Here is a 57,671-nt window from a genome sequence, read left to right as displayed (position 1 = left end):
ATGGTTTCGCAGCGAAGGGATAATCGTCATGACTTCGTCCAATGGAGATGGAATTGATTCCCAGGCACGAGTAACGCATCAATCGCATCAACAGGTACCGGGACCAGAATCAGTTATCGGACCGACAAACCCTCTCTCATCAGCAAATCCTCTGCAATCGTCACAGTTTATCTCGCCGTCCTAATCGGGGGACCTGAACAATCCGAACCGGGGTGGTTTGTTTGACCGCATGAATCACTTGTTCCGATGAAAGAGGAACCGCGTACTAGAACGGTCAAGTGCGTGATGCCGAATGGATTCGGCAGTGTTTGAATTTGACGAGCCATACCGGTTTGGCAGCCCACCGGCGGAGTTTCACTCTGTCAACGACGGCTTCCAGCCTTCAAAAAACGCCATCCAGGCGGGGCAAAATTCAAGCTGCGACAGCTCGTTAGTCATCGGAGGTCAATCAGTCGCATGAATCGTCATTTGCGAATTGCATTGATTGGGCTGTTGGTCATCGCCATGCCGGGCGCCGGAATTTGGCTGGCCGCGCCCCGCACCGCTGCGGCACTGGGCCGAACGCTAAAGCTAAACCAGGCGTTGACTTGGGTCGGAGCCACTTCCGCTACCGAAATCCAAACCGGCGAAACGTACGACGATAGCTGGACACCAGTTCCCGATTCGTTCCCTCCGTTCGCCCAACCGGGTTCGAGCGTCGTGGAACAATCGGTCAGTGAAACTGCCTACCCCGTGGCGGTCACGTATACAGCGTCACAGGTCATGCACTGGGCGTACGAGCGATCCCCCGAAGGACGGTTGATCGAATCGGAAATCCAGGCGGTGATGCGAAGCGTCGATCCGAAAGACAAAGACGCGTGCTGTTCCGCTCACTTGATTCGCAACGTCCTTACCGAAGTCGCTTTGGCACGCCGAGCGGACGATGCCGCTCACGCCATCGTGGCCTATCACAAGCTGATTGCGGCAACCCAAGCCGCAGCCAAGATTGACGAAGCGATCGCCATGCAGGATCGACTGGTCGCGATGTCCGTGGAAGCCGAGCGGTTGGAGTTGCCCGACGGCGACCCGCTCAAACTACGCGAAGCTCGGCTGGAACTGCTGGATCTGAAGTCCCAACAGCGTTTCAACGCCTTGAAACTTCGCCAGGAATTGTCGCGTTTAACGGGCCGAGACGAAGCCGAAGTCGCTATGGCAATCATGGTTGCTCCGCTTCCTGACCGAGCTCCCAGCGTTGTGGCGGGCGAAATGGTGGCGACCGCACTCGCTCAACGTCACGACCTGCAAGCCGTCGCGATCTTGTGCCGCGATCTAAACGCCTGCAACATTGATGCAGGCCGTCTGCTGATGGGAATCGTCAGCCCTGGTGCGGGTCTATCGCTCGCCACCGCTGCGAAGGGCCTCTTCTCATGCATGAAAGATGATCCATCGGACAATGACCTGAACGAGCGGCGGCGACAGTGCAAACAGCTTTACCAGTCACTTCAAATCATCATCCGCAACGAGACATTGCAAACGGTTTTAGATGTTCGTGCGGCCAACAAAAGGCTTGAGCTGATCGATCAGCGAATCGCTTTGATGACCGAGCGATTGGACCAAACCCGCGGTGCTATCCGGCTCGACGAGTCTCCCGCCGGCAGCGATCTACTCGTTGAGCTCGAACTGTTGGAACTGCACGGCAAGCGAATCGGGATGCAGAAGGACTTGGCACTTGCCATGGACGACCTTGATCACGCCCGCAGCATGCCGCTGCCCTAACGCAATGGGTCGCAATTCAGCACGAACTGCCACCCGATTGCGATCCACGCCGTGAAACTACACGGCGTCCTGGATGTAAGTCTTTTCGCGATAGAAGTAGCCAACCGGCACGAACAGAATCGCCGTGATCAGAATGCACTTCGTCCAGAACCAGAAGTAGCTGGCTCCTTCTAGTAGCAAACGCCCGCCGATCGCGTAGTCGCGAGAAAACGTGGTCGTCACGCCACCGTCACGAGTTTCCAACAACTCTTGGCGAACTTCGTCGGCTTTGGCCGGATCACCAGCCGAACTCAACAGAATCTTCTGGCGTTCGAGCCAATTGAAGTAGGGCTCGCCCGAAGCTTCAGCGGCGTCTTCCGTGGACTGAGCCCGGGCCAGTGAGCCGGTCAGCGTTTCATCCCAACGTGTTCCGTCAACCTTGTCAGCACCAGCGGAATACAACTGGTAACTATCACGAGAAACCAATTTGTAAATGATCGGGTTACCGTGGGCGTCCGTCGCGTCTTTCACGATATCGCTAATCGCGTCCACGCTTGGCAACGAAGCTTCATCGCTATCTGCTTGAGCAAAGAACGCGGCTTCGATCTGGTCGGCGAGTTCACCAAACGCTTCTTGTGATGCGTTATCAACGGACTGCAATTGGCCGTCCTTATCCAGCGAAAGCACCACATCATCGGTGGTGTCCGCCTTGCCATCGGGGCCTAGCACGATCAATTGATTGCCCTCTTGCCCTTCGGCTGCTTCCCGAACTTCGGCTGGAAATAGCTTGTCTTCAATCTTACCCTTCGCCAGCACATCGCTATCCACGCCTTCGCCAACCAATGCAGTGACGGTAGGCGTTTGAATGAAGCGGTTCACGATCGCGGTGAAGAAGTTGCCTACAAAGACGGACAACAAGAACACCGCCATCACCATCGATTTCATGCTTTTGGGCGATTGCGTGTAAGCGAATTCGAGGCAGGTGATCGAGACCATGACCTCCGCGGCGGTGAGCACGCCATAAGCTAGAAACTGCCATGAAATCGAGGGTTCTTGCCCGGCGTCGATCAATTCTTGCAAGCCAGCGACAATGGCAAAGCCGCCCGTCATCACGAACAAACCAATGCTGATTTTTCGAATCGGCGTTAACGTGAAAACGCGGTCCACCAGCGGATAAATTCCGAACTGGAAGACCGGGATCAGGGTCAGGATCAAAATTGGATTGATCGCTTGGATTTGAGATTCCAACCAATCGATACCCATCCAGTTTCGGTCGAGGTTCTTCGCTTGCAAAACCCATGAAGAACCGGTCTGGTCAAACAGAGCCCAGAAAACAGCGACGAACGAAAAGATAATGCTCAGCTTCAAAATCGCCGAGATTCCAGTCCAACTGAACGTCTCGCGAATGAACTGGATTCCACCAGCGGGAATGTGAACAAAGCGGTTACGCCCCAACCAAAACAGGAACGTCGCCAGTGCCATCAAAACACCTGGAATACCAAACGCCCAGTGCGGTCCGTAGTGTTCGAGCAACCACGGTGTTAACAACGTTGATAGAAACGCACCGAAGTTGATACTGAAATAGAACCACTGATACACCTTCGTTAGCAGGTGCTGGTTTCCTTTACCAAACTGATCGCCCACGTGAGCGGACACACAAGGTTTGATCCCACCGCTTCCGATCGCGATTAATAGCAATCCGGCGAACAACCACATCCCCGCGCTCGTTCCCGGCGATCCCATGAACGCCAACGCCGCGTGTCCGATGCAGTAGACAATCGACAGGAACAGAATTGTCCGGTACTTCCCCAAGAAGATGTCGGCGACCAACGCGCCGAGCACTGGGAAGAAGTACGCCGACGCGGTGAACGTGTGATAGTGTTCGATCGCTTCGGCTTTGTTCATTCCGCCGCCTGCCGGTGCGGTCGTCATCCAGTGCAGGTAATCCGTCATGAAGATCGTCAAGATTGACTTCATGCCGTAAAAGCTAAACCGCTCGGCTGCTTCATTCCCGATGATGAAGGGAATCCCACCGGGCAAACTAGAAGATGTCGACGGTGCGGTGGCGTAGGTCCCGTGACCCTCGGCCGCGCCAGATACAGACGAACTGGATTCAGGCGAATTGGATTCGGTTGCAGGCGTCTCTGCGTTGGACGATGACATCAATTGCGGCTTTCAATACATGTGAGGCGATCGCGGCAGACAAACAGCAGCCCAGCAGCACTAGCAACCTGCCAGTTCCAGGGCTCCAACGAATTGACTGCGTCCATATTGCGACCAAAGCGAATCAATCCGGGTGATCCGTAACCACCCGAAAAAAGCCTTGGGGGAAGCTCAATGAGAGCGTAAACCATAACCCCGCTCGGCCAGGGCAACCACTATGGGCCGCCTTAACGGCGTGCATCCCGCACCTCAGACAGGCCTAGCGTGCGGCCACCGGATGCTCACCGGAAGATCGTCGATCTTGCCCAGTCAGCAACGATCTTTTCAGCCAGACGAACTTGCCGCAGTGCGAACTTGACGCAGTGTATGGGTGAGCAGGCAACAGGCCCGGCACAGGCGTCTGGATCACAACCATCCGTCTGAATCGATGTCCGTCGCCCGTATACCGAGGCGGAATCTGGTACCAAGGCAGAGTTTTTCCCCAGCCCACGTTATCGATCCGGTCATTCGGCTCGACCAGCCATTCTCTCACACAAACGATTCCCGACGACTCGACTTACGACTCGATATCGTCGCTCGTTTGTTATCGCTGGTTCGACAAAGGCTGAGCGGTGGGGCGCTCGGCCATTTGAGGCGGTCCAGGCGGATGATACGGGTTACGAAACACCTTCCAGTCGGTAGGTGGCTTTTCGTCGATGAATGTCTTCATGAATCGATTCAACAAGCCTTGCGAGATCGAGTTGCGTTTGATGTCCACAAACTCGTAGTGATCCCACTTCGGTGCTGTCTTGATGTTGAAGTTAGGTGCGTACATCAACAACGCTTCGGGCAAGAAAGTGTCTTGGCTTAGCGCGATTTGAACCAGCTTGTATTGAGCACGATCTTCTTGACGCTTTGGGTACGCTTCAATCAACATCATGCCTGGCTTAGGAGCCTGGACTTGGCGAACCCAATAGCGTTCTTTGATTTGTTTGGCGTCGAGGTTGAAGACGAACGGAAGCGGACTTTCGAAGATCTTTTGTCCACGCATTTCAGGTGGCAACTGTTGCACCTTGCATTCCTTCTTGCTGTGATCGAACTCCAGCAACTCTTCTCCGTTACACACCCAGTGCTCGCCGAACTGGCCTGGTTTTTCGCTGTACTGCGGCTTGCCCTCTTTCATGCCATCAAAGGTCAATTTTTGATCGACTTTGAATAGACCTCGGTCAGGCGACGCGTACTTAATGACACCGCGTGCTTTTTCGGAATGCACACCCGCGGGTGCAGCGAATAGATCGTAGTGCCAACGTTGGAATTGACATTCCAGCGTCTTGGTGCCGTTGCTTTGAGTTTCCCAGGCCGTCAACATCGCATCGAGGCGTTGTTGTTCTGCCGCACTGAGTGGTGGGAACGGGGCCGCGTTGGGATTCTGTATCGCAGCGTTCGACGGCGTGCCGGGTGCTTGAGCAACAACAGGGCTCGCGGTTAGCAACGCAATTCCGACGGCAAAAACCGACAAGGTGGCGGCAATCAAGCTCTTTTGGCTGGACAACCATAAAGTTGACTGACTGAACTGACTCAAACGCATCATCCTTGACGCTCACTGAATTTGGGGGGAATTGGAAGCTCCGCGATATCCGTTGAGTCGCACGATACAAAATGAGGGCCTTCGATCGAAAGTCCGAATCTGTATTTGGCCAAAATCGGTAAAAACACTGGATTTAGACTGCGGTTGCCACCGAGGGCGGATTTTTTGTAAGCATCATCCGGTATTAGCTGTCGAGATCGCCTTCCGTAGGGATTTTTCGTTCCAAGACGACCCCCGACCTATTTCGCAAGGATGCGTTATGCCCCTCACCATTTCACTTCAGTGCTTGTTGCCCGCCACTTTTCGCCGCGGGTCAGCGACTGCCGCGACGATCATTTTGGCGCTGCTAAGTACGAACGTGGGCTGCCAGCGGAATCGGTTCTTTTCGCCCATGGCATCCCGCTCGCAAATGGACGGCTCGCCGCCATCGATGCACGGTCCAGCCATCGGCGGGATGGAAGGTCAAGTGAGAGTCACCAGCCAAGAGGCCACGCCGGAAACCGCGATCGCACCAGTTCAACAACGACTCGCGACTGCTAAACGAGCGGTCGACCCCAACGACCCAACTTCACAGGAAACGAAGGCGCGGCCTGCGTCGCACATCCGACCAACCGAATCCAATCCAACCCCCGAAATTCAGCAGACCACCGCGACCGAACCGATCGCAACCACACCGTCGGCTGAAAAGGTCATCAGCCAGCTCAACCTTCCCGAGCAATACAACGGCGTCGACGTGACTGAACTGATCAGCGCGTTGGGTGACGCACCGCCTGAAGTTCAAAAGGCTGCGATAGGGCGACTGATTGCAATGTCCCGAAAGCAAGCCAAACCAACCGAACACCCCGAGGGCATCGAGGCCGTATTGGCCGCATCGATGGACTCCCTTCCCGAGCTACCGGATGAGGTAATCGACCGTGGCGTAAGCCCCACACGAATCGGTGCGTCCTCACCCGCCGCACAGGATCCGACTGGCACATCCGATCCAACTAACGCCGCGGCCACAACGACCAAGCTAGTGCAGTCCACCACACCGAATACCACCACTCCAGAGCCTTCAACGGCAAGTGCGACTGCCGCCGCCGACAATCCCCCCGTCAGCAATGACGCTGTCGCCAAGAACGCGAACGAAACCATCGCTCGAGCTCTTTCAGAATTGTCCAAATCGGTTCAGTCCCAAGATTCCACGTCGGCATCTTCGATGATCGAACAATCAATCGCGAAGAGTGCCCCCACTCACGTCCAGTTCAACGACCAATCCGACAACATCCAAACTGTGTCGGCGGAATCCACTGCCGCGGCGAACACACAAGTTTCGCAAGCCGGTATGCAATTACCACCCGCAGCGAATGACTCCGGATCCGAAACCGTCGCGATCAGCGATAACGTCGCCAACGACATCGCGGCTGATTCAATTGTTCCCGCCAGCGATGTCGCACCGGTTGGCAATCCGGCCAGTGAACTCACCGATGCCCAGTTGTTCGATGCCCTGGTCGCTCGTTTGCAAACAGCAACCGAGGGTGAGAGCGAAGCGAACCGCCATCGCCGGTTGGTGATGGCTCGGCACCTGATGGTTCTATCTGGGGATCCCGAACGGGCCGTCGAAAAGCTAGAAGGTTTGTCACGTGAAGAAGAAGAGTTCCTGCGTCATCAATTGCGTGGTCTGTGGACGATCATCGACCCCAACGGCCATCCGGTCGCCAGCCGCCGTCTGAGTTCAGCACTTCCCGAAATGCGAAAGGCGACTGGCTACTTGGCCGCTGCCAGTGACTCGCTCGAAGTTCGCGGCCTTGAGTTCTGCACCGAGATCGAAGCCTACGGTGAAGTCAAACCATTCCCTAACCGTCGCTTCGTCGCCGGCCAGGAAGTCATCTTGTACTGCGAAGTCGAAAATTTTGTTTCCGCAAAAGCTGATGGCGGTTTCGAAACCCGATTGCAGGGCAGTTATGACCTGCTCGACAACAACGGCAGACGCGTGTCCAGCCAATCGCTTCCCGAAGATCGCCAGGTCTCTAATAACCAGCTACGCGATTACTTTGTCGCCTACCAAATGTACCTGCCCGACGGGATTGAACCGGGCCGATACCAACTGCGTTTGACCATGGAAGACCTGCACGGCAAGAAGTACGGGCAGTCCACGATCAAGTTCGAAATCAAACGTTAGATCGCCGGCTCAATAATCAGCCAGCCGAAATCGGCCTAGCCGTATACCCAAAGTTTGGCTTCGCTTCTCCGCCGGTTACGCCGTGCGCGAGCCGGTCATCGACGAAACGTCGTCAGCGCAGTGGTGACAATGCGCACCGCAATCGCACCGAACGGAAGACCGATCGCAGCTAACGCACAACTCGGTTAAAACGCTTAACCGTTTAAGCCACAAAACACCGTTCCCCGGCTTATCCTGCTGGGTTAGCTAGATTGTCGCACTGGGGCACCTGGACCGTGCCAGGGGGTACGAGGCTTGGTGCCAGTGAGTATCATTGCGTCAGCTTACGCTTTGTTGCTGGTCTTTGACCGCTTTCAGAACCCTGCTTGGTCCGAACGCCGATGTCTCCTGATTTCGATCACATGCCTGAAATTCCAAACGCGTCCACGGACACCGTTGAAAGTGAAGCATCCCGCCTGGTCACCGACCAAGCCGTTCATGCCGCGGGCAGTCCTGGGGTCGAGGACCTTGAGGTCAAAGACGCCCATGTGATTTTCAATACGGTGTGGAACGACCTGGAAGAAGAAATTGGCCACGAAAACCTGCGGTTCACCAAAGAACTGATTCTTTTGGGCGGTGCTCCCGGCAGCGGTAAGGGAACCAACAGTAACTTCATCTCGAAGGTCCGCGGATTGACCTGTCCGCCAATCATCGTCAGTGACCTACTGAACACACCTGAAGCGGAACGCATCAAAGAAGCCGGCGGAATGGTGGGCGACACCGAAGTCGTCGGCATCCTGTTTCGCAAACTGCTAGAAGAAGAATATCGCGACGGTTGCATTCTGGACGGGTTCCCTCGAACACGCGTCCAGGTCGAATGCCTCCACCTGCTGGTTCAGAAGATGAACCAATTGTACCGCGAATACCACACGACTCCGCTGGCGATCAACTTCCGCAAACCGACCGTGCACGCGGTCGTGCTGTTCATCGATGAAAAGACCAGCATCGAGCGACAATTGTTGCGTGGGCGAATGATCGCCGAACACAACGAACGCGTCCAACGCGAAGGCGACGGAAAAATCATCGAGCTGCGGGCAACCGACCTCGATCCGATCGCCGCTAAAAGTCGTTATCGCGTCTTCAAAGAAAAAACCTGGGATGCACTTCAATCGCTGAAGCAGATCTACCACTACCACTTCATTGATGCCGACGGATCAATCGACGAAGTCGAACGCAAGATCCGGATGGAACTGGATTACCAGTCCTCTTTGGAACTCGATCCAGAAACCTATGATGCCGTTCGGGGGCTTCCACTGGCAACCGAACTCGGCGTTCACGCTCGGCAAGAACTGGTCCGTCGACTCGACAGCTACCAACTCGAACACACTGAGTTGTTTCATAAGGTCATTCATGAGATCGAAAACAAATTCGTTCCCATCGTCCAGCGACATGCCATCGCCGGACTATCGATCATCAATAGCGAAGACCCGCTTTTCGATAACCCGCTCGTGCTAGCCATGGTGATTGACATCTTCGCCGAGCGTGGTTTCCGCGCGGTCGCCAACATCAATCTCGCCCAGACACCCGACCACTTCGACTTGCAAACCGGCAAGATCACCTGCAAGACGAAGAAAATCTTCCGCTTCCAAGTTCGCTTCGAAGGCAGCGAGATTCGGCGAGGCGGTCGTTAGCGGTGTCCAAACGCTTGCTGCTGATTCCGACGTCTCTTGAACGGGAGCGGTTGCTCAAGCGAGTTGACGCCCACACGCTAGCCGAGTGGGAAGTACGGTTGTGCGGTTTTGGTGTCATCGCTGCCGCGGCCCAATCAAGTTACTGGCTTCAACAACTGCGACCCGACGAGGTCGTGCTGGCGGGGATAGCTGGCTCGCTGCACTCCAGCGCAACGGTGGGTTCGGCGATCTGGATCAGCGAAGCGATTTGCGAAGGCATCGGTGTCTCGTCTACCGAGGCCACGTGCCGTTCGGCTGGGGAGCTTGGTTGGAACCAAATTGAACCCAGCCTAGATTCGCCGCCACGCCCCGCAATCGGTGACCGAATCGAAATCTCGTCACCCACCGGCAAGGATCAAAAGCTGCTCACCGTCTGCGCTGCATCGGCCAGCCAAACGGTTGCGGACTCCCGACGTCAAACGCATGGGCCGGGCGTCATCGCCGAGGACATGGAAGGCTTCGCCGTCGCAATGGCGTGCCAGATCGCAGACATCCCGCTGCAAATCGTCCGTGGAATCAGCAACGTTGCCGGCGATCGGGATCCCAGCGGTTGGCAGATTGACGCCGCACTCGACGCCGTCGCCCAATCGCTCGCCTCGCTTTGACGCCAAATCGGCTGTCATGACGGTGGTTTTGCGACACCTGGGCCAAGTCTGGGCCGATCGGTTATTTTATCGGCTGCTGTCACCTTCGACTCCTCTGCCTCGCCACGAACTCGCCGATAACCTATGGCATCTTCGCAATTGCTCGCATCCGGCCAACACCCCGTCACGACCGTCATTGGGTTGGAAGTCCATGTGCAACTGAAAACGCAAACCAAGCTCTTTTGCGGATGCACGACTCAGTTCGGGATGCCCGCCAATTCCCAAGTTTGCCCGGTATGTCTCGGGATGCCCGGCTCGCTTCCGGTCATGAATCGGGAGGCGATCAAGTTGTCGGTACGTACCGGTCTGGCGATCAATTGCTCGATCCCGCCGATGACGAAATGGGACCGCAAGCAATATTTCTACCCTGACTTGCCCAAGGGATATCAGATCAGCCAGTTCGATTTGCCGATCTGCGCCGATGGCTATCTGGAGATCCAAGATCCGGCCGACGAGGACAAAACCCGCCGCATCGGTATCGTCCGCGCTCACCTGGAAGAGGACGCGGGCAAGAGCATGCACGATGAAGCCGCTGGCGTGTCGGACACCAAGATTGACCTCAACCGATGCGGAACGCCACTGCTGGAAATCGTCAGCCAACCAGAGATGCGATCGTCCGACGAGGCAAAAGCGTATCTGAGTGAACTCAAACTCTTGCTTACCCACCTGGAAGTTTCCGATTGCGAGATGGCTCAAGGCAGCCTGCGGGTCGACGCCAACGTGAACTTGCACATTGATGTCGATGGCAAGAAAGTAGCCACACCGATTGTCGAAATTAAAAACCTGAACAGTTTCCGTAACGTTCAGCGGGCGATCGATTACGAAGTCAACCGGCAAGTCGTTGCGTGGGAAGACACCGGCGGCACCATCGATGACGCCCCCAAAACCACTCGGGGCTGGGACGATCAAGCCGAGAAGACTTTCGAGCAACGTGAAAAGGAACTGTCGGCCGATTACCGCTACTTCCCCGATCCCGACTTGCTACCGGTACGCTTGCCCGTCGAATTCATTGACTCCATTCGCGAAACCTTGGGCGAACTGCCCGCCGTCACACGCCGGCGGCTGCAAGATCAACACGGCATCAAAATGTATGACGCCGATGTGATCGTTAACCAAGGCAAGGCGATGATCGATTACTTCGAAACCGCTGCCAACGCCAGCGGCGACGCCAAAAAGACCTCGTCGTGGGTGATGCAGGACGTGATGCGAACGATGAAAGATCGTGATCTTTCAATCGAATCGTTTCCGGTATCGGCTTCCACACTCGGCGAACTGGTCAAAGAGATCACCGATGGCAAACTGGATACATCCCGTGGTCGGGACATCTTCGAACACCTCACCAATCACCCACAAACGCTTGCCGAAGCGAAGACCGCGTTGGGAATCGAATCCGTTGACGATGACGCCTTAACAACTCTGTGCGAACAACTTCTCGCCGACAATCCTCAAGTGGTTGCCGATGTGAAGGACGGTAAGCAACAAGCTGTGGGCGCGTTGATCGGTCAAGCTCGCAAAAAGAATCCCAACGCCAACCCTCAAGCGGTTCGTCAAACGCTACTCGACTTGATTGCCAAGATGTAGGAAGCTGCGATCAAGTAAGATGTGCTCGGCTCCAAGGCGCGACCTTGAAATCGCCGCCACCATCGGTCCCCCACTTGTTTCGCTAGCAGGCCCTACTTTGCATCGTTTGTTGTATTCGAAGCTGATCCTCACAACTGTCTATTTCTTAACGTTCGTTGTCGTCAGCGTCGGCGGGCCCGCGTCACGGCTGATGGGCCAAGATACCCCGCTAGGTAAGTTTCAAATTCCAAAAGCGGAATTGCCTGCGCGAGGGATGTGGAGCGAACGCCCCGCCGAACGCTGGGAAGATGCTTTGATCACCGGCAACGGCACGCTAGGCGCGATGGTGTTCGGCACACCGGCACTCGAACGCGTGGTTCTGAACCATGAACGACTCTACGAACCCCTTCTGGACCAGCCTTGCCCGGTTCCGGATATTTCCAAGTCGTTACCTGAAGTGCGGCGTTTGTTGGCAGACGGCAAATACAAAGACGCCTACGCGCACGCTTATCAAGCCGCAATCGATGCCGGATTCCCCGGTATTCAGTGGACCGATCCTTACCATCCCGCGTGTTCGTTGGTACTGGAACAAGACGGTGTCGACGCATCATCGGTAACCCAATATCGACGGTCAACGAACTTCCAGACCGGCGAAATTATCGTCCGCTTTCAGTCCAGCGGACGCGAATTCATTCGAAAAACATTTGCCTCACGAGCTGACAACATCATCGTTGTGCAGTTGCGAGCCCTGGACGGAGAGCCCATCTCTGGACGCGTCAAACTCGTTAACCAGGACTCACGACCGGCCAACAAACGAGTCGACCGAAAAGGCGGCGGTTATCACGATCCTACCATTTCGGTCACGCCCGATTCGATCGCCTATCGCTGCAAGTACAACCGCTCGCCGCGAGGCTACCAAACGTTGCTGCAACTTCATGGCTCCACAAATTCCGAGCCCAAACTCGCGGATGATAAAGCATCCGAATCGCGTGCTTCGGAAGCGGTCTCGTTTGATGCACCGGAAATCAGCCTTCTGATTGCAATCGATTCGCTTGAGCAATTCGATGCCGACGGCGAATCACTCACGGCACTAAAACGTCGTCTAGACAATATCAGGGGCAGCTACGACCAATTGCTGTCAAGACACGTCGCGATTCATCAACCGATGTTTGATCGCGTTCAGTTTCAACTCAACAGTGACGACGGAGCAAACGATCCCGCTGATTCGCTCAGCAGTGAAAGGTTGATCGCACTTCAAAAGTTGCTTCCTAACGAACAAGTGCTGCCCACTTTGCTGCAAAAAATGTTCGACATGGGGCGGTACACCCTGATCAGTTCGTCTGGCGAATGGCCATCGAACTTGATGGGAATCTGGAACGGTGCCTGGCGACCGGAATGGTCAGGCGACTTCACGCTCGATGCAAACGTGAACCTACAAATCGCGTCCGCCAACTTAGGTCAACTCCCCGAAGCAATCGCAAGCTACGATCGTCTCGTCTTGGGCTTGATCGATGACTGGAAAATCAACGCAACGAATCTATACGGTTGCCGCGGAGTACTATCGGGCTGCCGCACCGATGGACGCCACAATTTGCACACCCACTTTTCCGACGGGTTCCCCGGACATGCGTGGACCGCCGGTGCTGAGTGGATGGTGCTCCCCATGTGGGAACACTACCAAACGACCGGCGACGAAGAGTATTTGCAAGAACACTTGTTGCCCGTGATGCAGCAAATTGCGTTGTTCTATGACGATTTCCTGAACGGCCAATATGTCGATGGCAAACGAGTTTTCTGGCCTTCGTATTCACCCGAAAACCAACCTGGAAACACGAAGTGCCCCGTGGCGATTAACGCCACCATGGACATTGCTTGTGCGAAAGAAGCGTTGCAAAACTTGATTGGGCTTGGCGAACGTTCGGGACTGACCCAGTCACAACTTGCCGCCTATCAACAACTGCTCGACGAGCTTCCTGCGTATCTGATCAACGAAGACGGGGCTCTGAAAGAGTGGGCATCACCATTGCTGGACGACCGCTACGACCACCGCCATGTGTCGCATCTCTATCCAGTTTGGCCCGGTCATGAGATTAACCCCGAAGACACGCCGGACCTTTTCCAGGCTGCGGTTATTGCCTCGAAGAAACGAGGGCGCGGCAATGGGTCCGCACACGGGCTGACTCACATGGCACTGATCGCAGCGAGATTGAAGGATGCCGATTTGGTGAAGGGGAATTTGCGTTTCATGCTAAGCAACAACTACCTATTGCCTAGCTTGTTCACGTTCCACAACCCCGGCCGGATCTACAACTCTGACATGCTCAATGCGTTGCCCGCCGTGGTGATGGAAATGCTGGTTTACTCCAAACCGGGCGAGATCGAATTGCTTCCGGCATTGTCCGGCGAATTTCCCAGCGGCCAAATCTCCGGCGTGAGCTGCCGCAACCAAACGATCGTCGAATCGTTGAGCTGGAACCTAGACAAAGGCGATGTCGATTTACGTTTACGGTCGTTGATCGACCAGCCCCTGACCTTTCGGTTGCGACGTGGCATTGAATCCATCGTTAACTCCGCTGGTGAACAAGCGAAGCTGTCCCACGACGGAACCGCGAAGGTCTCGCTAAAAGCCGGCCAGACCGAAACGTGGACGTTCCGGCTATCCGAATAGCCACTTAGTAAACCGTTCCAACGATGATCGCCGGCATGTCGAGGTCCTAAAACCGGGTCCATTCGCGATGAACATGGGGTCCGGTCTGGTTCTTAGATTTCGGTCGCGCCTTTGCTGGCAAGTGCAATACACTCTCTGCCATGTCGTTCCACATCGCGACCATCGTTGCTAGACGCTCCGGTTCCCGATCGGCCAAGTTGTTAAGTTCGCAGCGATCATTCGCAACGTTGTAAAGCTCCCACCGCTCGTTTTGGAAACTGACCAGCTTCCAGTCACCATCTCGCAGCCCACGATCCGAACCGAACAGCAAGTGAATCGGGGGACGATTATCGAGTTGATTCCCGTCAAAGATTGGTTTTAGCGAAACACCGGACACCGACCGCAAATCGCGATCGTTCCATGATGTCGGTATTTCGCTATCGGAAATATCCGCAAGGGTAGGCAGCACGTCGATCAAGTGAGCAGGTTGATCAACGATGGAACCAGCGGGCTGTTTCAAACCGGCAGGCCAATGCACAATCGCAGGAGTCGAAATGCCGCCTTCAAATTGGTTCTGTTTGTAATATCGGAAAGGACTGTTTCTAGCCCACGCCCACCCGGTTGAATCGCCTAAAAGAGTTTCCGCGTTGGTGGGCTCGACATCCAACAAGGGAGCCCGACGGTCGTATGGGCAAGCGCCGTTGTCAGAAACGAAAAGTATTAGCGTGTTGTCCAGTTCGTTGTTCTCGATCAAGTCTGCGACAAGACGTCCAACTTCCTGATCCACTCGATCAATCATCGCCGCTAACGTTGTCATTTTGTTGGCCTCGTAGGCACGCCGCCAAGGTTCCAAGTCTTCCCATGCCGGCACATGTTCAGGACGCGGGCTTGGCTTCAGCGAATTTGGCAGAACACCCAATTGCTTTTGTTTTGCGATCCGCCGCTGGCGCGTAACATCCCAGCCTTCATCATATTTACCTTTGTACTTCACGTAGTCCTCCGGCAAAGCATGCAGCGGCGCGTGTGGAGCATTAAAGGCAACATACATGTACCAAGGCTGATCAGCTTGACGTGCCTCATCTAAAAATTTCAGCCCGTAATCCACGTTGGCCACGGTCGTGTAGAAATCCTTCTCCGGTACTTCCCATGGTTCACCGTTCAACCGAAACGAATCATCACCGGCAAAGTAGTTGCACGCCCCGCTGAGATGACCGAAGTACTTTTGAAACCCGAAATCGGTTGGTTGCTGTTTCAGGTGCCACTTGCCCGTCATCATGGTTGTGTACCCGCCACCGGTAAGCACTTCAGCCGATGTCACCGCGTGGTTGAGTGCCGTGTCGCCCGCCGCAATGCAGTACTGACCGGTCAACAAACACACCCGCGAAGAATGGCATTTCGCGGTGTTATAGAACTGTGAGAACCGCATTCCCCCGCTGGCCAGTGCATCCAAATTTGGTGTTTCGATCTCACTGCCATAACATCCGATATCCGAGTACCCCAGATCATCGACCATGATCACAAGAAAATTTGGTCGCTCGGCGTAGCAGGATGCCGCGCAGAGAAAGATGCAACCCAACATCACCGCACTGGCTGCGGCTAATACTTTCTTCATCTCTAGTCTCATCGTTATTTAGGATTTGGCTCGATTGGATTGCCACCGGGTTCGACAGAGGAAACTGTCATCACCCACGTTGTCGAATGCAATGGAAAGGTATTTGCGGCAACAAGATGTCGATTCGAAGTGGTGAACAAGGCGGCGAGTCCGGTTGACGAGCGGGCGGAAGGACTCGTTACCTCGGCCACTACGATCCGACCGATCGTTGAGAAAGCTGAGCCGCTCGAAGCGAAGTCCAACCAGGTCAAGCCTCCCACGAGTCAGCCAGGAAGAAACATTACCGCAGCTACTTTCATAACTCTCAATACTTTGCGATTGCCGTCTCACCTAGCACACCGCCGTTATCGATCGGTGAAGCACTTGAAGCAGTACGACAATCGCATGCGGCTAACTTGCTTAAAAAGGCTTCTCCCGATTACAGACGCTGCCCAGCAAGCAAAGGCAGCATCTGGTTCGGAAAGCCTTTCAACTCCATGACATCAGTTGTCGTCATGAGGCTGACTGTTGGCGATAGTTTGATCATCTCTCGTTTGGATTTCTACATCGCTCATTCCATCAGTCACCAACTTCGGATCATCACTCCCGCATCCAGTTAAAGTGAGCGACATCCCTAAGAGGAAGCAAGCAAAAACGAACGGTAACGTTTGACGTGGTTTCATGTTCTATAGCCGAATAAAAAGGGAAGAGATTTTTTGATCTAAGTTGTGAAAGCGAAGCTTCGTTCGAGGTGCCGCAGCCGTGGTGAAACCGAGTCTCACCTACAGCGCGGCCGCGAACCCAACGAAAAAAGTCATCAAAGAAAGGTGCCATCTCAACTGCAATGCTGTTCTGGCACCTATTCCCTGCAATATTTGAAAGGACTGACGGAGAATATCCGTCGGGTTACATACCCCAAGATTCAAGCACGACGAAGTTTGCTAGGGATCCTCACGTCCGAAAAAATCGGACAGACAAGTACATAGCTGCTTTAAAAGTCGCTACCGATTACTTCACGTGCAGCACCGGTACCAAGTGCTCCCCATAAACCGTACGGACTCTCAGCCCCAGGAGTGTTGCTTAAATAAACATTCCCGGCTGTCGTGGTGCCGGCTTCGATGGAGTCCGTTATGAAACGAACAGCGCCATCGCCCATCAGGACATGACATCCACCTGGGTGCTGACTCGACATGGAGGCTTGCACACTGAATTCCTTGAACAGTGCGTGGCCACAAAGCTCAGAGTTGGGAGGTAAAATGGTGAAACAACCCGATTGCATCGCGTGACAGTCCGCCCACTGGAACCCTCGCGAAGCACTGGAGTATTTCCCCGTCGCAGAGTAATCGTAAATCGTAGCGGTAGGACTCCAGAAGCCAGGCCGCTCTGTATCCAACAACCCTTGCGACTGGCAGTATTTAGGATCGTCTCGCATCGACTTCATCCATTTCTCGCCTCCGCTTGTCGTGGTGTTCGCAATACTTGTTCGGCTGTCGGCGTCACCCAGATAAGTTGCGAACTCGCCCATCGCGATCGTGTTGGATAACCCATCAAGGCAGTCTCGAAACTTTGCCTTTCGATCGCCGAACTTGAAGAAGCCACGTTGGGAAGCACGATTCTGTTCGGACGCCTTTTCAGGTGTATTGAACTCGGCAGTACGCCGAAGCATCGTTGCCCAAATCGAATCCCCCAGGCACGATCCGTAATTGGTTCGTCCAAGTGAGGGCAAGCCTTCACCGGGATCGCTGGGGCAACGCAGGGTTGGGAACTCAGTCGCCCAAGGATCGTAAGCCGCTAAATCGGGAGTCGGCCCCATTGGCGGGTAATCAATCGTACCGTCACCATTGTCGTCGCGAGGATTGCTGATTTGCTCCCATGACGCTTGTTGTTCCACGAAGGGCAACAGCGGTACCAAGACGCTCAGTCGCGTGTTATTGTGCTTAGTCGTTGCACTGTTTTTCCAGTGAATAGCCGTGATTGGGTAAGTTGATTCACCGGCCGTGCCTCCCGCGTGAGTTGGAAGTTTCCCGTACGCCGAATGGTAGTTATGGATTGCTAAACCAAGTTGCTTAAAATTATTGCTGCAGCTCATTCGGCGAGCAGCTTCCCGTGCTGATTGCACGGCTGGTAATAGGAGGCCTACGAGCACTCCAATAATCGCGATTACCACGAGCAGTTCCACTAAGGTGAAACCACGAGTCTTTTCGTTCCCGAACATAAGTCACCACTCTTTCTTAGAAAAGAAATCGATTTGAAATGAGCGTAAACGCGGTGCCTGATGCGAACATCCGGCCTACCCCAAACGTCTTAAAAGCGATGGCTCTATGAACAAATTTTGGGAAACGCACCGGGCATCGATTTACGCACTAATTTCACCTTAGGAACTTCCCACACAATTCGATTGTATTTTTTCGCCCCACAAACAACCAAATGCGCACACCCGGTTAGATAGCGACATAAACGCCGTCAGTTTGCAGCGTGGAGAGTTACGTTTCCCTAGCAGCGATCGAAACTTCAAAAAAACAATCACAGTTAAAAATTCGCCACCTTGAGCCGTAGGTGAAGCTGGGTGTCTCCAGCAAACAACACTTAGTTTGCCCGTCGCAATTGCAGGCAGCCAGCTACACCACGACTCGCCTTAGGTCCGATTATTCATCACCCGCCCGGCTTCGGGCTGCCGGCTAAGACGCGTGAATTGGGTGCCGGATTGCACACGTCAGGGATCCCAGTGTGCCAGCGAAACCAGTGTGATAGCGATACCAGTGATAGGTACGCAACGGTGCAAACAGGCTCGAACCCGCGAGCGTCCAAGGTAGTCTCGAATGCGATAACGCCGGGGCGATGCAAGCACACCCGCGATCGGACGCTCGATTGTCAAAGGGGTCGCTATTCCGTTGCTGCAGAAACCGGGTTGCGGCGGTACTCCGCTTGGTCTGGCAGACACACCTGGTAGTCCGTCAACTTTGCATCGGGCACCGAGTAGTCCGTGCTGATGTACTGTGCACCGCTTTCGAATGCTTTGTCACGCCGAGTCGTATCGCCGCGACGGGCTTCCCGCGTTTCGGCGTCGGCTCGCGTGCGAACGATCAATCCCTGTTGCACGGCACGCTGAATTTCAGCGAAGCGGCTGACCGGGTCATTGATCTTTCGAAACGCGGCAGCCCGATGTTCTGCATCAACCGAAACAAACATCACCCGGTCTCGCAGCGACGGATGCCCGGCGAGGTACAGCTTGGGTAACGTGCCCTCGTTGTCCATCGCAAACCAAACTCGACCTCGTGCCGATTCAAGCGTCGGCCAACCGCAGTTCTGGATTGCGTCTCGCAAGCATTCTTCGGTTCCGCGAACGTCATCCGGCAAGATCATCTGATTGGACTGGAACACCGATCGAATCTCGGCATCGACCGCGTCGAGCAGCTTTGCATCAAACGGAATAGGCTGAACCATCGCAGGCCCCACAACGGAATCCTTCAGTTCCAATAAGATCAAGATTGGCACATGGGCCGGATTGCTTTGGGACCACTGGCGCACCTGTGTCAGAGCCGCCTTCAGTGTCGGCACGGTGCTGCGATAATCGAACCCAGGCGAATGAAGAATCTTCATGCCGGGAACGTCCATCGCCCCGTTGGCGTTTGGATGCGATTTCACGTTGGCGGCATTCTTCTTCAGCGACGCATGCCCAATCGGATTGGCGTACAAGCCTCCCTCCGGATCAGCATACAAATCCAACTCAAGCTGCCGTACCGAAAGTGCAGCTAACTGTTCCGGGATCGGCCGGTGTGAATAGTCCAACGCCTCGGCCGATGAAGACGAAACCAACCGAATCAAATTCAAGATTTCCGGCGGCGGCCCAATGCGATAAGAGTTGTGCGTTCCCACCGTTTGAATCTGGTTCATTCGCAGATCTTCGGCGACAACCCAAGATGGGAACGCCACGGCAATCACCCCGACCAGTACCCTCATCAAGAGACAACCGAACCGCCAACCTGCTACACCACACACCATTTTGACACTTCCTTTAGCTACGCCACGCTCCCGAGCGCAACGCCCGCTGCCCAGGATTGTAAGGCAATTGCCAAGACGTTACAGCGAGAAAGACGTTTGGATTAAAGAGGACGTGTCAGGGTCGAAGACGCGTCAAGGTTCTTGAATCACTTCTTTTCCATGACGGGTCCCCAACGCGTGCCAAGTTTTCAGGTCAATCGAATCCGTGATCGATCCAACCGATCCATCGACCCGTGCGGTCAAGACCAACCCTTGATGATGGCTACGTGAATTGATGGTGGCGTAGGTAGGATTGCCGGCGATACCATCTTTTCCTTCTTGCCAGGAACTGTAGTCCATCTCCTCATGCAACTGGCCGCCATCGGTGTAATGCACCTTCGAGTTCGGTGGCAACGTCACGGTAAAGCCGGTGTGATGAACACGCCCGTCGGGCCATTCCGTGTGACCAGTATTTTTGAACTGTGCCCCCGATGCGACAACGACTTCCGCCTCCGCTTGGTTGGCTGGCATATCAGTCGATGCCGGACCACCATTGCGGGTGTAGGGCGTCCACGCTTTGACCTCACCGATCAAAAGCGTGTTGCTAGTCCCATCCAAGCAATCCCGAAAGCTGAGCAGTCGATTGGGAAAGAACATGCCATCGCCGCCGGTGTTGTCGGCTGGATCGTAAACAAACCAACGCCCAAAATTGAAACCATAATTGGTTGCATACAAGGTCGGACGCCCGTCATCGAAGACACGTTCCAGATCGCTACCGGGATCGCTTGGGCAGGCGTAGGTAGGAATCTTTACGCCATCAATGGCACTTTGATTGTCCCAAGCAATCGACAAGTCCACGTTCTCGTAAATGCTGCCTTGTTCAAGGAACGGCAAAATGCGCCCGTGAACTCCCCAAGAACCATTGTTACCGGTCGATGTCACCTTACGGTCAATCAACGCCGAAGGCGGGAATTTCTTGAACGCACTTTGATAGTTGTGAACTGACAGAGCGATTTGCTTGAGATGATTACTGCACTGCATTCGCCTTGCTGCTTCGCGAGCAGCCTGAACCGCCGGCAGCAACAAGCCGACCATCACGCCGATGATGGCGATCACGACAAGCAGTTCCACAAGCGTGAAGCCAGCCCGCGGGCGTTCCGACACGCAGAAACGTTCCGGCAAACGGGGATTCGGCTTGTCATGAACGTGCATTTTGGCTCTCTCCGAGACTGAAAAGGATGACCTTTCAGTCTTCTTTCAGACCGTAAATCGGTCAAGGCGAACGGGCGATCGTTCTTCCGCCAATCTCGGTGCATTTTCCGCCACCGATGAGCAGCTCGACGGCGAATCCTTCACCAAGTTGATCCGGATCGCCAAGGTCGTGGAGGTCACAGATACGGGCCAAACCCCGCCGAATTGCTCATAATTGCCACCTGTGACTCATTTCACTATCTCCACACGGCGGATTTAACTAGCATGCTCCCAGACTAAGACTCAGCCCACCCAGAGCATCTTTGGATAGGTCGCTGGGACGCTTCCCACCCGCCAGCTTTCAGTTGGCTGATGGGAACCAGCCCAATGTCCCACCTTGATTTGCAAAATCCTCTAGCCCTAACTCCGCATACCGGGAGCGCAAGCTGTTGCAATCGTTCGTCAATCTGCACTTCGATGATCCGCTGCTGAACATGGCGACGGTTCTAGTGGCAGGAATCGTGGGGGGTGAAATCTTTGCTCGCTTTCGGCTCCCCAAGGTTACCGGCTGGATCGCCACTGGCATCTTGCTCCGCTGGATCGCACTGCCGGGCATGAATACCGATGCCGATCCGCTTTGCCTGGATCGCTTCCTGCCTTACATGCACTTCGTGCTTGGATTCATTGCCTTCACGGTAGGGGCCACGCTGTATTTCGCCAGTCTACGGAACACCGGAAAGCGAATCGGCTTGTTGCTGCTGGGTGAAATTCTGATCACGCCCGCGATTGTCGCGGCGATGCTCTATTACCTGGGCCCAGTTGTACCCGGCGGCGAGGTGATGACCTCCCATCCCGCATTCTTGCTGGCTGCAATCGCGATCGCCGGAGCACCTGGCACCACCGTATTGGTGATCCAAGAAGCCCGGGGGCGAGGAATTTTGACCCGGACCCTACTGGCCGCGATCGGTTTGATTGACATGATTGCCGTGGCGGCATTCGTTTTCATCACCACGATCCTCGGCGACAAAGTGGGATGGCCTCATGCTTTGCAAAGTGTGGTCGTCCAGTTTGCGGTCACCTTCATGATCGGTGGCGGTTGCGCCGTAGCAGCGATCGCGCTAACACGAACCATGGTTAGCCCGGCCTTTCTAGGCCCAACCATTGTCGCCGCCATTCTAGGAGCCTGGGGCCTGGCGGCTGGCTTTGGAACATCCGGCGGCATCCTGGCGTGCACCTTCGCCGGAATCGTGGTAACCAACTTGCGTCACGATCTGGTGCGTTCCGGTGAAGCCTATTTGCAAACGATCAGTGGTGCATTGTTTGCACTGTTCTACACGTTCGCTGGTATGCGATTGGATTTTGGCTTGGTCCCACAGGCGGCCGGTTTGGTCGCGTTGTATTTCTTTGCTCGGCTGGTCGGGAAATGCATCAGTGCCTTCACCGCGATGTCGATCGCCGGAGTCACCGACAATGTCCGCGGATACCTGGGCATCTCGCTATTACCCCACGGCGGCGTTGCGGTTGGTTTGATTCTATTGGTCACCGCCGACACGGCTGGCTTCAGCGAAGAGGTCCGCACGCTCGTCAACACGGTCGGTTTGTCAGCACTCGCCATCAATCAACTCTTAGGCCCCAGTGCCACGCGGTTCGCATTGGAAAAATCCGGCGAGGCACGCAAGGACCGCGCCCGACTATTGGACTTCCTGCAAGAACATCGCATCACGGTGGGACTGACCGGGAACGATCGCGAAAAAACAATTCGCGAATTGACCGCTCAGCTCTACGCGACGTCCAAGATGAAACTGCCGCAAGAAGAGTTCATCAAACGAGTGATGGCCCGAGACGCCGAACAATCGACCTGCCTGGGCCAAGGTCTCATGATCCCGCACGCGATTTTGGACGAAGACGAGGGCAAAGGAATTCGAGGAGTCTTAGGAATCAGCGCCGAAGGACTGCCTTTTGAAACGCCTGATGGCCGCGTCGTCCACGCCGTTTTGCTGCTGGCGACTCCGGAAGTGGAGCGGAATCGACACCTTCAAGTGCTCTCCGCCTTTGCCACCGCGATCACCCGCGATGCGAACCTGGTCGAACAACTCTACCACGCTCGCAGTGCGGCTCACGCGTACGAAGTACTACACGCCGATAAACACACCGACATCAACTACTTCCTCGAAGACGCGGCCGACCAAGCTGGCTTGCGTCCAACCTGATCCGGCTTGCTGTTAACGATTTCAAAACGCCGATCGAGTGATGCTCACTCGTCGGTAACGCAACCTTCGCTGGCGCTCTTAACGCACTTGATGTACTTGTACAGCGTGCCTCGAGTCGCTTTCAACGGTGGAGCGGTCCAAGCTTCTAAACGCTTTGCCATTTCCGCTTCGTCCACATCGACGTCGAGCGAATTGGTTTCCGCATCGATCGTGATCGTGTCGCCATCTTGGACCAACGCCAATGGGCCACCTTCTTGAGCTTCCGGCGTGATGTGCCCGACGATAAACCCGTGGCTACCACCACTGAAACGGCCATCGGTTAGCAAGGCCACGTCCGAACCCAAACCCGCACCCATAATGGCGCTTGTCGGAGTCAACATTTCAGGCATGCCAGGACCGCCCTTCGGACCTTCGTAACGAATCACGACCACATCGCCCTTCTGGATTTCGCTTCGCTCCAACGCCGCCAGCATGTCTTCTTCGCTGTCGTAAACACGTGCTGGGCCACTGAATTGCAAACCTTCCTTGCCTGTGATCTTGGCGACCGCACCGGTTGGCGAAAGCGAACCCTTCAGAATACGAATGTGGCCTGATTTCTTCAGCGGTGACTCGACCATCGAGACGATCGTCTGACCTTCCTTCAAACCGGGCAAATCAGACAGGTTCTCGGCCAGTGTTTTGCCGGTCACGGTCATGTGCTCGCCCTTGATGTAGCCCTTTTCCAGAAGGTATTTCATCACCGCTGGGGTACCACCGATGCTGTGCAGATCTTCCTGCACGAACTTGCCGCTTGGTTTCAGGTCGGCCAGGTACGGTGTGCGGTCACTGACGGACTGGAAGTCATCAATGGTCAACGGCACATCCACGGCACGTGCCATCGCGATCAAGTGCAAGACCGCGTTGGTACTTCCGCCCAACGCCATCAACGTCACCATCGCGTCTTCGAAGGCACCGCGAGTCATGATGTCGCGAGGCTTGATGTCCTTTTCAAGCAGGTTCAGGATGGCGGCACCGGCGCGATGGCATTCGTCCTTTTTCTCGTCATCAACCGCAGGGATACTGGCCGAGTATGGCAATGACATGCCGAGTGCTTCAATCGCGGTCGCCATCGTGTTGGCGGTGTACATCCCGCCACAGGCACCAGCCCCAGGGCAACTTCGTTTGACGATTTCCGCTCGCTCGTCTTCTTCGATCTGGCCGCTAATGAATTGGCCGTAGCACTGGAACGCGCTGACGATGTCCAGCTTTTCGCCCTTAAATTTGCCGGGCTTGATCGTGCCACCGTAAACCATCAACGAAGGACGGTTCAGTCGTCCCATCGCGATCAAACAACCGGGCATGTTCTTGTCACAACCCGGCAGCGTCACCAGGGCGTCGTACCACTGGGCTCCCATGATCGTCTCGATGCTGTCAGCGATCAAATCGCGACTTTGCAACGAAAAGCTCATCCCGTCGGTCCCCATCGAAATCCCGTCCGAGACACCGATGGTGTTGAAACGCATGCCGACCATGCCTGCGTCGACGACGCCCTTGCGTACGTCCGCTGCCAAGTCGAGCAAGTGCATGTTGCAGCTATTGCCCTCGTACCACATGCTGCCGATGCCGACTTGGGGCTTGTTCATGTCGTCGCTGGTCAACCCGGTCGCGTACAACATCGCCTGGGAAGCACCTTGGCTTTTCGGCTGAGTGATGTGACGGCTGTATTTGTTCAGAACATTTTGGTCGGAAGCGGGGGAAGTCATGGCGGCGAGGGCTAAATTGGGGGGAGGGGAAACTTCGTTGTTTTGGACAGAGTATGATCTGTCAAACTCGATCAACAAAGCCGAGGGGGTAAAATGACGCACCTGTTTCACCAAAATTATGCCGCGATCGCCTGCCTAACCCTTATCTGCAGCATCTCCGCCGCGTGGGCTGACGCTCCAGTCGCCCCTCAAACACAGGCCCCTGCGACCGACTCGGTACCCAAGGCGTCGGACACATCGGAACTCTCCACGGTGTCCGACCACGACTTCGAACGGCGATCCCGCTCGCTATTCGACGGCACCATTCTGACACGCTGGGAAGGCGGCATGTACTGGTTCCACACCCAGGGCGACGCCATCATCGCCGGTCGCTTGGAACAGCCGATCCCCAAAAATCAGTTCCTGTGCACGATGGAGCAGTTCGACAACTTCGACTTGCGAATGGACGTGCGGTTAAGAGGAACCGGTCGAAACGCTGGTGTGCAATTTCGATCCAGGCGTGCCCGATCCTCTGACGAAGGTATCCCGCCAAACGAGGTTATCGGCTACCAGGCCGATATGGGCCAAGCCGGAAACCAATCGATCTGGGGCGCGTTGTACGATGAGTCTCGCCGGCGAACGATGCTGGCCGTTCCCGAACCTCGCCTCGAAGTCAAATGGTCCACGCCAGCGAAACAGGAATCGGTCCACGCAACAGATGCCGCATCAACGGGACCCGAGCCAGGGAAAACAACCGCAGGCAACCTGAAAGCAGATGCCCAGGCCATCCCCGAGTCGGAATGGGTATCGCTGCGAATTGTCTGCGTCGATGACCGGACCGAGATTTTCATGAATGGACGCCGCACGGTCTCCTATCAGGAAACGGATCCTGAAATCCCACGCGCTGGCATCATCGGTCTGCAAATCCACAGCGGCCCACCGTCCGAAGCCTGGTACCGCAAGATCCGCATCCTCAGCCTGTAAGCTGATCACGCCCAACCGCAATACACCTAGATCAAAGCGAAAGCCGGCAGTTGCTCTGCCCACAGGTGCAGCGATTTGCTCACCATTTTAAGTAGTCGACGCAATCTGCTCGGCGTCTTGCTTCTTGGCTAACTTGTGTTCGTCATCGGTTTGCCCCACCTTCCAATAGCTCGACAAGTAGAGGTGCGTTTGGGAGATCTCATGGCTTTGGTAAAAACGCCTTAGGTTCCGCATGCTATTGAACTCGCACGCAGACCACACCGCTGGCTGGCCATCCAGCCACGGCAGTGTCTCCACTTTCGAAACAAGAAATGCACCGTTGGGGTCAGGCGTCGGGTTGATCTCCCAACGCAGTTCGAACTTTGGCGGATGATCCAACGTTTGGATCTCCGCTTCGCTAGTCACCTCGATCACTGCATACCCGATCGCATCCGCAGGCAGGTTGCGAAGATTGACACTGATCGCAGGAAGTGCGGACATGTCGCCGACCAGCAAAAACCAGTCGGCATCTTGGTTGATCATTTTTTTGGGCCCCGGGCCACCGACGAGGATCCGGTCTCCTGGTTCAGCGTTGACCGCCCACATCGAAGCGGGCCCCATCGGTTCATGCAACGCAAAATCGAGATCAATCTCCATCTCCCGTTGATGCCGGATCGTGTATGACCGCATCAGTGGCCGTGGGTTGTCTGGCTGGGGAAAGATCAACTTGACGTACGCACCCTCCTGGTCTTCGGGGAATGACGCAAGCGCGTCGCCACCCAAAGTGACACGCCGCATATGATCGGTAATTTGCGTGGAGCGGATCACCTCCAGCTCCCGTTGCGGGCGTTTAGCCATCTCGATTGTTTCCTTTGTCGAGGGATTGGTCGTCACGTGAGTTCTGTGTCATTGTTCCGGCGATGCGAATGAACGATTGGATTTGCTTGGGACTGAGGTCGCGTGTCATGTGAGCGGCGGCCTGTTCTTCGAGCACGTCAATTTTCGATAGGATTCGCCTGCCTGATTTCGTTGCCGCTAAAAACTGACTGCGGCGATCACCCGGGTTCTCAGTCGCTTCGATGAACTTCGACTCTTTCAATTCATTCAGGACGCGTGTGATCTGCGCCTTGTCTTGGTTCATTCGCTGGGCGATCGAACGTGCCGTGCTGTCCGGAAACCGGCCGATGCACTTGAGAACCCGAATGTGGGTGATCGGAAGCGGGATCTGATGCTCCTGAACACCGGCGCGGAGCTGCCTCTTGTAAGCATGCATCAGCCGGTGCAACACATCGCTGAGCGAGGACTCGGACTTTTTGAGGACGGGAACTTCACGGGCCGGCCTTTCAGGATCAGGCCTCTTCGAAACAGGCATCTCGCCCTCCACAGTTAGTTGACAGTATCAACATTACTACAGACTAGTTGATCATGTCAACCAAAAACAAGAGTGTTTCCTTAAAGCCCAACGGACCGCCTCGCAGCCTACGGTTGCACCAGATCCGGGGTAGCTTCCCACGAACTGATTCGTTGCTGATGGATTCCGCTCGTCTCATTGTGTCTGAGACTGAAATACACATCCGCCAAACAGGCAGGGGCAGACTTGGAGCCACTGAGTTCTTCAGTAGCGGGTTCTAAAAACCCGAGCCCAGGGTCAGTAAGACGGTAACGCTTGCTCGCGTTCCAGACTGCCCATCAAAGAATTTCAAAAGGGTGGAAGACGGGGCTCGAACCCGCGACCTTCGGTACCACAAACCGACGCTCTAACCAACTGAGCTACATCCACCGTCTTAACGAAAATCACACTTGCGAACCCGGCGTATTCTTCTCGCCCGATCGCTCAATTGTCTTCGTCAAAGCAAACAATATCGTCCCGTCGTTTTTCGGTCAATGGCTTGGATTTCACAACTTTTCGCCGAAAATAGAAGGCGTCCCAGCGAGATCCTCGGGAAATCTGTAGAAAAAACGAATCCGATACTATTTTTTCGCTAGGCGTGGAATCTGTTAGACGACACCATGGGGGCTACCTCCAAGGCCCCCATTCATTTCATGGGGGAAACGAAGGTTCACAGGGGCGACGAAGTGGGCGGGCAACCCGACGCGGATCCAACGATCGACTGCGTTCGTGGCATCAATTTGTCTCTTTAGACGAGGCTGCGTCTGAGAATTAATTGCCCATCGTCACATCGAGAGGTGTACAGTGTTGTCACCGCTTCTTTCAAGCAATGGGGAATGTGTAGAGAATGGCTCAATGGGAAGACTACAGTGGCGACGAGTGGCTGCGTCCCAGTAGTGCCCGCGAAACTCGGTTAAAAGTCGACGACGGGCAAGGCACGCGCGGAGTCGTCAAACGTCCCCGGCTGGAGAAGCCTCGCTGGGATAGCGGCGATACCGTCGCCGGCTTTGAATTGATCGAGCCCATTGGATGCGGGTCGCACGGTTGGGTGTACAGCGCCCGAGAGATCGCGACGGGCCGACAAATGGCGATCAAGATCTTTCCCACCGTCGACCAAAAGGAAGCCGTTCGCGCCAAAACGGGATTCCGCCGGATGAGCAAACTGCGGCACCGCGGATTGGTTCGGCTGCACCGGATTCATCACGAGGAAAACTGGCTCGCCTTTTCGATGGAAGAAATCGTCGGCAGCAACCTTGTGATGGTGCTGCGAAAATGGCGAGCACTTCCACTGGAAGAAGCCTGCAATCGGCTGCTGGACATGATCCGCCAGGTCGGAGCCGCGCTGGCGTGGATGCACGCGCACCAGCTAGTTCACCGTGATATCAAGCCGACGAACTTGATGATGACGCACGACGGTAAGCGTTTTGTCATTGTCGACTGCGACCTAACCGGCAAATTCGAAGACGAGAGTAATCCGGAAAACATTCGCACCTACCTTATTTGGACCCCGATGTATGTGGCTCCGGAGGTCTTGTTTCGCCAATCGTATTGTCCCGCTAGCGATATCTTCAGCCTGGGCATGGTGGCGTTAGAAGCCTTGCGGCTGTTCACGGCCAACGCGGAACCTTCCCAAAGTGAAGCCGCGGCGACCAAAGAAGTGGTGGGTGAAGTCAACAGTGAAGTCACTGGCGAAGAAATCCAGCGAGATGAACAAAGCTCGGTAACCGACCGCGAGCACATCGTTGACGCCATGACGGGGCTAAACGAGGCGATCCCGGACGTGCTACTCGATGCAGTGAACGAGATGTTGTCGCCGGACGTTTCCGATCGTCCGACCGCGATGTCACTATCCCGTCTCGGCCAATCTTTTGTTTCCCGACGGCCATTGGTGGGCGTTTCCAACGACACTTCCGCCCGCGCCATTCGAATCACGAAGGCATCCCGCAAAGACAACCTTTGCGAGATTCAGCGATGGTGCCATTTGGTGTTGGGTGGCCAGGTACAACGCTTGCACATCGAAGGTGCTTCCGGAATTGGCAAGTCGACATTGCTGGAACTGGCGATTACGGAACTTCGCAAACAGTCCTGGGCGAATGTCTACACGGCCCGCTGCCAGCGTTTTGAGCAAAGCCCTTTGCAAGCGTTTGGTCAGCTTGCCGACGAAATCATTATGGATTTCCGTCGCGGCAAAATGGGCCGCCTGCGAGTGGACTCGGTAAGCGAATCTATTTTGCAGCGGAGCCTTCCTGGCTTCAATGAGGTATTGGAAGTGGACTGGGCCGAACCGCCGGTGGTGACAGCACCTACCCGCCCCGGTGGACTGGATGCAGCGATGAAGGTTTGCAACCAACTGCGCCGTTTGGGGCCGTTATTTTTTATCATTGACGACGTCCAGTGGGCCGACCGTGACACCGTCCATGTGCTCGACCACCTGCAATCAACGGTCGATCATCGGATTGGTCCGCCCCAGTTCCAAGGGCTCGGTTTAATTACGGTATCGCGAAGCGATGGCGATCAGCAACAACATGCTCCGCACACGCGAATCACGTTGGGCCCGCTCTCGCCCGCCGTCACAACGGAAGCCATCCGCAGCGAAGCGAAATTCCAGCACGTTGATTTATCTGATAGCCAAGTCGCTGCCTTAAGCGAACAAATTGAGGGTTTGCCCTACCGGCTGGATGTCTATCTTAGCGAACTGGCGCCGACGGGGATGCTGCGAGACCAACCTGAAACGTTGTCACCGAAAACCCCTACGATCGAAGAGGTCTGGCAATATCGCAACGACTTATTGAGCGATGACGTACGGCGGTTACTGGAATATCTAGTCATTGCGGGGCGTCAACTCACGTTCGAAGAGTTGCAACTGATTGATCGACAAAACAACCCCGCGTTGCTGGAAGCTCAACTCGACGAACTAAGCGAAAAACGCTTGATCGTGCGTGATGGGCCTGATGGTCAGTACTTGAGAATTTGGCACGACCAACTGGGCCGGCAATTATTGCATCAAATCCCCGAAGCCGAACGCGTGGCGATGCACCGGCATTGGGCTGAGAGTTTGTCCAACGAGGCATCTGGGCAAGCCTCACCAACGCTATCCGCCGACCAGGACTCGACATCAAACCAGCCCGCAACACCAATGATGCCAGGCCGCGCGGCGGGTCGTATCGCAGAACACTTTCAGAAAGCAGGTCAGAAAGAAGCGTTCGTGCATTGGGCCAAGCTTGCCGCAGTCGAAGCTCAAAACCTGTACGCACTGATCGAAACGGCACGCTGGTTCCGCTTAGTTGCTGACAACACGACCGGCGAAGAAAAAAGCGAAGCGTTGCGTTTGACCGCCGAAGTCCTCGAGCGGGGTGGTCGACTGTCCGATGCCGCTGAGGTCTATCAGGAATTGGTCGGTCGGTTGTCAGGACAAGCCAAGCTGGAAACCGAACTTGCTCAGGTTCACTGCTTCATTCGATCGGGCCGGTTTGGTGAGGTGACTGAAAAACTACGACCACTGCTCGATCGACTGAAACTACCCTCTAAGAAACCTGTCTGGCTGACCCATCTATCAATCGTCCGGCGATTACTGATGCACCAGGTGATGCAGCAGGTCCGACGGTTCAAGCTCGCCAAACCGATGCAGCGCACGTCGCTGGAATCGAATCAGATATCCGCCTGTTTGCGGCTGATTCGTCCGCTGAGCTACATCGACAATTTCCTATCCGCTGAGCTTTGCGTGTTCAGTGGTGACTTGGTGCAACACATCGGAACCGAGAGCGAGCAAATCGAAATCGCGGTCGGCAAATGCGTTTTCAATGCCTATGAAGCCGGACGTTCTCAGCAGCGATCCTTCGCAACGCTGAAGAAGATGCGAGCCGAACTGAACGAAGATATTGAGCCAGCCCGACACGGTGACGTGTACACGGGGTCTGCGTGGGTCCACGGAATGGGTGGTCTGATTCAAGAGGTACCGGAATTCATCCGCAAGGCTCGCGAGTCTTACGCGGCCAGCGAAATCTATCACGGATTCGAAGTAGCTCACGCTAGTTTCATCGAAGCGACCGCCTACTTCCAACTTGGTGATTTCCCATCACTCGCGACGATGGTCGACGACATGCAAGCGGAGTCAGCGACGACCAACGACCGCTTTACTTTGGCAATGGGCAGCCTTGGATATTCATCGACAGTGTTCCTGGGACGAGACGACATATCGGGATTGCAGAACCTTCACAGCATCCTTAGCGAACACCTCGGCGTGCTTGGTATCGACGGGTTCGCAATGATCGTCCAGACAAAGAACTTGTTGCAAGCGATCTACCAAAACCGACCAAACGAGCTTGCCACCATTGTTCCTCAAACCGCGGTGGAATGCACTCAATCGGTTTGGTACCGGCGAGTTCAGATCATGCGTGTGCTGATTGATGAACTGCTGGCGATGTCCACGCTGCTACTTCTTTCCAACTCGCAACGTCAGTGGACACAGAAGTTCCAAAGGCGAGTTAAGAAGTTGCGAGGCAACAAACTCGATTACGCAGTCGCCAAAGCTGACCTGATCGAAGGTCTGGCATGGGCTCGCCATCCCGATGCCTTCGGATCGACACCGTCGACGGCTCGTCAACGAGCAACTCAGTTGCTAAATCGCGCCACCGAATCCGCGAAGGCCCAGGGGCTGATCCCCACGAGCATGGTTGCGGAAGATGAATTGGATCGGCTGAACGGAATCAAAGATCCATCCCGTCTAATTACCTTGTTAACGAAACAAGGTATTCATGATCCGGCCGCGTTCGCAAGGCTTTACGGCGGCTAAGAAATGCAAATGCCGCGAGCGTTGAACTCGCGGCATCGAGTTGGCAAACGTGCAAACGTTCTTAAGCAGCGCGGCGAAGTGGCTGCTGGTCCGAAGCGGGAATGCGATAGGTTTCCGCTTGTTGATCCACCCGCAACACTCCGGTTGAATCAATCAATTTCTCGACGGCCGCTGCGGCCAGGGGAGCGGTAGCTCGTGCGATCGCGGAACTCAAGCCAGTTTGAAAGACGGTGGTCGTCAATCGGCCGAACGCTTTGCCCCAACCGCCGTTGCCAGAAAATTGATCTGAGATTGCTTGCAAGCGACGGTGATTTTCCACAATTTGCAGATCGTAATCGGCATCACCCGATGCCGGTGCGTTGATCGTGCAATCGCGGCTGACAACCGTTCGCCAGCCGGCTTGTGCGGTTAACAGACCGGTCACTAGCGACGCTTCGATGATGTCGTTCCCGCGGTACGCGTTGGTCACGCTACGCAACAGATCGCGGCGCCAAAAACTGGCCGATAGGAAACCACCTTCCACGTTGCGACATTGGCGAGCGGTGACATCGTCTTTGCCAGCGGCGACTAAATCGCAAGCCGATGCCAATGAACGCCGCCAACCGGCGTAAGCGATCTCGGTTTCGCCAGCGTAGCGGACAATCGGGACCACACATCCACATTGGTTCGCTTCAAACTCGGCGGTCGCCGCTTCGGTCCAGTTCGGAGTCACCACGTGGCCAGCACCGACCACATGCACAAACCGACCATGAGCCTGTTGGGCGGCTGCGCCGATCAGGTTCATCCAACGCGGGCTGTCGGCGTTGATAAACTGAACCTCGTCGCCCAGGTCGAACGGGTCGTCATAGTCGCCTGCATGTGGGACAAAAACTTCGCAATCATCCGGGCGATGCTGCAAGACGCTGACTAGCGAATTTTCAAACGCGTCAGATTTACCGACATGGGGAACAACGATCGTCAACCGTGGAATGTTTGGGAACTTGGGCACTGGTGCACCTTCCTGGATCACGCCATAAATCGCTGGGCTTACGATACGCTTTTTGCATTGCCCGGCGGGGATATATCGCGGCCTGAACCGACCACGACGCTGATGTATGGTTTCGGTATCGCGGCTTGAGTCAGTTGAGGCGATTGATAATGGGAGCCGCAAAATCCGCTAAGTCACCCAACACGACTTCGCGCGGCTTCGCTAACCCGTAAAGTTTGCCAACCGGACCGACGCTGACGGAGGAACAGAAAATTCCAGCCGGTTGATTCTGTGACCGATTCCGCACCTAAACGTCTAGGTCGGTGGTTTGTAGGCTGCAATTTTCAGCGACTGTCGTTTGCGGGTTACCTTCGCGACATCGATGCCAAGAGAATTCGCGATGTCCCGGTCATCCTCTTGCCCAAGTCGCACGATTTGCTCGGGAGCCCAACGAAAAGGTGGCTTTCGCGAAACGATCCCGTGCCGTGAGCGATACCCCCGTATCGAACCGACCGGGATGCCGGTCCGCTTGCTGACCTGGGCGTCGGTCATTTTTCCCAGCATGGCAATCACCTCGGGCGTCCACCGCTGCTGATTCGCTTGGGTGACCGGTGATTCAATGCCACGGGATTGCCGCATGGCCACGACTTTGCGTCGAGGAATGCCGCACTTTTGGGCGATTTGTGTGTCAGGGATCCGGCCCAACAACGAGAGTTCTTTCTTGGTCCATTGACGACTTCGCCGGCCTTTGCGTTTTGCGGCAATCCCCATCGAATTGCGTTTTGCGGCGACCGTCGATGTATCCAGCCCCAATCGGCGAGCGATTTCCACGTCGGAAATCTGGCCCAACCAAGCGATTTGTTGTTCCGACCAAGGGTGACGAAGTTCGCGGGTGGGTTTCGCGAACGGTGGGATGCCAAGTCGACGCCGCCGCCGATTCACCGCATTGGCAGTGACCCCAAGACGTCGCCCTAATTCGGCATCCGACACGGTGCCCAGCATCGCATCGGCTTCCGCGGTCCAGTGTTGAGACAAACTCGGCTTGATGCCCCGCCGCTGACGCTCGGCGCGAATGACATCCACCGATAGATTAAACCGGGTGGCAACTTGCTCGTCCGGTTCCTTGCCTAACAAAGAGTAAACGTGTTGAGGCAATGACGGATCGCCACCGGTGATTTGCTGAAGGTCGGCTTGGTTTCCGGCGGACGCTGACTCGGCAACGTCAGCCGACTTCGAAAGGTCTTGCCGCTGCGGCGTCGGGCGGGATGACGATTCATCACCAGACGTGTGGTTGGACTGGGACGCGTAATTGGACTGGGATGCGTGGTTGGAGGAGGACGCGTGAATGGACCGAGACGAGTGTTTGAGCGGGGAATGATCCGACGCGGAATGATCAGGTGGTGGGCACTGGCCGGCCGGATGGACTGCACCGGTACCGCGAATCGCTTCGTTTAGACCGGCATCTGGTGGTCTGCCAGAACCTGAATCCTGCTTTCTTAACTTGTTTTTTCTCTTGGACACGAAACCATCCTTCGCATAGGTTGCCTCTATCCTAACGGGTTTGTTCGGCGACCTCCAATTTTTGCTGTCTCGATCGCCAACCTCGTTTTTTCAATGCACGGCTTGCTCCGACGAGACTGACAGACCTTCCCAACCGACGATATCAACCTTCGTTTTCCGAACGACTCAACTCTTCAAATTTCTAAACGCCTCCAGGATACTGCCGTGACTGTTTCTCAAACCGATTCACAGACCGCCTATGAGGTTCTGCGTCGGGTTTGGGGATACGATGAATTCCGTCCTTTGCAAGAAGAAGCGGTCAACGACGTCATCGGTGCTCGAGATAGTTTGGTCGTTCTACCGACCGGCGGCGGGAAGTCGCTCTGCTATCAGGTTCCTGCGCTAGTGCGTGAGGGGATGGCGGTCGTGGTGTCGCCGTTGATTTCCTTGATGAAAGACCAAGTCGATGCGTTAACCGCCAACGGTGTTGCAGCGGCACTGGTCAACAGCACCCAATCGGACGAGCAAAAGCGAACGACGGCAGACCGGATTCGCAGCGGTGAAATTCGTTTGCTGTACCTTGCCCCCGAAAGATTGGTGACCGAGCGTACGCTGAATTTTTTAGCTTCGGTGCCGATCAGTTTTTTCGCTATCGACGAAGCTCACTGCGTTAGCAATTGGGGGCACGATTTCCGTCCGGAATATCGAGGCTTGCGAATCCTGAAACAACGTTTCCCGAATGCGTCCGTGCATGCCTTCACGGCAACGGCGTCGGAGCGGGTGCGTGACGACATCACCGATCAATTGCAACTTCAATCGCCCAACGTGTTGGTCGGTAGCTTTGATCGTCCCAACCTGACCTACCGCATGATTCCCAGCGATGGCAAGTTGCGACAAATCCGCAACGTGGTCGATCAACATCGGGGCGAGTCCGGCGTTGTTTACTGCATCACCCGTAAAGAAGTGGAACAGACCGCCGCCGCGTTGGAGCTTGCGGGAGTCTCGGCCCTTCCCTATCACGCCGGCTTGGACGATGTGACTCGCCAGAGTAACCAGGAAGCGTTTATCCAAGAAAAGGTGGACGTCATCGTCGCAACGGTCGCCTTCGGAATGGGCATCGACAAGTCCAACGTCCGGTTCGTGATCCACGCGGGCATGCCAAAATCAATCGAACACTACCAACAAGAAAGCGGCCGTGCCGGACGAGATGGGTTGGCAGCCGAGTGCGTGTTGATCTACAGCGGTGGTGACACCATGACGTGGAAGCGGATCTTGGAAAACGGGGACCGCTCCAACTTCGAAGACTCGATGAAGAGCGTGTACGCGATGGCGGATCTTTGCGCAGGAGTGCGATGTCGGCACGCCGCCATCGTGTCCTATTTCGGCCAGGAGTTCGATGTCGATAACTGCAACGCATGTGATGTATGTCTAGGTGAACTCGACACCGTTGACGATCCGGTAACCCTATCCCAGAAAATCTTATCCGGCGTGGTTCGCTTGAAAGAACGCTTTGGCGTTGCCTACACGGTCAAGATGCTAACCGGATCTCGTGATCAAAAACTGATCGATGCTGGACACGACCAACTCAGCACGTACGGTTTGTTGAGCAGCGAGTCGGCGTCAACAGTCAAGATGTGGGTCGAACAATTGATCTCGCAAGACTATCTCCAGCGAGTGGGGGAATACGGAACACTCGCGTTGACTCCAACAGGGCAACAACTGCTCAAGCGAATCGGCTCAGTCACGCTCACTCGTCCCAACATCAAGAGTTCGTCTCGGTCATCACGCGGAGCCAAACCGGAAGAATCTTGGGAAGGAGTTGATCGCGGCTTGTTCGAACATCTACGAAACCTTCGCAGCGAACTGGCTACCCAGCGGAAGGTGCCCGCCTACGTCATTTTCGGTGATGCGGTGCTTCGTCAACTCGCTCGCCAACGTCCCAGTGCGTTAACCAAGATGGCCGGCATTCGCGGAATCGGCGAACGGAAACTGGAAGAGTTTGGCACGTTGTTCTTGGAAGCCATGGACGCTTATTGCCAAGGCAGCGACCTGAACCGGGACGTATCGACTTCCGACACCAGCGTGGTGAGCCCACCGCGTCCCAAGCGGCCAATGTCAGCAAAGGGAACGCTTGTTCAAAACGAAGCGAGTGAGTTATTTCGTCAGGGCAAGTCGGTCGTCGAGGTTGCCGAAGCGATGGGGCGTGCGGAATCGACCATCAACGGTTACCTGAGCACTTACATTGCCGACGAAGGGATCAGCGACGCTTCCTCTTGGGTCGATTCCCAGAAAATCCCCTACATCGAAGAGGCCATGGCGGCGAGCACCGACGGTCGATTCAAACCGATTTTTGATGCGTTGGAAGCCAACGATGCAGTCCAAGAGCCGGTTTCGTACGAAGAAATCCGGATCGTCGCGAGCTGCTTCCGGAACCAGACTGCCACCAAGTAAGCCGTAGCGTCATGTGCGGAGCGAACGGAAGGGGGCGGCAACTCAACCGAATGTGCGGTAGCCAGAGGTGCCAATTTATCAGATCTCGTACTGAGTGAGCTCTGACTTCGTTGCACCTTGCCCCACGATTAGGTGTCCCAAAAGGCTTCCTTGGGGGTCGGTAAACGTTGCAGGATGAGCAATCTTGCGGGCTGAAATGCGTCATCAAACGGGTTACAATGTTCGCGTGCCGACGTTGGTTCGGTCGAACCCCAGATCCTTTTGCTCTCTCGGTTGATTCATGTTGATAACGCAGTGCCCTCGGTGCCAAGAATCCGTCAGTGTGCCGGATTCTCTGTGTAGCGGTCACGCTTCGTCCGCTTCCGTGCAGGCTCAATGCCCGTGGTGCTTGGCCACTCTTGATGCAAAAGAGATTCGTGCTGCCCTTCCTCCGGCTCTGGTCTTATTGGGAGACGAAGGACATTTATCCAACGCCGACGACGCTCCAGCTTGGTCAGGCGATTCGTCCGCCGAGACGGAATCCGCCGGCCTCGCAGCGGCTGGCTTGGGTGCGGCAGGCCTTGGCGTTGCTGGACTTGGGGCAGCCGCGGGGGGAACTGCCGTCGCCGATCAAGTTCGCGATGCATCCGATTTCAGTGATTCCGATTCACAAGGATTGGGTGCCTTCGAATCTCAAACACATGAGCCTCAATCGCTCGGCTCGGTGGCTGAATTGCCCGGGCAAGTTGATCAGTTGCAGGACATGGAAACCACGCTGGATGAAGACGTCCCAAGCGACCAGCAAGAAACGGTGGAAGAAATCGAGCCAGTCGACTTCGGCGGATCGATCGAAGAAATGGTCGATGATGGTTCCGAACTAGATGAAATGGATCTGGTTGCCGGTCTGTCCGACGACATGTCCGATGATGACGACCTGAGTGCAACTCTGGAAAACGAAGAATCATCAGGAAGCCTCGACCTTGGCCCGATGATGGATGTCGAGAACACTCGACGCCGACGAAAGAAGAGCGGTCCGGGAATCGGCTCGATCATCGGTGTCGCGGCCGGTGGTTTGCTTTCGCTGCCGATTGTTGCTGGAATTCTGCACGTGATGGGCAAACCCGTTCCAGTCGTGGGCGACATGCTGGAAGAGTACTTGCCGATGGGCAACAAGACGACCGTCAGTCGTGCATCGGCACCGATGCAGCCACTCGATCCACCAGCCTTGATCGATGACGATCCGGTTCAAGGACGTTCACTTGCCGATGACATGAGCGACGAAGAAATGATGAGCGAAGCGGCCGCGCCTGCAATGGACGCTCTCGCTGAAATTTCCGGCTCCGATCCAGACACTCCAGATCCCGGGAACTCGTTTGAGATGCCCACCCAACCGGAGCCCACGGCTTCAGAGCCGGGTTCGAGCCCAGACGCAGAACCAGGCTTTGCACCCGAGTCGATTGATGCCGGACCATCGGAAAGTGATCCTGCACCCGCGGACAACGACCTGTTCAATATGCCGGAGCTTCCAACCTCAGACGATGCGGTCATGGCGGCGAAAGAATCGGTCCCTGACGATTCGTTTGGATCAGCCGACAGCACACCAAGCTTCTCGTTGCCAGGCGAAACTGCAGAACCTAGCACTGCCACTGAGCCCGCTGATTCCGATCAATCCAGTGAATCCGCGGATCCTTTCGGATCTCTCGATTCGGTAACGCAGCCCGAGATGACCGATCAAACGGATCTATTTCAGCCGGATATGCCGGCGTCCGAGAACACGGAACCCAATGCCCCCTCGCTTGATAGTGCCCCTTCCTTTGATATCGATGCCGAAGTCGCTCAATTGGCTCAAAAGCTCGATTCAGTCAACGCTCTATCCGCTGAGAATCCCAATCGTGATCAAGCGGTTCAGGACCTCTATGAAGACATCTCCGCAGTCGCCGGTAGTGCGTCACCGGATTCAATGGGTCCGGCACAAACGATCCTGAAGAACATTGCTTCAGACATGAGCCTTGTAAAAGCGTTCGCCCTGGCATCCCCTGCTTGGATTGCGCAATCAGCCGACGAGCGACAAACCGATGGCGTTTTAGTGGTCGGCAAATTATCCGGCGAGCCCGGCAGTGCATCGATCATGCTTAGCAACAAACAAGACGTGAAAGTGGAATTGCCCGCGAGTGCGGACTCGGTTCCCGGCGGCATTCAAATCGGGCTGGGCAAAGTCCAAGGCAATGGAGACTCAACAACCCTCTCGCTGGAATTGCTACAAGGTCTACAACCTTAGTTGTAACTGCAATCGCTTTATCGCTTGATGGAAGGGTATAGTTGGCCATAGTTGCGTAGTCGATGAATTGACTTCAGCATAATCTCCAACGTTCAACCACCACGAGCATGCGATGTCTCTTTTCCGTGATTCCGACGCTGACGATGCGTTGGCACTCGCTGCCGAGTTAATTCGAGAAGCCCAGCGTTTACAGACGCCTCAAGAACGGAGGCAACAATACGAACTCGATCGCATGATCGAGCACGAGGCCGACAAGGCCACGCTGGTTGAGATGACGGATCAGGCGTTTCGAACGCACACGCCGGCCCGGGTGGCTGACCAGCTCACACACCTATTGGACGTGCAGGGCATTCCAAGATTCTTCAGCCCAATCGAACAAACGATGCTGAAGGGGTTTCAGTCCTTCGGTGAATATTTGCCCGGGGTCGCCGTCCCCTTGGTGAAAGAAAAGATGCGTCAGGAGACAGCAAACGTCATCCTGCCTGCGGAACCTGAACTGTTGGCCACGCACCTTCGCAAGCGTCAAAGCAACGGTGTTGCCATGAACGTGAACTTGCTGGGTGAAGCGCTCTTGGGCGAGGACGAAACACGCGTCCGCCTGCAAATGTTCTTCGATCTGTTGCGCATGCCCGATGTCACTTGCCTTTCCGTCAAACTGACCACGCTTTACAGCCAGGTATCGCCGCTAGCCCGCCAACGTACCATCCGGATTGTTTCGGATCGCCTGGAAACGCTCTACCGGAACGCGAATCATGACGACGATGCCGCGACAGGCGAACGAAACGAAACTCAACTTGCAGTAGCGAGAAAAGGCAAGTTCATCTATCTCGACATGGAAGAGTATCGAGACCTGTACCTAACCGCCGATGTGCTGAAAGAAACACTGGTAAGAGACGGCCTGGAAAACATCTCCGCCGGAATCGCGTTGCAAGCGTATGTGCCCGATTCTTACCTGGTCATGCGTGACCTGATCGAATGGTCAGCTGCCCGAGTTGCCGCGGGCGGACACCCGCTGACGATTCGGTTGGTCAAAGGTGCCAACCTAGAAATGGAAAAGGTCGACGCATCGGTAGGCGGGTTTGAGCTTGCACCGTACGGTACCAAACACGAAACCGACGCGAACTACAAACGCATGCTCGACGAGCTTTTGCAGGCCGCCGCCGCGGGTTCGGTACGTGTGGGTGTTGCGTCGCACAACTTGTTTGATGTCGCGCTCGCGATGATCTGGACCGAACGAGCGTTTCGCGATCGACCGGGCCGAGCCGATGCCGTGCAGTTCGAAATGCTCGAAGGCATGGCGAACCATCAACGACGGGCGATCACCGAACGAGGCGAGGCGATGTTGTTGTACGCCCCGGCATGTCGCAAGACGGATTTCCTACATGCGATCGGCTACTTGATCCGCCGACTCGACGAAAACACGGGAGCCGAAAACTTCCTTCGCCACTCGTTCCGGTTACAACCTGATACACCCGATTTCGATCAATTGGGCGAAGGCTTCAAGACAGCGTTACACGACATCGACCAAGTGTCCGTGCAACCTCGCCGAAGCCAAGACCGCCGCAAAGATCCTGCCCAACCCGCCGTGGCCGATCACTGGACGAAGTTTGTCAACGAGCCAGACACCGATTGGTTGTTACCACATCACTCCGAGTGGGCAAACGGGATCATTGATCGCTGGCGGGATGATGCTGGCGTGGGTGATTCGCTCCGCGACGAGCTTCCGGATCCCGAATCGGTTACGCTCGGCGATGTGCAAACAGCGGTTCAAACCGCTGCCTCAAATACGTGGGCCAAAGATCTCAGCATTACTGAGCGACACGAGGTGCTTCGCAAAGTGGCACAACTCGCTCGCCAACGACGGGGCGATTGGATCGGAAGTATGGTGGCCGACGCCAATAAGTCAGTTGCTGAGGCGGATCCGGAGGTCAGCGAAGCGATCGACTTCCTCGAATTCTATCCGTTGACGATGAAAGACTGGGACGCGTTGCCCACAATCCAGTGCGAACCTCGTGGCGTTATCGCTGTGATCACGCCCTGGAATTTCCCACTGGCAATTGCATGTGGTGGCATTGCAGCGGCGATCGCGGCGGGAAACCCGGTGATCTTGAAGCCGTCCCTACAAACTCAGCTACCGGCGAGGATCATGTGCCAAGCGTTCTGGGACGCTGGGGTTCCTCGTGATGCACTGCAGTGGGTGACCTGTTCAGACTCCGTTGCCGAACAAGGTCTTGTCACCAATCCTTTAGTCGACACAGTGATCTTGACCGGCGGCACAGCAACGGCGAAACGGATGCTGGATGTTCGCCCCGATCTGCACCTGCTTGCCGAAACCGGTGGTAAGAACGCCACCATTGTCACTGCATTGGCGGACCGCGATTTGGCGATCAAGCACGTCCTGCATTCTGCGTTTGGACATAGCGGCCAAAAATGCAGCGCCACGTCGCTGCTATTGCTCGAAGGCGAAGTATTCGACGATCCGACCTTCCGTGCCACGCTGGCCGATGCGGTAAAGAGCTTGCCCGTGGGTCCGTCGTGGGACCTGCATTCCCGCATCACACCGCTGGTTGATCCGCCCGGTGCTAAGCTGCGACGTGGATTGCTGGAACTGGAAAAAGGTGAATCATGGCTGGTCATGCCGGAACACATCGAAGGCACGCTGTACCGCCCGGGCGTGAAGTGGAATGTTCAACCGGGTAGCTTCACTCACCTAAATGAATTGTTCGGCCCGGTGCTGGGCGTCATGCGGTTTGGGCGTTTGGAAGAAGCGATCCAAATCGTTCGGTCAACCGGTTACGGTCTGACTAGTGGATTGGAAAGCTTGGACGATCGCGAAATCGAATTGTGGCGAGAATCGATCCCCGCGGGGAACCTCTACATCAACCGCCCCACCACCGGCGCGATCGTGCTCCGACAACCGTTCGGTGGCGTGGGCTTGTCCGCTTATGGGCCGGGCGTCAAAGCGGGCGGTCCGCATTACGTGCTCGCTTTGTCGCAAGTTACCAACGCCACGCACCCCGCTTCGGTGGACGATTCCGACGAGAGTTTTGCCGACTCGACCGAACACGCGCCGCTGGAACGCATTGCCGATTGGATTGCCCGAAACCGTTATGCAGATCAAATCGACCTTTCCACCCGGCAGCGGCTCGACGCCGCGATGACAAGCCAAGAAGTTGCCAACGCGGAAGAGTTTGCTCGCGAGCACGATACATTCGGGCTTGTCGGCCAAGACAACATTCGGCGTTACCGAGTCGTTGACGACATGACCATTCGCGTCGAAACAAGCGACGACCTGGGTGACGCCGTGATTGCGATCGCGGCGGCTGTTTGCGTGGGCACGCGTTTCACTCTTTCGATCGCACCGGAGATGAAACGTGAGCGAATCCAGTTATTGGAATCGACCGCCGATTGGTTGCCCGGGATGATCTACCCGTTGGAAGAGACACAGGCCCAACTTGCTGAACGCATTGCCGCATCCGTCAACAATAGAGGCGTGACACGGCTGCGTACGCTGTCGGGACCGGCAACCGAAGTTCGCCGTGCTTGCGGAGCCGCGTTCGTCACGATTGTCGAATCGCCTGTCGTCGACGAGGGCCGGATCGAATGCTTGCGGTATCTCAATGAGCAATCGATCTCACACGATTACCATCGCTACGGCAACCTAGGTCGCCGTGGGCACAATCCAACGATCGATGGCGACGCAGCCAAAAAAGCTCAGCTCGATGGCCGATCGCGATTGCCAATCGGCTGATCGGCTGATCGGCTGATCGGCTGATCCAATCGAGAGCTTATGAGGTTGTCTGAACCGACTGGCTAATGGAACGATTTGGACGAGGAACCGCCACAGCGGCTTCTGTTAGATCAATCGCAATGTGTTGGCCGTCGGCGCGGTAAATTCGCTGCCTTTGTTCGCTAGAGGCAACGGACATGGCGATTCGATGAACGTGCAGTTCACTGAACCCCACCGTCATTGGCTTGGCATCGAAACGCACTCGAGCGAAGTACCCAAACTGGACCGTTTGCTCACCTGCGATACGGCTGAAGTGCAGATTGATCGTGCGCGACAGACAACCATGGGTGGGAGCCGCTCGTTGCCCGTCGATTAGAACGTCGTCGATACGTTCGAAGATCAGCTCCGACGGCAACTGCTGATAGAGTCGAACTTCAAATGCTTCTTCACGACTAATCGCCGGCAGGGTTTCAAGGCACACATCGAACCGCAATACATCGCGTGGCATCGCCAAGGTTTGGTTGCACGTTTGTTGCCAACGGAACACTTCATCTTGGCCCTGGCTCGTGTTTTCTCCCATGATCGTGGCGGCAAGCTCACGGATTTGGTTACACGAGTCAACCGCTTGCTGGAGGGCAGTGTCGACGGGTTGAATTGCAAAGCTGTTCGCCTTGCGACGCAAGATATCCTTCTTCATCCGAATCTATCCTGAAGAGCAAATCCGATCATGGGAAATGCGGTTCGATCAGCCACGTAGAATTTGCCTTTCTACGCTGAAACCAAAACGCACAACGAAGCATGCAAGAAGTTTCGAACGAGGCGACGCAATCAGGCTGATTGGTGAAAGAACGAGCTTACTTGTTAGGTTCGGTTTACCGATTGGGCAGATAGAACGGCTTAAGGTGGCTTTTCTATTTTTGATTCAAGCTTCCGCGATTACGTCGAAGCTGGCCACACGCGGCGTCAATCTCGTCACCTTTGCGCTGCCGGAACATCACATTGACACCGGACGCTTCCAGGATTTGCTTGAATCGCGAAATCGCCTCGTTGCTGGGCGTAACGTACGGCAAGCCCTCAACTGGGTTATACGGAATCACGTTCATCATCACCGTACGCCCACGCAAGACCTGAGTTAGCTCGCGGGCACAATCCTCGGAATCATTCACTCCACCCAGCAATACGTATTCGAACGTCAGCCGTCGACCGGAGCTAACGAAGTATCGATCGGCGGCATCGAGCACGGGTCCGATGCCGATCTTCTTGTTAACGGGCACAAGTTGGCTACGCAATTCGTCGTTGGGAGCGTGCAGGCTGACGGCGAGGTTGTAGGGCACGCCTTGTTCAGCAAGACGATCAATCGCCGGAGGCAATCCCACCGTGCTAATCGTGATCCGGCGAGGGCTGATCCCCAAACCGTTGGCATCACGAGCAGCATCGAGTGCGCCTAGCACGCCTGGCAAATTGGCGAGTGGTTCTCCCATGCCCATCATCACGATGTGGCTAAGTCGTTCTTCGTCGGGAAGCCGATGTTGAAGACGCAACATTTGTTCGATGATTTCGCCCTTGGTCAGGTTGCGATCGACGCCGTCGAGTCCACTGGCACAGAACACGCATCCCATCGCACACCCAACTTGGCTGCTGACGCAGATACTGCGCCGGATGCCATCTCGCAACAAGACGCATTCCACCTCACCTCCGTCGGCCAGTCGGACCAGAATTTTTTCGGTCCCATCCCGTGATTTTGAAAGGTGGGCTTCCGACGCAACAAAGATGTCAAAAGCCGCCGCCAGATCCGCCCGCAGTTTCGCGGGTAGGTCAGTCATTTGATCAAACGTGCTGGCGCGACCGGCAAACAACCATCGCCACACCTGCTTGGCCCGAAAGGTGGGGTGCCCGCGTTCGGTCAGCCACTCACGCAACTCCGGCTCGGTTTGATTGAGCAGATGCGTTTTCTGCGATCCGGCGGGTTGGCTGCCGGAGGCGGATGCCTGTGGTGAGGCTGAATTGATGACGGGAAGCGAAGACATGGCAAATTGGGGCTAGGAATCATGACGACAAGCGGCCTGTACGATACGCTAATCGCCGACGAATGTCATTGCTCTGTTTTGCCCCGTTATTGCTGAACGATTCTCGATGAACCCGATTTCTCTTTCCAGCCGTTTCCATGCCGCCTGGATGCTAGCTCGGCGGGAATGGACCCGATTCTTTCGTCAGCGGAACCGAGTGACGGCCGCAGTGCTGCAACCGCTGCTGTTTTGGTTGCTGTTTGGCACCGGTTTGAACGGGTCGTTTGAGTCGGCGGGCGGTGAAAATTTCTCGCAGTTTTTCCTGCCCGGCACGATCGCCCTGATTGTCCTGTTCACCGCCATTTTCGCAACGATTTCCGTGATCGAGGATCGCCGAGAAGGTTTCATGCAATCCGTTCTGGTGTCTCCGGTGGGACGTTTCCCGGTGCTTTTGGGCAAGGTTCTCGGCGGTGCGGCGATCGCCTGGGTCCAGGCTCTGTTTTTCTTGCTGTTGGTCTATTTAGTGGGGGCCGCGTCGATTTCGTCCTCGCTGCCGATGTTGCTTGTAATGCTGGCATTGATTGCGATTGCGATGTGCGGATTGGGCATGATTGTCGCCTGGCCGATGGAAAGCACGCAAGGTTTTCACGCGATTATGATGCTGGGTTTGATGCCGATGTGGCTATTAGCGGGAACGTTTTTCCCGATTCCCGCATGGGATATCAGCGGCCCAGTTGGCGACGTGGGTTGGGGCGGATGGCTGCTTGCGGGCGTGATGCGCGCGAACCCTTTGAGCTATTCGATGGTAGAAATGCGCCGACTGATGAATCCATCGTTGGACTTGTCGACCGCTGGATTCGCCCCTGCACCGGCAACGTGTTGGACGGTAACGGTCGTCGCCACCCTGGTCACACTGGGCATCGCCTGGATGCTGATGCGAGGAAGTCGCCGGGTCGATACGATTGTCTAAAACCGATAGCTACTAAGATTCACTAATAGGTTCCTGATGAAAACGGCTGTAAATATTGTCTTGATTTTGTTGGTCGGCGTCGGGGCTGGGTTGGCGATCCGGTCACTTCGTGATTCTGGCCGCCGCGTTGCCGATGGCTCCATGCCCGGGCCAAACGATGTGATTTTCACCAACGACAATGCTCGCGAAGACAACGACCACCTGCGTCCCGAGGATATCGAAAACTCCACCCCAACCAAGCCGCCCGAAGATGAAGCTTGGTTGAGCCGGTTCGAACTAACCGAACGTAGCGGCAAAGAGTTATCGAGCGAGGACTTAAAAGGCGAACCCTATGTGGTGAGTTTTTTCTTCAGCACGTGTCCTAGTATTTGCGTCCAACAAAATCAAAAACTGAAAGAACTGCAGGATGCATTCGAAGGCCAAGGCGTTCGCTTCGTCGCCATCAGCGTTGATCCGGAGACCGACACACCCGAAGTGCTGCGGGAATACGCCGCGCGTTTCGGAGCTGACGAAGACCAGTGGCTGTTCTTAACCGGCGAACTGGGTTACATCCGCCGCGTTGGTGCCGAAATTTTCCGCCAACCGGTGGATCAAAAGTTCCATACCGAGCGATTTGCGTTAGTCGACGGACAGGGTGAAATCGAGGGTTTCTACAACTGGCCCGACGCCAAACAGTTTGAAAAACTGAAAGAACGCATTAGCGATCTAATCGAAAACCCAACGACATAGCTGCGTGACTTTGCGTAACGCTTAAGCATGCCGCATTGATTTTTAACGCGACGGACTAAAACGCGGCGAACTACAACGCAACAAAAACGAACCCAGCAACGGTAGCTGCCTGCACGGCCATCCCTCGTACCGTTGTTCCATCGTGACAGCCGCACTTTAGCGGTTCAATCGACTGGTCGTAGCGATGGCAGGTCGGGCAATCACCGTAGGCTCGCACGCACTGACATGATGGTTGGGTCGCAATTCGATATGGCAGCAATGTCGAATTGGTTAGGAACCAAAAGCTGGAATAGGCGTTTTGGAGGCATCCCCATTTTTCGCAATCCAACTGCCCACATCGCTCCAGATTCAGTTCCTGAAAATAGGTAGGTCGGTGGCAAAAAGGAATGTGGACTCGATCCGCTTGCGGGATGGGATAAAAGTCCGCCGACAGATATTGAGTCGGCGACTCATTCAACAAATCGGCTGCGATGTTGTTCGGTTCGTATACTGACTCAGGTTCGTCGTTTTTGAGTCCCAGAGTGAGCTGCGAAGACGGCTTGTGCAGAACGGCAAGACGCTGACTCAATCGAGTCTCAGCGGCCGAACTTAAATGGTCGGCTTGCGAATCCGGTGCAAACCTCGGTTGCGCATCAGTGTTGGGGCTGGCCTGTGCCGCGTTCGATCCGCCGGCTGATGAACTGCTGCTATCGTCGGCGGCGGGTGCTGAATTGGTCGGGGCGGGCTTTGCATCTTCATCATCGACTGGATCGTTGTCGAGCAACATCAGTCGTAGATCATCTTGCGGTGTGGGCGAATTGAATTCAGCCGCATTCGCCCTCGGCTTCAAACCTGAAGCTCCCACTTGCACGAACACCGCCAGGCAAGCGATTGCCAGACGCACGACTGTCATTCCGGGCATACACATTGTTTCGTTCCTGGATTCCGCCCGTACCACTGGTGTCCGTATCGTCTGCAAAAGCGAGACTGCCCGTCGTAACGTTGTCCAACCGGGAGATTGAACCAATTCGATCGAGCGATCGCCAAAATCAACACTTCCACCGGTTTCATCGGTCGTATCGGTTGATCGGATACACGTCTGGGCCTCGCGGCGACACGACACCGACAACAGGTGTTATCGCCACAACCCGTACTTCTTAGCTGACCGGAACCTGGACTCCCCAATCTGGGGCTTTCGTTCGAAGTAAATGGACTGATCGAGTAAACTGAGCATCCTCGTCCATCCGGTCTGAAGCTATCTGTTGCTATGAATTCTCGGGCAAACCATCGTCACACTCCGAAATCCCCCAGCGATAATCTCGCTGGTTGGGGGATTTATCGGGTCGTGAAGAGCTTGCTGGCAAGATTGCCCCACACTTGGGTCCCCATTGGGGACCATCGCCATCGCGGCGATTTTGGCCCGAGCAAGCCTGCCATCACCCCAATGGCAGGGCCCATGGGAACACGACATCACTTGTCCGCGACCGCTACGCCCCGTTCCGCTAAACGAACCTACGGTCGACGTTTAGAACCTCGCATTGTGCTCAACGCGACTGCTGAATTGCTGGCATTCGGTGATTTAGTTCTCAGCGGTGATGGTGCTGATGACGTCGTTAGCGCTAATACACTGCCCGGCGGCGACATCCAATTCTTGGATTCCAACAATGCCATCATTCCTATTCGTCTCGATAATGGCACCTTTGTAGATTCACTTGATCCGAACTTGGTCGCGACAGGTCGGTTGCGGGTGGACCTGGGTGCGGGCGACGACGACTTTGACGTTGACCTGCCGGCTGAATTGGACCTGACTGTGATTGATGGCGACGGTACGGACTCCGTCGATGTGACCGTCGGTGACCATGTTGGCAACCTTGCCACCCTCGACTTGCAAATTGAGTCCGAAACCATTGCTTTGGATGCGTCCGGCCAATCTCTCGATCTCGAAGCAAGCACGCTGACGGCCGATACGACGATCACAATTGAAAACGCGGTGAACGTGAATCTGGGCAGCATTGATGTGGGAAGCGGAACACTCACCATCGGCAGCAACGGGCAACCTATTGGTGGCGAACTGACCCAGGCCGCTGGCACGAACGTGACCACCTCGCAACTCAATGCTTGGACCTTCGGCGATGTGGAACTGGAACAAACCAACAACGCTATCGCACGAATCAACAACCTTCAAAGTGATGGCAACGTTTCCATCGTTTCTTCGCAAAGCCTGACCGTCGACAACCTCGTCGGAAGTAATGTCGATCTAGAAGTCATCGGGAACGATAGTGATTTGTTGATTGGCACTATTGAGGTTAAAGATCCCAATGTAGGTGATGTTCGGTTAACCGCTGGTGACGACATCTTGGGCGGCAATGACAACCTACTCGCCGACGATTTGATCCTTCGTGCCTCTAACGCCACCGACGATGGTACTGATGCGATTCGACTATCAACCAACGTGAACGACCTCGACGCAATCGTGTCAGGGAACAACGCGGGTGACTTGATCATCACCGAAGTCGACTCCATCCGTTTGGCGTCCGGCGATGCCAACAGTGATTCGGTGGTGCTACAAACGGGTAACGGTGCCATCCGCATTGAAGCGGGCGGTTCGATCTATATCGACGATCCGAATCCCAACAACGATGGTGCGGATCTAGTCGACGATCAAGAAATCATTGCTGGCGGCGATCGAGGCCGAATCGATTTCCAAGCGGGTGACGACTTCATCGTCGGCAACTCAGTTCAACTTGCGGCCGCCGACATCGCTGCCGGAGCGGTGACCGTTGACGCAACAAGAGTCGTGCTGGGCGATAATTTTGAAATCAATACTGGCGACGGTGTCGGCGTGGCTCGACGCTTCGGACCTCGCCCGGATCCAGATGGACTGCAGCCAACCACGCCAGTCTTGGATCCAGAACTAGGCGTCGAAACCGCTTTCTATGACATCGATTCAGTACAGACCAGCATTCTGGAACAAGCCAACTCGAACGATGCCGAGGGCGTGCTTTCGATGGACATTGGCGTCGAGGGAGAAAACGGACTGACACTTTCGATCGACTGGGGAGCGAACACGAATCGTTTCCAGGAACTGACTGACCTTCCCGGCGATCGCACTCGTGTCGATGTTTCCCACATCTACACCGAAAACGATATCCTCAACTCGACACTGAATGGACGCGCCGAAGCAACTGAGCCACTCGCTGTTCGGTTTGCCGTTTCGCATCACGCCTCGATTGTCATCACCGGCGATTCAATCGAACAAACGACTCCGGAACCCACCATTCCAACAATTAGCGAACCCGTTCCAGGCGGATTGGTCACATCGACAGACAATCCCAACACGGGTTCCCCTTTGACGCCAATTTACGAAAACGGACGCGCGTTCTTCATCATCCCTCGTATCGATGTACCCGTCGCGTTCTTCCCTGTCCGTGATGTGATTCCTGAACCGATCACGCCACCACCGCCGGTGCAATTGACATCCGTTGTGCTGTTGTCGGACGTGGACTTTGAAACCGCTGAAGCGTCCGCGTCCGCGGTCACGATTCGCGAAGAGTACTTCCAGCTTCGGATGTTGTCGCCGGATCCAAACGGTGATGACCTGATCGAGCCCGTGCGATTACCTGAAAACGTGTTGCAAGGCGACCGTTTAACAGATTTGTTTGCAGGTCTTCCGGATGGTGCGTACGAAATTGAATACGTGATCGGCGACGGTGATCAACGCACGATCCTGCGGGTCGACCTGCGTGGGGGGCAGCCGAAAATCTTAAGCGATGACCTGGATGCAGGGTTGCTCAAACTGGATTGGCTTGACGGTGAACCGGCTGAAATGAACCTAGATGACGCGATTTCCGGCGAAGGGGTAACGTCTGAAGAATCGTTGACGGAAGAACCAGCGGACAGCGAAGCAAAGACGGACACCGGCGAGCCCAACGATGCCCCAAACGAAAAGTTGCCGGCCGAAAAAGACTTGCCACCTACGGCTGCGCATCGCACTAATACGCCTATCGTAGCTGCCGCGATGCCACTTAGCTTGGTGCCATTTTCAAGAGCGAGTCGATTTTGGAGACGAGTCTGCGACGAAGGTTCAACCGCTGTCCCGACTTCGCTTGGCGAATGCGTAACCGCCGATCACTACACCGGTGAAGATCCGCTAGACGATTCGACCCCCGGTGAGTCCCAGCCATGAGCGATAAGAACTCATCGAACGCGCAGCCGGAGTTTGACCCGGATGCGACTGTTGAAGAAGTGCGTGATTCGCATCAAAACCAACCGGAAACCCGCGACGACATTACGATCAGGAAAAAGGAATCGCCTGCGGACCCTGACGCCACGATCGTTGACACGCATGGTGTGGATCCTGATGCAACGATCGCCGACGCGGACGACTTCGATCCAGACGCAACCGTGGCCGATCCCAATGCGACGGTGATCGAAACGGACGTCGTCGATCTAGATGCAACCGTTGAGGAAACAACCGCATTTGATCCCGACGCGACCGTCGTCGAAGATTCTGAATTCGATCCAGATGCAACGATCGCTGAAGACGATACCGACCGCACCGTGGTTGAAGTGGATTTGGACGCGACCGTTCGCGAAGACGACTCAAACGCTGGCGGCCCGAACGCTGGCGGGCCGAACACTGGCGGACCTACGGAGGGCGGCCAAACCTCGGATGGTCTAGACGAGACGACCGCGTTTGATACATCCGATCTGCAAAACGAGTCCCGGCTAGACGAGACCGCTGAATCAATTGCTGGAATCTCAGCCCATTTGCCGTCGTCATCCAAGGCCAAGTCTTCCAAGCAAACTTCTTACGACGACACTATCGAAATCGGGGCTACGGGCGACATTGGGGCCACGGGCGAAATCGGGGCAACTGGTGACACGGGGGCAGCCGGCGAAGCTGCAACCGTTCAGTGGGATGCGGATGACGCGACCGTCGAAATTCAAGACGACAATTCTACCGCCATTCTGGACGGCAATAATCTAGGACAAACGATCAACCCACGGGAATTGTCACCGGCTGAAGAGGATTACTGGCAAGGCATCTGTGCTGAGTTTGCTCAACAACGTACGGGAGCCCAAGCGGATCCGACATCGCTACCGCCTGCGATCGACCGCACGATCGTCGAGACGCGATTGCAAATTCGAAATCAAAGCGTCGCCACTCAGCTGCAAGGCGAAGCCGAAGCGGCGGACTATCGATTGGTACGACTCCTCGGTCGCGGCGGGATGGGCAACGTCTTCGTTGCCCGCCAAGGGTCGCTAGACCGACTGATCGCCGTCAAGGTGATCCGTCCACTGGATAAAGAGAAACGCGAGAAGCTTTCTGCCGAAGGCAAACTTGAAAAGGTCGAACAAAATCGTCGTCAACAATTCCTGACTGAAGCAGTCGTAACCGGCGATTTAGATCACCCCAATATCGTGCCCATTCACGACGTTGCGGTCAGCGGTGATTCAACGCTTTTCTACTCGATGAAACGTGTCGTTGGCACGCCGTGGTCCGAGGTGATCGACGAAAAGTCTCGTGAAGAGAACATCGAAATCCTCATCAAGGTCGCTGACGCGATTGGGTTTGCCCACACCCGGGGTGTGGTTCATCGCGATATCAAACCTGAAAACGTAATGCTGGGCGACTTCGGTGTCGTCATGGTGATGGACTGGGGCATCGCGTTAGCCAAGCCAGAATTCGAAAAACTGGACTCCATCACACCGGCTACCGGACTGGGTGGAACCCCGTCGATGATGTCGCCTGAAATGGCGATTGGCCCCATCGAGAACATCGGCCCGCCAGCGGATATTTATCTGCTCGGTGCGACGCTGTTCATGATCATCACGGGCAAGGCTCCCCACCACGCCGCCAATGTAAGCATGTGTCTTCGCGCTGTCGCGTGTAATGAAATCCGCGACTTTGAAAGCGAGTATCGCGGCGAGTTGATGAACATTGCCTTGAAGGCGATGGCGACGGATCCGAAAGATCGATATCCCGATACCAAGTCTTTTCAAGACGCACTGCGAGAATACCGGTCGCACGCTGAGTCGATCTCACTCGCCAGCCGCGCCGAAGAAGACCGCAAAGATGCGATTGCAGACGCCTCCTACTCGAACTTCTCGCGGGCTCAGTTTGGATACGAAGAAGCGATTGCTCTTTGGCCAGGCAACCAAGCCGCTATCGATGGGCTGCATCAAAATCGCATCAATCATGCCGAAGCCGCTTACGCCAACACCGATTACGATCTCGGCTTAACACTCCTCGATGAAAGTGAGCCCGATCACGCGGAACTGCTGGCCCGTTTGAAAGAAGCGTTGCGACTTCGGCGGCAACGCGAATCGCGATTCGTTCTTCTCAAACGAACCGCTGCTGCCTTGCTCGCTTTCATCCTGATTGGTGGCAGTGCCGCGATCTACAAAATCGATCTCGAACGGGGTCGTGCGGCGAGCAACGCATTGGAAGCCAAACGCGAAGCTGAAAACGCGATCGAACAGCGAGCCCGCGCTGACGAGAACGCCGAAAAGGCAATCGCTAGTCGCAAACTCGCGGAACTGAAAGCGGAAGAAGCCCGTCTGAGTGAAATCGAAGCGCAATTGAGCCAAGAAAAAGCTGAGAAAAATGAAAAACTAGCCAAAGAAAACGCAGAAGAAGCAAAACGCCAATCCAAGGCAGCACAAGCAAGCGAACTAGAAGCCTTGCTGGCTCAATCCCGAGCTGAATATGAGTCGTATGTTTCCAAGATCGGACTCACCAAAGCAAGAATTGATCGCAATGAATTCAGCGAGGCTCGTCGGCTGATCCAGGAAATGTCACTGGACAAGCCAGCAAGCGAAATGCCTTGGGAACTCCGCTATCTTTCTTCCCTTGCCAACCAGGCATCTGCAACCGCTTCAGCATCCGCGTCCCTGGTCCAGGTCGCTTTACCAAGTCCCCGCACAGGTAATCAACCAACCGGACTGGTCCGCATGGCCGATGGAACGATCGCAGCACTACAGGTCGATGCCGATACCGACTCACTTCAAATCGGTCCAACGGACAAACGATTCTCTGACACGAACGCGACCGCAATCGCGATCGGCAACAACAACTCCGGCGCATTGATTGGCGACGTACAGGGGAACATTCATCTGCTCCCTGAGATTGATAAACTCGCAAGCCTAGAGTTCGGGGCGTCCAATACCGTCCTGCGTGGCCACAGTGATGAAATCACCGCATTGCAAGCGGTTGGCGATCGGTTCGTGGTGTCATCATCGAAAGACCGCACCGTTCGCATTTGGAACCTGGATTCAATTGACGGTCGCGGCAGCAAGCCGTCGTCGGCTAATCCACAATCTGCCAATTCGGAAGTTGCCGAGAAGCTTTGGCATATCGCTCCGGTGGTAGATGTTTGTGCCATTCAGACCAAGGACTCCACCCTGATCGCCGCCGCGGTTAGCGAACGCGGAGTCGGGCATGTCGTTTTATGGAAATCAAAACAATCGATTCCCACACAGTTTGAACGCGTTGGCGTCTTGGACGGTTTCGACTCGGCTTTGACCAGTGTTCAGCTTTCCCCTAACGGTGCATTGGTGGCCACCGGGGAAGCGAGTGGCGAGGTAAAGATATGGACGGTAGCCGAATTAGAACCACGGGAAACCGAGAGTACGGTCCGCCGCGCGGTGCAGGCGATCGCATCGGGCGAACGTCCCACCAGCAATGCATCCACCACCCGATCCAAAGCGGCCAAGTCACTCGGTTCGATCAGCCGTGACGATCCTTCTCAAACCAATCCTGCACATGCTTCCTCGGTACGCAACCTACGATTCTCGCCCGACGGTCAATCACTACTGACCTGCGCCGACGACTATCTGGTGAACATTTGGAGGAACACTACCACCGGCAACAATGATTGGGTTCGCACCAAACAACTCCGAGGCCACGGCGGACCGGTTTGGGACGCAGTTTGGCTGCCAAGCAAAACCCAATTGGATTCACCGAAAGTCCTTTCCGTTAGTGCTGACCAATCCGCTCGGTTGTGGTCCACCGCCAATTCATCACAAAACAACTCTGCGAAACCGACTCCTCCCAATCCCGTTTCGAACATTAACTTGCCAGGAACCGCCAAAAGCACTGCTGATGTCGGCACGCCGATTCATGACGACGAAATTTGGTCTGCTGCTCTGTCGACCGATGGTCAAAATCTGGTCACGGCCAGTCGTGACCGGACCGCCAAGGTACTTGCACTAAATCCCCTGGAGTCGAGCTACAAGGTAACCGCCAAGCTGATTCCGGATGTAGGTGATAGCCAGTGGACAGCTCCACAGCCTCAAAACCAACTTCAAGAGGGCAGTCCGTTCCGAGCGATGTCGATGAAGGCGGATGCGAATCGGAAGTATCTGTTTGTGGGTGGTGCGGATTCCATCATCCGCATTTGGGACATCGCGCAGGGCACAGAAGTCGGTACCGTCGCAGGCACCGGACTGAATAACATTCTGGCAATCGCACCTGACACTCGAGGGCAAGTGAGCCCTCGTGGAAAACCGGACTCTCGTGGAACGGCAGGTGACGGAGATTCCAGCGGCCCCATGTGGATGTTGACCGGATCCAGCACGGTCGGAACCAGTGCGATGATCTGGTCCTGGGATCCTAAAACTCGTCGCTCGCGATTGATACATCGCTTGAAAGGACACGAAGAAACCGTGGCCTCGGTTGCGTTGTCTGGCGATGGACAACTCGCCGTCACGGGAGACCGAGCTGGACGGGTCATCTTGTGGGACGTTGCCACCGGTCAACCGATCGGAGCTCCCATTGATCTTTTGCGAGGCACAAGAATCAATGATGCAGCTTTCGCTCCGGATCAAAAGTCGATTTGGTTGGCTGCGGACGACGAACGCTTGAGCCAAGTGGACTTAGACAAACGAGAGATTGTTCGGCAACTGGATCACCAAGGGTTCGTGACCCAGGTTCAGATATCGGATGATGGATCGCAAGCCTTGACGCTATCGGAACTGCAAAAGGTCGGCAGCACCGTTCACAGTGCAACGCTTTGGAACCTCACCGATACTCGACCTGGACCGCGTTCCCAAACATCATCCCCCGAATCACCCAACGCTCTCAATTCACGAACCCTGACAACACTGACCGTAAAGTCGGGTGATCGCACACTTGGTGGCGGTCGTCCAGGCATCAGTGCAGTGCAATTCTCGCCGTCGTCGCGTGAAGCGGTGCTCTCGATGACACCATCGGGTGAGGCTGGTAGCCGGGCGGAAGTCTGGAAGCTTGGCGAGGACCTTGCCTCAGCCCAACGAACGCTTGCGTTTGGCTTGCCCCATCGAATCGGCGATGTTTCCAGCGTCGTGCTCACCCAGCGCGACGAACTGATCACCTTGCATGGCAGCTCAGCATTTTGCTGGAATACACGAACCGGTTCGTTAGCGAAGAGCTATCGATCTCACGGGGCTCTCACCGTCGCCGCGTTTTCACCAGACGGCAAGCTGATTGCAACCGGTAGCCGCAGCATCAAGATCTGGGACGCACAAACGGGCAAGGCAATCACCAAACTGGAGACGCCCCACGAAGGCATCGTTCGCTCGCTGGCGTTCTTGCCAACATCCGTTGTTGATGATCCAAACTTGAGCACGTTCGTTTCCGGTGGCGACGACGGCAAGATCCGAACGTGGCAACTGGATCACTCAACGTGGAAGTTCACCGAATTACCATTGCTGAAAAACCTACCGACGACCGGTCGACCTCTGTCCCTATCGGTCTCACATGACGGACGCCTGCTGCTTGCCACTACGAATTTGGGCGAAGTGGTCATCGGCGACTTGCAGTCCGGCAATTCTCGCATGCTACTGAACGATCCGGCTGTTGGCTCGGTACGAGCAGGATGTTTTTCCGCCGACGGCAAATACGTTGCTGTCGCGGGCGCCGATCGCTTGGCCCGACTTTGGTCCGTCGGCGAGGATGCTCCTCCTGTTGTGTGCCAGGGTCACGCCGAGACGATTCAAAGCGTTGCATTGTTTGGCAGCATGGAAAACAAGAACCTGCGTTTGTTCACGGGCAGCCAAGATCGAAGTGTGCGGGTTTGGGATCCGCTCGACCCAACCGATCCCACCCGTGGTCGCGAGTTGCTGGAATTGGTCGGGCATCAGGATGGGGTCACCTCGGTGAACATCAACCCCAGTGGTGATGTGATGGTCACCGCAGGGCGGGATGGCCGGGTGCTACTTTGGCCAGCCAGCACACTGACTATGAATTTGACCGGGCAATAAACACGTTTCTTAACCGCTAAATAGGGCGTAAGCGTGAGCCCGGCACTGGTGTGGCTTCGTGAAACGGAGTGCGGGAAACTGCCCAACGAGTGGTTTTCGCGAAATTTTGGTGGATACCTTTGTACCGGTGCGACGAAACAAAGCGAGATTGCGGATTGTCACGTCCGCAGAATCCATACCGATTCTAAAGCTCGTGTTGCCACCACTTCCATCCACCACCGACCGAGACGGCGTTCCCTGCGTTTCACTTGAAGCGTCCGAAGAGTGTCGTGTTTCGCTGTCCCGACGCCGTCGCTCGACGGGGTTGCTGGGATCGGCGTGGATGTTCATTGCGACATGGTCGCTGGTAACCGGCATGGTTTTGATCGCCATTTCAAGCATGATCGGATGCGGAGCGGCAAGGTCTCCCTTTTGGTCGAGCGTGCCTGAAACCGTGGGCAATCGAACCGCCGCGGTGGATGCGATCATGTCTCGCGTTGACGCTGGTGCGCCGCCGACCGAACTGCCCGTCGTGCCGGTTCCTCCGATCACAATTCGCGACGCCGAGTCACTTCAAAACGCGACCTATCGCGACCTGACGCTCGCCGAAACGATTCGCATCGCGATGACGAACTCGCGGGTGCTGCGCGACCTCAACGCGACGGTTCTGCGTGCGCCGGATCAACTGGCGACCGACGAGGCGTTATCGCTGGTTCAAACCGATCCGCAAGCCGGTATCGAAGCGGCGTTGTCCGCTTTCGACGCGCAGATCTATGCTCTTGGAAAATGGCAAAACAACGACCGGCAATTCAATAACCGCTTCTTCGGCGGTGG

At 55.5% G+C, this 57,671-nt stretch carries 34 protein-coding genes and 1 tRNA gene (2 of these 35 only partly in view); 18 read left to right on the top strand and 17 right to left on the bottom strand.

Annotated features, from left to right (window positions below; all coding sequences use genetic code 11):
- A protein-coding gene (locus ACR3ZL_RS06160; RefSeq protein WP_473648764.1) for a DUF6666 family protein crosses the window boundary here: on the bottom strand, window positions 1-30 show its start. 1,344 nt of this gene lie to the left of the window's left edge; the window shows 30 of its 1,374 coding nt (coding positions 1-30); the start codon lies at window positions 28-30; the stop codon falls past the left edge of the window.
- A gap of 426 nt (window positions 31-456) precedes the next feature.
- On the opposite strand from ACR3ZL_RS06160, the gene ACR3ZL_RS06155 reads away from it, so the two are divergent.
- Window positions 457-1,755: a TolC family protein gene (locus ACR3ZL_RS06155; protein WP_473648765.1), complete on the top strand. Its 1,299-nt coding sequence runs from the start codon at window positions 457-459 to the stop codon at window positions 1,753-1,755.
- Between the two features lie 57 nt (window positions 1,756-1,812).
- Here ACR3ZL_RS06155 and ACR3ZL_RS06150 read toward each other — a convergent pair whose 3' ends face one another.
- Together ACR3ZL_RS06150 and ACR3ZL_RS06145 are read right to left on the bottom strand one after the other, a co-directional pair.
- Complete coding sequence (locus tag ACR3ZL_RS06150; RefSeq protein ID WP_486173289.1) at window positions 1,813-3,897, bottom strand: POT family MFS transporter; 2,085 nt, start codon at window positions 3,895-3,897, stop codon at window positions 1,813-1,815.
- 583 nt (window positions 3,898-4,480) lie between these two features.
- The gene (locus tag ACR3ZL_RS06145) at window positions 4,481-5,467 is read right to left on the bottom strand and encodes a TIGR03009 domain-containing protein (RefSeq protein WP_473648767.1); all 987 of its coding nucleotides are present in this window, start codon (window positions 5,465-5,467) and stop codon (window positions 4,481-4,483) included.
- 256 nt (window positions 5,468-5,723) lie between these two features.
- Here ACR3ZL_RS06145 and ACR3ZL_RS06140 point away from each other — a divergent pair, with 256 nt between their 5' ends.
- The 5 genes from ACR3ZL_RS06140 (at window position 5,724) to ACR3ZL_RS06120 (ending at window position 14,206) form a co-directional block, all read left to right on the top strand.
- Window positions 5,724-7,625 (top strand): hypothetical protein, encoded by a 1,902-nt coding sequence (locus ACR3ZL_RS06140; RefSeq protein ID WP_473648768.1) that lies wholly within the window; start codon window positions 5,724-5,726, stop codon window positions 7,623-7,625.
- Window positions 7,626-8,026: 401 nt separating this feature from the next.
- Window positions 8,027-9,295, top strand: a complete 1,269-nt coding sequence (locus ACR3ZL_RS06135; protein ID WP_486173288.1) for a nucleoside monophosphate kinase — start codon at window positions 8,027-8,029, stop codon at window positions 9,293-9,295.
- 2 nt (window positions 9,296-9,297) lie between these two features.
- Window positions 9,298-9,939, top strand: coding sequence for a futalosine hydrolase (gene mqnB, locus ACR3ZL_RS06130; protein WP_473648770.1), 642 nt, complete (start codon window positions 9,298-9,300; stop codon window positions 9,937-9,939).
- A gap of 123 nt (window positions 9,940-10,062) precedes the next feature.
- A complete protein-coding gene (gene gatB, locus ACR3ZL_RS06125; protein WP_486173287.1) occupies window positions 10,063-11,559 on the top strand; it encodes an Asp-tRNA(Asn)/Glu-tRNA(Gln) amidotransferase subunit GatB in 1,497 nt (498 codons plus the stop codon).
- A 97-nt stretch (window positions 11,560-11,656) separates the two neighbouring features.
- Window positions 11,657-14,206 carry a glycosyl hydrolase family 95 catalytic domain-containing protein gene (locus ACR3ZL_RS06120; RefSeq protein WP_486173286.1) on the top strand — a complete coding sequence of 850 codons (2,550 nt, stop codon included), beginning with the start codon at window positions 11,657-11,659 and terminating at the stop codon, window positions 14,204-14,206.
- A 46-nt stretch (window positions 14,207-14,252) separates the two neighbouring features.
- Here ACR3ZL_RS06120 and ACR3ZL_RS06115 read toward each other — a convergent pair whose 3' ends face one another.
- Window positions 14,253-15,764, bottom strand: a complete 1,512-nt coding sequence (locus ACR3ZL_RS06115; RefSeq protein WP_473653390.1) for an arylsulfatase — start codon at window positions 15,762-15,764, stop codon at window positions 14,253-14,255.
- A gap of 509 nt (window positions 15,765-16,273) precedes the next feature.
- Here ACR3ZL_RS06115 and ACR3ZL_RS06110 point away from each other — a divergent pair.
- Entirely contained in the window at window positions 16,274-16,396 is a 123-nt protein-coding gene (locus tag ACR3ZL_RS06110) for a hypothetical protein (protein ID WP_473648773.1), read from the top strand.
- Between the two features lie 371 nt (window positions 16,397-16,767).
- On the opposite strand, the gene ACR3ZL_RS06105 is transcribed toward ACR3ZL_RS06110, so the two are convergent.
- From ACR3ZL_RS06105 to ACR3ZL_RS06095, 3 genes are all read right to left on the bottom strand, one after another.
- On the bottom strand, window positions 16,768-17,991 hold the full coding sequence (locus ACR3ZL_RS06105) for a DUF1559 family PulG-like putative transporter (protein ID WP_473648774.1): 1,224 nt from the start codon (window positions 17,989-17,991) through the stop codon (window positions 16,768-16,770).
- 668 nt (window positions 17,992-18,659) lie between these two features.
- Entirely contained in the window at window positions 18,660-19,736 is a 1,077-nt protein-coding gene (locus ACR3ZL_RS06100) for a phosphatidylinositol-specific phospholipase C1-like protein (RefSeq protein WP_473648775.1), read from the bottom strand.
- 174 nt (window positions 19,737-19,910) lie between these two features.
- Complete coding sequence (locus tag ACR3ZL_RS06095; RefSeq protein WP_473648776.1) at window positions 19,911-20,969, bottom strand: DUF1559 family PulG-like putative transporter; 1,059 nt, start codon at window positions 20,967-20,969, stop codon at window positions 19,911-19,913.
- 473 nt (window positions 20,970-21,442) lie between these two features.
- On the opposite strand from ACR3ZL_RS06095, the gene ACR3ZL_RS06090 reads away from it, so the two are divergent.
- Complete coding sequence (locus ACR3ZL_RS06090; RefSeq protein ID WP_473653391.1) at window positions 21,443-23,158, top strand: PTS sugar transporter subunit IIA; 1,716 nt, start codon at window positions 21,443-21,445, stop codon at window positions 23,156-23,158.
- Window positions 23,159-23,202: 44 nt separating this feature from the next.
- Here the strand turns inward: ACR3ZL_RS06090 and ilvD are convergent, their stop codons facing one another.
- Complete coding sequence (gene ilvD, locus ACR3ZL_RS06085) at window positions 23,203-24,900, bottom strand: dihydroxy-acid dehydratase (RefSeq protein WP_473648777.1); 1,698 nt, start codon at window positions 24,898-24,900, stop codon at window positions 23,203-23,205.
- 93 nt (window positions 24,901-24,993) lie between these two features.
- Here ilvD and ACR3ZL_RS06080 point away from each other — a divergent pair, with 93 nt between their 5' ends.
- The gene (locus ACR3ZL_RS06080) at window positions 24,994-25,863 is read left to right on the top strand and encodes a 3-keto-disaccharide hydrolase (protein ID WP_473648778.1); all 870 of its coding nucleotides are present in this window, start codon (window positions 24,994-24,996) and stop codon (window positions 25,861-25,863) included.
- A gap of 87 nt (window positions 25,864-25,950) precedes the next feature.
- Here the strand turns inward: ACR3ZL_RS06080 and ACR3ZL_RS06075 are convergent, their stop codons facing one another.
- The 3 genes from ACR3ZL_RS06075 to ACR3ZL_RS06065 form a co-directional block, all read right to left on the bottom strand.
- Window positions 25,951-26,700, bottom strand: a complete 750-nt coding sequence (locus ACR3ZL_RS06075) for a siderophore-interacting protein (protein ID WP_473648779.1) — start codon at window positions 26,698-26,700, stop codon at window positions 25,951-25,953.
- Window positions 26,693-27,214, bottom strand: coding sequence for a MarR family winged helix-turn-helix transcriptional regulator (locus ACR3ZL_RS06070; protein ID WP_486173285.1), 522 nt, complete (start codon window positions 27,212-27,214; stop codon window positions 26,693-26,695). The genes ACR3ZL_RS06075 and ACR3ZL_RS06070 overlap by 8 nt, the downstream gene beginning before the upstream one ends.
- 333 nt (window positions 27,215-27,547) lie before the next feature.
- A tRNA-His gene (locus ACR3ZL_RS06065) sits at window positions 27,548-27,623 on the bottom strand.
- A gap of 456 nt (window positions 27,624-28,079) precedes the next feature.
- On the opposite strand from ACR3ZL_RS06065, the gene ACR3ZL_RS06060 reads away from it, so the two are divergent.
- Window positions 28,080-32,024, top strand: coding sequence for a serine/threonine-protein kinase (locus ACR3ZL_RS06060; RefSeq protein ID WP_486173284.1), 3,945 nt, complete (start codon window positions 28,080-28,082; stop codon window positions 32,022-32,024).
- 61 nt (window positions 32,025-32,085) lie between these two features.
- Here ACR3ZL_RS06060 and ACR3ZL_RS06055 read toward each other — a convergent pair whose 3' ends face one another.
- Both ACR3ZL_RS06055 and ACR3ZL_RS06050 read right to left on the bottom strand, forming a co-directional pair.
- On the bottom strand, window positions 32,086-33,012 hold the full coding sequence (locus ACR3ZL_RS06055) for a glycosyltransferase family 2 protein (RefSeq protein ID WP_486173283.1): 927 nt from the start codon (window positions 33,010-33,012) through the stop codon (window positions 32,086-32,088).
- 294 nt (window positions 33,013-33,306) lie between these two features.
- Window positions 33,307-34,512: a DNA-binding protein gene (locus ACR3ZL_RS06050; protein WP_473648782.1), complete on the bottom strand. Its 1,206-nt coding sequence runs from the start codon at window positions 34,510-34,512 to the stop codon at window positions 33,307-33,309.
- Window positions 34,513-34,716: 204 nt separating this feature from the next.
- On the opposite strand from ACR3ZL_RS06050, the gene recQ reads away from it, so the two are divergent.
- The 3 genes from recQ to ACR3ZL_RS06035 all read left to right on the top strand — a co-directional run bounded on the left by recQ (window position 34,717) and on the right by ACR3ZL_RS06035 (window position 42,950).
- Complete coding sequence (gene recQ, locus ACR3ZL_RS06045) at window positions 34,717-36,942, top strand: DNA helicase RecQ (protein WP_473648783.1); 2,226 nt, start codon at window positions 34,717-34,719, stop codon at window positions 36,940-36,942.
- 280 nt (window positions 36,943-37,222) lie between these two features.
- Window positions 37,223-39,199 (top strand): hypothetical protein, encoded by a 1,977-nt coding sequence (locus tag ACR3ZL_RS06040; protein ID WP_486173282.1) that lies wholly within the window; start codon window positions 37,223-37,225, stop codon window positions 39,197-39,199.
- A gap of 112 nt (window positions 39,200-39,311) precedes the next feature.
- Entirely contained in the window at window positions 39,312-42,950 is a 3,639-nt protein-coding gene (locus tag ACR3ZL_RS06035) for a bifunctional proline dehydrogenase/L-glutamate gamma-semialdehyde dehydrogenase (protein WP_486173281.1), read from the top strand.
- 37 nt (window positions 42,951-42,987) lie between these two features.
- Here the strand turns inward: ACR3ZL_RS06035 and ACR3ZL_RS06030 are convergent, their stop codons facing one another.
- Together ACR3ZL_RS06030 and rlmN are read right to left on the bottom strand one after the other, a co-directional pair.
- Complete coding sequence (locus ACR3ZL_RS06030) at window positions 42,988-43,626, bottom strand: hypothetical protein (protein ID WP_473648786.1); 639 nt, start codon at window positions 43,624-43,626, stop codon at window positions 42,988-42,990.
- Window positions 43,627-43,840: 214 nt separating this feature from the next.
- A complete protein-coding gene (gene rlmN, locus ACR3ZL_RS06025) occupies window positions 43,841-44,956 on the bottom strand; it encodes a dual-specificity RNA methyltransferase RlmN (protein WP_473648787.1) in 1,116 nt (371 codons plus the stop codon).
- A gap of 106 nt (window positions 44,957-45,062) precedes the next feature.
- Here rlmN and ACR3ZL_RS06020 point away from each other — a divergent pair, with 106 nt between their 5' ends.
- Window positions 45,063-45,905 carry an ABC transporter permease gene (locus ACR3ZL_RS06020; RefSeq protein ID WP_473648788.1) on the top strand — a complete coding sequence of 281 codons (843 nt, stop codon included), beginning with the start codon at window positions 45,063-45,065 and terminating at the stop codon, window positions 45,903-45,905.
- A 36-nt stretch (window positions 45,906-45,941) separates the two neighbouring features.
- Window positions 45,942-46,634, top strand: a complete 693-nt coding sequence (locus ACR3ZL_RS06015; protein ID WP_473648789.1) for an SCO family protein — start codon at window positions 45,942-45,944, stop codon at window positions 46,632-46,634.
- A gap of 70 nt (window positions 46,635-46,704) precedes the next feature.
- Here ACR3ZL_RS06015 and ACR3ZL_RS06010 read toward each other — a convergent pair whose 3' ends face one another.
- Window positions 46,705-47,535 (bottom strand): hypothetical protein, encoded by an 831-nt coding sequence (locus ACR3ZL_RS06010; RefSeq protein ID WP_473648790.1) that lies wholly within the window; start codon window positions 47,533-47,535, stop codon window positions 46,705-46,707.
- 534 nt (window positions 47,536-48,069) lie between these two features.
- On the opposite strand from ACR3ZL_RS06010, the gene ACR3ZL_RS06005 reads away from it, so the two are divergent.
- Together ACR3ZL_RS06005 and ACR3ZL_RS06000 are read left to right on the top strand one after the other, a co-directional pair.
- Entirely contained in the window at window positions 48,070-50,799 is a 2,730-nt protein-coding gene (locus tag ACR3ZL_RS06005) for an autotransporter outer membrane beta-barrel domain-containing protein (RefSeq protein ID WP_473648791.1), read from the top strand.
- Window positions 50,796-56,858 (top strand): protein kinase domain-containing protein, encoded by a 6,063-nt coding sequence (locus tag ACR3ZL_RS06000; protein ID WP_486173280.1) that lies wholly within the window; start codon window positions 50,796-50,798, stop codon window positions 56,856-56,858. Before ACR3ZL_RS06005 ends, ACR3ZL_RS06000 begins: the two co-directional genes overlap by 4 nt.
- Window positions 56,859-56,867: 9 nt before the next feature.
- Here ACR3ZL_RS06000 and ACR3ZL_RS05995 read toward each other — a convergent pair whose 3' ends face one another.
- Complete coding sequence (locus ACR3ZL_RS05995; RefSeq protein ID WP_473653592.1) at window positions 56,868-57,326, bottom strand: hypothetical protein; 459 nt, start codon at window positions 57,324-57,326, stop codon at window positions 56,868-56,870.
- On the opposite strand from ACR3ZL_RS05995, the gene ACR3ZL_RS05990 reads away from it, so the two are divergent.
- Window positions 57,214-57,671, top strand: the beginning of a protein-coding gene (locus ACR3ZL_RS05990) for a TolC family protein (protein ID WP_473653393.1). The gene runs 1,339 nt beyond the window's last position; only the first 458 of its 1,797 coding nucleotides appear in the window; it begins with the start codon at window positions 57,214-57,216; its stop codon lies beyond the right edge, outside the window. The genes ACR3ZL_RS05995 and ACR3ZL_RS05990 overlap by 113 nt on opposite strands.

Source organism: Rhodopirellula sp. J20-39 (assembly GCF_057365095.1).
The sequence above is the reverse complement of the archived record's forward strand: the minus strand, read 5'-3'. Positions and strand labels throughout refer to the sequence as shown.

What these genes read in the sequence shown, in the direction of transcription:
- ACR3ZL_RS06155 (WP_473648765.1), top strand. Translation starts at nt 457, where the DNA reads ATGAATCGTCATTTGCGAATTGCATTGATTGGGCTGTTGGTCATCGCC.
- ACR3ZL_RS06150 (WP_486173289.1), bottom strand. Translation starts at nt 3,897, where the DNA reads ATGTCATCGTCCAACGCAGAGACGCCTGCAACCGAATCCAATTCGCCT.
- ACR3ZL_RS06145 (WP_473648767.1), bottom strand. Translation starts at nt 5,467, where the DNA reads ATGATGCGTTTGAGTCAGTTCAGTCAGTCAACTTTATGGTTGTCCAGC.
- ACR3ZL_RS06140 (WP_473648768.1), top strand. Translation starts at nt 5,724, where the DNA reads ATGCCCCTCACCATTTCACTTCAGTGCTTGTTGCCCGCCACTTTTCGC.
- ACR3ZL_RS06135 (WP_486173288.1), top strand. Translation starts at nt 8,027, where the DNA reads ATGCCTGAAATTCCAAACGCGTCCACGGACACCGTTGAAAGTGAAGCA.
- gatB (WP_486173287.1), top strand. Translation starts at nt 10,063, where the DNA reads ATGGCATCTTCGCAATTGCTCGCATCCGGCCAACACCCCGTCACGACC.
- ACR3ZL_RS06115 (WP_473653390.1), bottom strand. Translation starts at nt 15,764, where the DNA reads ATGTTGGGTTGCATCTTTCTCTGCGCGGCATCCTGCTACGCCGAGCGA.
- ACR3ZL_RS06110 (WP_473648773.1), top strand. Translation starts at nt 16,274, where the DNA reads ATGACATCAGTTGTCGTCATGAGGCTGACTGTTGGCGATAGTTTGATC.
- ACR3ZL_RS06105 (WP_473648774.1), bottom strand. Translation starts at nt 17,991, where the DNA reads ATGTTCGGGAACGAAAAGACTCGTGGTTTCACCTTAGTGGAACTGCTC.
- ACR3ZL_RS06100 (WP_473648775.1), bottom strand. Translation starts at nt 19,736, where the DNA reads ATGAGGGTACTGGTCGGGGTGATTGCCGTGGCGTTCCCATCTTGGGTT.
- ACR3ZL_RS06095 (WP_473648776.1), bottom strand. Translation starts at nt 20,969, where the DNA reads ATGCACGTTCATGACAAGCCGAATCCCCGTTTGCCGGAACGTTTCTGC.
- ACR3ZL_RS06090 (WP_473653391.1), top strand. Translation starts at nt 21,443, where the DNA reads ATGGCGACGGTTCTAGTGGCAGGAATCGTGGGGGGTGAAATCTTTGCT.
- ilvD (WP_473648777.1), bottom strand. Translation starts at nt 24,900, where the DNA reads ATGACTTCCCCCGCTTCCGACCAAAATGTTCTGAACAAATACAGCCGT.
- ACR3ZL_RS06080 (WP_473648778.1), top strand. Translation starts at nt 24,994, where the DNA reads ATGACGCACCTGTTTCACCAAAATTATGCCGCGATCGCCTGCCTAACC.
- ACR3ZL_RS06075 (WP_473648779.1), bottom strand. Translation starts at nt 26,700, where the DNA reads ATGGCTAAACGCCCGCAACGGGAGCTGGAGGTGATCCGCTCCACGCAA.
- ACR3ZL_RS06070 (WP_486173285.1), bottom strand. Translation starts at nt 27,214, where the DNA reads ATGCCTGTTTCGAAGAGGCCTGATCCTGAAAGGCCGGCCCGTGAAGTT.
- ACR3ZL_RS06060 (WP_486173284.1), top strand. Translation starts at nt 28,080, where the DNA reads ATGGCTCAATGGGAAGACTACAGTGGCGACGAGTGGCTGCGTCCCAGT.
- ACR3ZL_RS06040 (WP_486173282.1), top strand. Translation starts at nt 37,223, where the DNA reads ATGTTGATAACGCAGTGCCCTCGGTGCCAAGAATCCGTCAGTGTGCCG.
- ACR3ZL_RS06035 (WP_486173281.1), top strand. Translation starts at nt 39,312, where the DNA reads ATGTCTCTTTTCCGTGATTCCGACGCTGACGATGCGTTGGCACTCGCT.
- ACR3ZL_RS06030 (WP_473648786.1), bottom strand. Translation starts at nt 43,626, where the DNA reads ATGAAGAAGGATATCTTGCGTCGCAAGGCGAACAGCTTTGCAATTCAA.
- rlmN (WP_473648787.1), bottom strand. Translation starts at nt 44,956, where the DNA reads ATGTCTTCGCTTCCCGTCATCAATTCAGCCTCACCACAGGCATCCGCC.
- ACR3ZL_RS06020 (WP_473648788.1), top strand. Translation starts at nt 45,063, where the DNA reads ATGAACCCGATTTCTCTTTCCAGCCGTTTCCATGCCGCCTGGATGCTA.
- ACR3ZL_RS06015 (WP_473648789.1), top strand. Translation starts at nt 45,942, where the DNA reads ATGAAAACGGCTGTAAATATTGTCTTGATTTTGTTGGTCGGCGTCGGG.
- ACR3ZL_RS06010 (WP_473648790.1), bottom strand. Translation starts at nt 47,535, where the DNA reads ATGCCCGGAATGACAGTCGTGCGTCTGGCAATCGCTTGCCTGGCGGTG.
- ACR3ZL_RS06005 (WP_473648791.1), top strand. Translation starts at nt 48,070, where the DNA reads ATGGGAACACGACATCACTTGTCCGCGACCGCTACGCCCCGTTCCGCT.
- ACR3ZL_RS06000 (WP_486173280.1), top strand. Translation starts at nt 50,796, where the DNA reads ATGAGCGATAAGAACTCATCGAACGCGCAGCCGGAGTTTGACCCGGAT.
- ACR3ZL_RS05995 (WP_473653592.1), bottom strand. Translation starts at nt 57,326, where the DNA reads ATGATCGCATCCACCGCGGCGGTTCGATTGCCCACGGTTTCAGGCACG.